The organism is Methylobacterium sp. D48H, assembly GCF_053345715.1.
This window is the reverse complement of sequence record NZ_JBKFAP010000014.1, coordinates 1-54,620: the sequence shown is the minus strand read 5'-3', so window position 1 is coordinate 54,620 and position 54,620 is coordinate 1. Positions and strand designations below refer to the sequence as shown.

Annotated in this window: 54 protein-coding genes and 2 pseudogenes (1 of these 56 running past the window's edge); 22 read left to right on the top strand and 34 right to left on the bottom strand. The window is 71.7% G+C overall.

Annotated elements, in window-relative coordinates:
- From ACLBX8_RS20720 to cysG, 4 genes are all read left to right on the top strand, one after another.
- On the top strand, window positions 1-1,736 hold the 3' portion of the coding sequence (locus tag ACLBX8_RS20720) for a NirA family protein (RefSeq protein WP_447715684.1). 82 nt of this gene lie to the left of the window's left edge; only the last 1,736 of its 1,818 coding nucleotides appear in the window; its start codon lies off the left edge, out of view; its stop codon occupies window positions 1,734-1,736.
- The gene (locus tag ACLBX8_RS20715; RefSeq protein WP_447715683.1) at window positions 1,733-3,337 is read left to right on the top strand and encodes a sulfite reductase subunit alpha; all 1,605 of its coding nucleotides are present in this window, start codon (window positions 1,733-1,735) and stop codon (window positions 3,335-3,337) included. Before ACLBX8_RS20720 ends, ACLBX8_RS20715 begins: the two co-directional genes overlap by 4 nt.
- Window positions 3,338-3,546: 209 nt before the next feature.
- Window positions 3,547-6,243 carry a nitrate reductase gene (locus ACLBX8_RS20710; protein ID WP_447715682.1) on the top strand — a complete coding sequence of 899 codons (2,697 nt, stop codon included), beginning with the start codon at window positions 3,547-3,549 and terminating at the stop codon, window positions 6,241-6,243.
- A 201-nt stretch (window positions 6,244-6,444) separates the two neighbouring features.
- Window positions 6,445-7,917 (top strand): siroheme synthase CysG, encoded by a 1,473-nt coding sequence (cysG, locus tag ACLBX8_RS20705; RefSeq protein WP_447715681.1) that lies wholly within the window; start codon window positions 6,445-6,447, stop codon window positions 7,915-7,917.
- A gap of 67 nt (window positions 7,918-7,984) precedes the next feature.
- Here cysG and nudC read toward each other — a convergent pair whose 3' ends face one another.
- From nudC to ACLBX8_RS20680, 5 genes are all read right to left on the bottom strand, one after another.
- The gene (nudC, locus tag ACLBX8_RS20700; RefSeq protein WP_100252422.1) at window positions 7,985-8,887 is read right to left on the bottom strand and encodes an NAD(+) diphosphatase; all 903 of its coding nucleotides are present in this window, start codon (window positions 8,885-8,887) and stop codon (window positions 7,985-7,987) included.
- 7 nt (window positions 8,888-8,894) lie between these two features.
- On the bottom strand, window positions 8,895-9,314 hold the full coding sequence (locus tag ACLBX8_RS20695) for an HIT domain-containing protein (RefSeq protein WP_020094188.1): 420 nt from the start codon (window positions 9,312-9,314) through the stop codon (window positions 8,895-8,897).
- A 77-nt stretch (window positions 9,315-9,391) separates the two neighbouring features.
- Complete coding sequence (locus ACLBX8_RS20690) at window positions 9,392-9,985, bottom strand: hypothetical protein (RefSeq protein ID WP_244539963.1); 594 nt, start codon at window positions 9,983-9,985, stop codon at window positions 9,392-9,394.
- Between the two features lie 145 nt (window positions 9,986-10,130).
- Window positions 10,131-10,994 carry a universal stress protein gene (locus ACLBX8_RS20685; RefSeq protein WP_020094190.1) on the bottom strand — a complete coding sequence of 288 codons (864 nt, stop codon included), beginning with the start codon at window positions 10,992-10,994 and terminating at the stop codon, window positions 10,131-10,133.
- Window positions 10,995-11,021: 27 nt separating this feature from the next.
- Window positions 11,022-12,170 (bottom strand): acyltransferase family protein, encoded by a 1,149-nt coding sequence (locus ACLBX8_RS20680; RefSeq protein ID WP_447715705.1) that lies wholly within the window; start codon window positions 12,168-12,170, stop codon window positions 11,022-11,024.
- A 322-nt stretch (window positions 12,171-12,492) separates the two neighbouring features.
- Between ACLBX8_RS20680 and ACLBX8_RS20675 the strand changes: the two genes are divergently transcribed.
- Window positions 12,493-13,194 (top strand): DUF4142 domain-containing protein, encoded by a 702-nt coding sequence (locus tag ACLBX8_RS20675; protein WP_020094192.1) that lies wholly within the window; start codon window positions 12,493-12,495, stop codon window positions 13,192-13,194.
- Window positions 13,195-13,413: 219 nt separating this feature from the next.
- Here the strand turns inward: ACLBX8_RS20675 and ACLBX8_RS20670 are convergent, their stop codons facing one another.
- The 3 genes from ACLBX8_RS20670 to ACLBX8_RS20660 form a co-directional block, all read right to left on the bottom strand.
- On the bottom strand, window positions 13,414-14,079 hold the full coding sequence (locus ACLBX8_RS20670) for a carbonic anhydrase (protein WP_020094193.1): 666 nt from the start codon (window positions 14,077-14,079) through the stop codon (window positions 13,414-13,416).
- Between the two features lie 44 nt (window positions 14,080-14,123).
- Complete coding sequence (locus tag ACLBX8_RS20665) at window positions 14,124-14,639, bottom strand: NUDIX hydrolase (protein ID WP_447699668.1); 516 nt, start codon at window positions 14,637-14,639, stop codon at window positions 14,124-14,126.
- A 112-nt stretch (window positions 14,640-14,751) separates the two neighbouring features.
- Window positions 14,752-15,495, bottom strand: coding sequence for a DUF429 domain-containing protein (locus ACLBX8_RS20660; RefSeq protein ID WP_447699669.1), 744 nt, complete (start codon window positions 15,493-15,495; stop codon window positions 14,752-14,754).
- A gap of 113 nt (window positions 15,496-15,608) precedes the next feature.
- Between ACLBX8_RS20660 and ACLBX8_RS20655 the strand changes: the two genes are divergently transcribed.
- Both ACLBX8_RS20655 and dut read left to right on the top strand, forming a co-directional pair.
- On the top strand, window positions 15,609-16,490 hold the full coding sequence (locus ACLBX8_RS20655) for an HpcH/HpaI aldolase/citrate lyase family protein (RefSeq protein WP_447699670.1): 882 nt from the start codon (window positions 15,609-15,611) through the stop codon (window positions 16,488-16,490).
- Complete coding sequence (gene dut, locus ACLBX8_RS20650) at window positions 16,487-16,957, top strand: dUTP diphosphatase (RefSeq protein WP_447699671.1); 471 nt, start codon at window positions 16,487-16,489, stop codon at window positions 16,955-16,957. Before ACLBX8_RS20655 ends, dut begins: the two co-directional genes overlap by 4 nt.
- Window positions 16,958-17,114: 157 nt before the next feature.
- On the opposite strand, the gene ACLBX8_RS20645 is transcribed toward dut, so the two are convergent.
- Complete coding sequence (locus tag ACLBX8_RS20645) at window positions 17,115-17,990, bottom strand: ATP-binding protein (RefSeq protein WP_447699672.1); 876 nt, start codon at window positions 17,988-17,990, stop codon at window positions 17,115-17,117.
- 167 nt (window positions 17,991-18,157) lie between these two features.
- Between ACLBX8_RS20645 and ACLBX8_RS20640 the strand changes: the two genes are divergently transcribed.
- From ACLBX8_RS20640 to ACLBX8_RS20620, 5 genes are all read left to right on the top strand, one after another.
- A complete protein-coding gene (locus ACLBX8_RS20640) occupies window positions 18,158-18,601 on the top strand; it encodes an OsmC family protein (protein WP_447699673.1) in 444 nt (147 codons plus the stop codon).
- A gap of 97 nt (window positions 18,602-18,698) precedes the next feature.
- On the top strand, window positions 18,699-19,064 hold the full coding sequence (locus tag ACLBX8_RS20635) for a YybH family protein (RefSeq protein ID WP_447699674.1): 366 nt from the start codon (window positions 18,699-18,701) through the stop codon (window positions 19,062-19,064).
- 100 nt (window positions 19,065-19,164) lie between these two features.
- Window positions 19,165-20,511, top strand: coding sequence for a serine--tRNA ligase (gene serS / locus ACLBX8_RS20630; RefSeq protein WP_447699675.1), 1,347 nt, complete (start codon window positions 19,165-19,167; stop codon window positions 20,509-20,511).
- Complete coding sequence (surE, locus tag ACLBX8_RS20625) at window positions 20,511-21,275, top strand: 5'/3'-nucleotidase SurE (protein ID WP_447699676.1); 765 nt, start codon at window positions 20,511-20,513, stop codon at window positions 21,273-21,275. The genes serS and surE overlap by 1 nt, the downstream gene beginning before the upstream one ends.
- A 62-nt stretch (window positions 21,276-21,337) precedes the next feature.
- Complete coding sequence (locus tag ACLBX8_RS20620) at window positions 21,338-21,934, top strand: protein-L-isoaspartate O-methyltransferase family protein (RefSeq protein ID WP_447699700.1); 597 nt, start codon at window positions 21,338-21,340, stop codon at window positions 21,932-21,934.
- A gap of 103 nt (window positions 21,935-22,037) precedes the next feature.
- Here the strand turns inward: ACLBX8_RS20620 and ACLBX8_RS20615 are convergent, their stop codons facing one another.
- The 6 genes from ACLBX8_RS20615 to ACLBX8_RS20590 form a co-directional block, all read right to left on the bottom strand.
- Window positions 22,038-22,916: a phytoene/squalene synthase family protein gene (locus ACLBX8_RS20615; RefSeq protein WP_331298895.1), complete on the bottom strand. Its 879-nt coding sequence runs from the start codon at window positions 22,914-22,916 to the stop codon at window positions 22,038-22,040.
- Window positions 22,916-23,314, bottom strand: a complete 399-nt coding sequence (locus ACLBX8_RS20610) for an Mth938-like domain-containing protein (RefSeq protein WP_056533929.1) — start codon at window positions 23,312-23,314, stop codon at window positions 22,916-22,918. Before ACLBX8_RS20610 ends, ACLBX8_RS20615 begins: the two co-directional genes overlap by 1 nt.
- 13 nt (window positions 23,315-23,327) lie before the next feature.
- Entirely contained in the window at window positions 23,328-24,269 is a 942-nt protein-coding gene (gene secF, locus ACLBX8_RS20605) for a protein translocase subunit SecF (protein WP_012319245.1), read from the bottom strand.
- 122 nt (window positions 24,270-24,391) lie between these two features.
- Window positions 24,392-25,996: a protein translocase subunit SecD gene (gene secD / locus ACLBX8_RS20600; RefSeq protein WP_020094207.1), complete on the bottom strand. Its 1,605-nt coding sequence runs from the start codon at window positions 25,994-25,996 to the stop codon at window positions 24,392-24,394.
- A 55-nt stretch (window positions 25,997-26,051) separates the two neighbouring features.
- Entirely contained in the window at window positions 26,052-26,384 is a 333-nt protein-coding gene (yajC, locus tag ACLBX8_RS20595) for a preprotein translocase subunit YajC (RefSeq protein WP_020094208.1), read from the bottom strand.
- 131 nt (window positions 26,385-26,515) lie between these two features.
- Window positions 26,516-27,397, bottom strand: a complete 882-nt coding sequence (locus tag ACLBX8_RS20590; protein ID WP_447682051.1) for an alpha/beta fold hydrolase — start codon at window positions 27,395-27,397, stop codon at window positions 26,516-26,518.
- 126 nt (window positions 27,398-27,523) lie between these two features.
- On the opposite strand from ACLBX8_RS20590, the gene ACLBX8_RS20585 reads away from it, so the two are divergent.
- Complete coding sequence (locus ACLBX8_RS20585) at window positions 27,524-27,916, top strand: YidB family protein (protein ID WP_447682050.1); 393 nt, start codon at window positions 27,524-27,526, stop codon at window positions 27,914-27,916.
- A 9-nt stretch (window positions 27,917-27,925) separates the two neighbouring features.
- Here ACLBX8_RS20585 and ACLBX8_RS20580 read toward each other — a convergent pair whose 3' ends face one another.
- On the bottom strand, window positions 27,926-28,183 hold the full coding sequence (locus tag ACLBX8_RS20580) for a hypothetical protein (RefSeq protein WP_447682049.1): 258 nt from the start codon (window positions 28,181-28,183) through the stop codon (window positions 27,926-27,928).
- Window positions 28,184-28,334: 151 nt separating this feature from the next.
- Between ACLBX8_RS20580 and ACLBX8_RS20575 the strand changes: the two are divergent.
- Window positions 28,335-28,688, top strand: a pseudogene (locus ACLBX8_RS20575) (YidB family protein); the annotation flags it as partial.
- 137 nt (window positions 28,689-28,825) lie between these two features.
- Here ACLBX8_RS20575 and ACLBX8_RS20570 read toward each other — a convergent pair.
- On the bottom strand, window positions 28,826-30,331 hold the full coding sequence (locus tag ACLBX8_RS20570) for a peptidoglycan DD-metalloendopeptidase family protein (protein ID WP_447715680.1): 1,506 nt from the start codon (window positions 30,329-30,331) through the stop codon (window positions 28,826-28,828).
- A gap of 191 nt (window positions 30,332-30,522) precedes the next feature.
- Between ACLBX8_RS20570 and ACLBX8_RS20565 the strand changes: the two genes are divergently transcribed.
- Entirely contained in the window at window positions 30,523-31,062 is a 540-nt protein-coding gene (locus ACLBX8_RS20565) for a GNAT family N-acetyltransferase (RefSeq protein WP_447699681.1), read from the top strand.
- 108 nt (window positions 31,063-31,170) lie between these two features.
- On the opposite strand, the gene ACLBX8_RS20560 is transcribed toward ACLBX8_RS20565, so the two are convergent.
- From ACLBX8_RS20560 to ACLBX8_RS20540, 5 genes are all read right to left on the bottom strand, one after another.
- The gene (locus tag ACLBX8_RS20560) at window positions 31,171-32,448 is read right to left on the bottom strand and encodes a porin (protein WP_020094215.1); all 1,278 of its coding nucleotides are present in this window, start codon (window positions 32,446-32,448) and stop codon (window positions 31,171-31,173) included.
- Between the two features lie 223 nt (window positions 32,449-32,671).
- Entirely contained in the window at window positions 32,672-33,520 is an 849-nt protein-coding gene (locus tag ACLBX8_RS20555) for a 23S rRNA (adenine(2030)-N(6))-methyltransferase RlmJ (RefSeq protein ID WP_447715679.1), read from the bottom strand.
- Window positions 33,521-33,586: 66 nt separating this feature from the next.
- Window positions 33,587-34,249, bottom strand: coding sequence for a ribonuclease T2 family protein (locus tag ACLBX8_RS20550; RefSeq protein WP_447715678.1), 663 nt, complete (start codon window positions 34,247-34,249; stop codon window positions 33,587-33,589).
- Window positions 34,250-34,251: 2 nt separating this feature from the next.
- On the bottom strand, window positions 34,252-34,713 hold the full coding sequence (locus ACLBX8_RS20545) for a hypothetical protein (protein ID WP_020094218.1): 462 nt from the start codon (window positions 34,711-34,713) through the stop codon (window positions 34,252-34,254).
- A gap of 185 nt (window positions 34,714-34,898) precedes the next feature.
- On the bottom strand, window positions 34,899-35,891 hold the full coding sequence (locus tag ACLBX8_RS20540; RefSeq protein WP_447715677.1) for an extensin family protein: 993 nt from the start codon (window positions 35,889-35,891) through the stop codon (window positions 34,899-34,901).
- 111 nt (window positions 35,892-36,002) lie between these two features.
- On the opposite strand from ACLBX8_RS20540, the gene ACLBX8_RS20535 reads away from it, so the two are divergent.
- On the top strand, window positions 36,003-37,235 hold the full coding sequence (locus ACLBX8_RS20535) for an amidase (protein ID WP_447715676.1): 1,233 nt from the start codon (window positions 36,003-36,005) through the stop codon (window positions 37,233-37,235).
- A gap of 42 nt (window positions 37,236-37,277) precedes the next feature.
- Here the strand turns inward: ACLBX8_RS20535 and ACLBX8_RS20530 are convergent, their stop codons facing one another.
- Complete coding sequence (locus tag ACLBX8_RS20530; protein ID WP_447715675.1) at window positions 37,278-38,423, bottom strand: AI-2E family transporter; 1,146 nt, start codon at window positions 38,421-38,423, stop codon at window positions 37,278-37,280.
- 209 nt (window positions 38,424-38,632) lie between these two features.
- Window positions 38,633-39,100, bottom strand: coding sequence for a molybdenum cofactor biosynthesis protein MoaE (locus tag ACLBX8_RS20525; protein ID WP_331298884.1), 468 nt, complete (start codon window positions 39,098-39,100; stop codon window positions 38,633-38,635).
- Window positions 39,101-39,267: 167 nt separating this feature from the next.
- On the opposite strand from ACLBX8_RS20525, the gene ACLBX8_RS20520 reads away from it, so the two are divergent.
- On the top strand, window positions 39,268-40,287 hold the full coding sequence (locus tag ACLBX8_RS20520) for a gamma carbonic anhydrase family protein (protein ID WP_020094224.1): 1,020 nt from the start codon (window positions 39,268-39,270) through the stop codon (window positions 40,285-40,287).
- 10 nt (window positions 40,288-40,297) lie between these two features.
- On the opposite strand, the gene ACLBX8_RS20515 is transcribed toward ACLBX8_RS20520, so the two are convergent.
- From ACLBX8_RS20515 to ACLBX8_RS20470, 10 genes are all read right to left on the bottom strand, one after another.
- Window positions 40,298-41,026 (bottom strand): amino acid ABC transporter ATP-binding protein, encoded by a 729-nt coding sequence (locus tag ACLBX8_RS20515; RefSeq protein ID WP_447699701.1) that lies wholly within the window; start codon window positions 41,024-41,026, stop codon window positions 40,298-40,300.
- A gap of 152 nt (window positions 41,027-41,178) precedes the next feature.
- Window positions 41,179-41,871: an amino acid ABC transporter permease gene (locus tag ACLBX8_RS20510; RefSeq protein ID WP_100252438.1), complete on the bottom strand. Its 693-nt coding sequence runs from the start codon at window positions 41,869-41,871 to the stop codon at window positions 41,179-41,181.
- Between the two features lie 56 nt (window positions 41,872-41,927).
- A complete protein-coding gene (locus ACLBX8_RS20505; protein ID WP_100252439.1) occupies window positions 41,928-42,650 on the bottom strand; it encodes an amino acid ABC transporter permease in 723 nt (240 codons plus the stop codon).
- Between the two features lie 89 nt (window positions 42,651-42,739).
- Window positions 42,740-43,663 carry an amino acid ABC transporter substrate-binding protein gene (locus tag ACLBX8_RS20500; protein WP_447699687.1) on the bottom strand — a complete coding sequence of 308 codons (924 nt, stop codon included), beginning with the start codon at window positions 43,661-43,663 and terminating at the stop codon, window positions 42,740-42,742.
- A 391-nt stretch (window positions 43,664-44,054) separates the two neighbouring features.
- A complete protein-coding gene (locus ACLBX8_RS20495; RefSeq protein WP_020094229.1) occupies window positions 44,055-45,176 on the bottom strand; it encodes a branched-chain amino acid ABC transporter substrate-binding protein in 1,122 nt (373 codons plus the stop codon).
- Window positions 45,177-45,225: 49 nt separating this feature from the next.
- Window positions 45,226-45,594 carry a DUF6867 family protein gene (locus tag ACLBX8_RS20490; RefSeq protein ID WP_026605095.1) on the bottom strand — a complete coding sequence of 123 codons (369 nt, stop codon included), beginning with the start codon at window positions 45,592-45,594 and terminating at the stop codon, window positions 45,226-45,228.
- Between the two features lie 172 nt (window positions 45,595-45,766).
- The gene (locus tag ACLBX8_RS20485) at window positions 45,767-46,564 is read right to left on the bottom strand and encodes an ABC transporter ATP-binding protein (RefSeq protein WP_447699689.1); all 798 of its coding nucleotides are present in this window, start codon (window positions 46,562-46,564) and stop codon (window positions 45,767-45,769) included.
- Window positions 46,561-47,451, bottom strand: coding sequence for an ABC transporter ATP-binding protein (locus tag ACLBX8_RS20480; RefSeq protein ID WP_056533897.1), 891 nt, complete (start codon window positions 47,449-47,451; stop codon window positions 46,561-46,563). The genes ACLBX8_RS20485 and ACLBX8_RS20480 overlap by 4 nt, the downstream gene beginning before the upstream one ends.
- On the bottom strand, window positions 47,451-48,845 hold the full coding sequence (gene livM / locus ACLBX8_RS20475; protein WP_020094233.1) for a high-affinity branched-chain amino acid ABC transporter permease LivM: 1,395 nt from the start codon (window positions 48,843-48,845) through the stop codon (window positions 47,451-47,453). The genes ACLBX8_RS20480 and livM overlap by 1 nt, the downstream gene beginning before the upstream one ends.
- A complete protein-coding gene (locus ACLBX8_RS20470) occupies window positions 48,845-49,762 on the bottom strand; it encodes a branched-chain amino acid ABC transporter permease (protein ID WP_020094234.1) in 918 nt (305 codons plus the stop codon). Before ACLBX8_RS20470 ends, livM begins: the two co-directional genes overlap by 1 nt.
- A 242-nt stretch (window positions 49,763-50,004) precedes the next feature.
- Between ACLBX8_RS20470 and ACLBX8_RS20465 the strand changes: the two genes are divergently transcribed.
- The 5 genes and pseudogenes from ACLBX8_RS20465 to ACLBX8_RS20445 form a co-directional block, all read left to right on the top strand.
- Complete coding sequence (locus tag ACLBX8_RS20465; RefSeq protein ID WP_026605096.1) at window positions 50,005-51,285, top strand: dicarboxylate/amino acid:cation symporter; 1,281 nt, start codon at window positions 50,005-50,007, stop codon at window positions 51,283-51,285.
- 124 nt (window positions 51,286-51,409) lie between these two features.
- Window positions 51,410-52,315, top strand: coding sequence for an amino acid ABC transporter substrate-binding protein (locus ACLBX8_RS20460; protein WP_447715674.1), 906 nt, complete (start codon window positions 51,410-51,412; stop codon window positions 52,313-52,315).
- Window positions 52,316-52,426: 111 nt separating this feature from the next.
- Window positions 52,427-53,101: a DUF1007 family protein gene (locus ACLBX8_RS20455; RefSeq protein ID WP_091927041.1), complete on the top strand. Its 675-nt coding sequence runs from the start codon at window positions 52,427-52,429 to the stop codon at window positions 53,099-53,101.
- Window positions 53,092-54,084 (top strand): nickel/cobalt transporter, encoded by a 993-nt coding sequence (locus tag ACLBX8_RS20450; protein ID WP_056533891.1) that lies wholly within the window; start codon window positions 53,092-53,094, stop codon window positions 54,082-54,084. Before ACLBX8_RS20455 ends, ACLBX8_RS20450 begins: the two co-directional genes overlap by 10 nt.
- Window positions 54,085-54,162: 78 nt before the next feature.
- Window positions 54,163-54,620: pseudogene (locus ACLBX8_RS20445) on the top strand (hypothetical protein); the annotation flags it as partial.

The window sequence follows — 54,620 nt, the reverse complement described above, 5'->3', positions numbered from 1 at the left end:
TCGCCGCCGTCCGCCTGACCGGCGGCCTCGCCGCGGGCGGGGCGGGGGCGGCCGCGCCGCCGGCCGAGCCGACGGGCCCGGACGCGATCCACATCAAGGCGCAGGACCGGACCGTCAAGGACGGCGGCAAGCTCTGCGACCAGGAGAAATGGAAGCGCGCCGAGAACCCGTTCGACGGCCACAACCGCCTCATCCGGGAGGCCGCCGCCGGCAAGCAGCCGAAGCCGGAGGACAATTTCCGCTGGCGCTACCACGGGATGTTCTGGGTGGCGCCGAACCAGGTCTCGTACATGTGCCGGCTGCGGATCCCGAACGGGATCCTGCACCACTGGCAGTTCGCCGGCATCGCCGACCTCGCCGACCAGCACGGCGGCGGCTACGTCCACGTGACCACCCGGGCGAACCTGCAGGTGCGGGAGATCGATCCCGAGCACGCCCAGCCCTTCCTCGACGGGCTCACCGATATCGGCCTCACGGCCCGGGGGGCGGGCGCCGACAACATCCGCAACGTCACCGGCTCCTCGACCGCCGGCATCGACGCCCAGGAGCTTCTGGACACGCGCCCGCTCGCCAAGTCCTGGCACAACTGGATCCTGAACGACCGCTCGCTCTACGGCCTGCCGCGCAAGTTCAACGTCGCCTTCGACGGCAGCGGCGTGATGCCGACCCTGGAGGAGACCAACGACATCGGCTTCCAGGCCGTGGAAGTGCTGGACGGCGCCGCCGTGCCGCCCGGCATCTACATGCGCCTCGTGCTCGGCGGCATCTCGGGCCACCGGGACCTCGCCCGCGACACCGGCATCGTGCTGAAGCCGGAGGACTGCAACGCTGTCGCCGACGCGATCATCCGGGTGTTCATCGAGAACGGCGACCGGACGAACCGCAACAAGAGCCGGATGAAGTACGTCCTCGACGCCTGGGGCTTCGACAAGTACCTCGCGGCCGTCGAGGACAAGCTCGGCCGCAAGCTCGACCGGGTCGCCCCGGAGCACGTCGCGCCGCGGAAGGCCACCGACCGGTTCGCCCATGTCGGCGTCCACGCCCAGAAGCAGCCCGGCCTCAACTGGATCGGCGTGGTCCTTCCGGTCGGCAAGATGACCAGCGATCAGGTCCGGGCGCTCGCCAAGATCGCCGCCGAGTGCGGCGATGGCCAGATCCGCCTCACCGTCTGGCAGAACTTCATCTTCTCCGGGGTTCCGGACGCGAAGGTCGCCGAGGTTGAGCAGCGGGTGCTCGATCTCGGCCTCACCACCAAGGCGGCGGGCATCCGCTCCGGTCTCGTGGCCTGCACGGGGGCGAAGGGCTGCAAGTTCGCGGCCTCCGACACCAAGGGCCACGCGCTGATCATCGCCGACCACGTCGAGACGGCCCTGCCGAACCTCGACGTGCCGGTGAACGTCCATCTCACCGGCTGCCATCACAGCTGCGCCCAGCACTACATCGGCGATATCGGGCTGATCGGCGCCAAGGTCGTCGTCTCGGAGGAGGGCGACACCGTCGAGGGCTACGACGTCGTGGTCGGCGGCGGCTTCGCCGAGAACCCGAAGATCGGCACCGAGATCTGGAAGGCCGTGAAGGCCGAGGATGCGCCCGCCCGCGTCGAGGCGCTGCTGCGCGCCTACCTCGCCCTCCGCCAGGGCCCCGAGGAGAGCTTCCAGGCCTTCACCAGCCGCACCGGCGCGGAGGCGCTCCGCGACGCCGCCGAGGACCAGCCCGCCCTGAAGGCCGCCGCATGACCCAGCACGTCTCGCCCCCCCTCGTCCTGATCCCCGAGACCGCGCCCTTCAACGAGGACCAGCGCGCCTGGCTCTCGGGCTACTTCGCGGCCCTGCTCGGCCCCGCCGTCGCGGGCGCGACGGCGCTCGCGCCCGGCGAGGGCCCCGCGACCGGGCCGAAACTCGCCGACAACGACGACGCTCCCTGGCACGACCCGTCGATGCCGCTCGGCGACCGGATGGAGATGGCCAAGGACCGGCCCGAACCGCAGAAGCTGATGGCCGCCATGGCCCAGCAGGATTGCGGCCAGTGCGGCTACAACTGCGCCGACTACGCCAACGCCATCTTCCTCAAGAACGAGGCGCGCCTGAACCTTTGCCAGCCCGGCGGCAAAGAGACCCTGCGCATGCTCAAGAAGCTGGACGAGGAGTTCGGCGCCGCAGGCGGCGCCTCCGCGGCGCCGAAGGCGGAGGACGACGCCCCGAAGGCGGCGGCCGATCTCGGCCCGCTCGGCTACTGCCGCGAGAACCCGGTCGAGGCGCTGTTCCTGTCCCGCCGACGCCTCAACGATCCGGGCGGCGAGAAGGAGACGTGGCACATCGAGATCGGGCTCGACGGCACGCCGATCCAGTACGAGGTCGGCGACTCGCTGGGCCTGTTCCCCGCCAACGCCCCGGCACTGGTGGATGCCGTGATCGCGGAACTCGGCGCCCGGCCCGAGCGGGTGATCGGGGAAAGGACCCTGCGTGAGCACCTGCTGATCAACTACGCGCTCGGCGCGGCGCCCGACAATCTGTACCAGCTGCTGTCGCTGCTCACCTCCGGGGCGGCGCGCAAGAAGGCGCAGGCGCTCGCCTCCGGCGAGGATCCGGACGGCGACGCCGCCTATCTCGACGTGCTCGGCGCGCTCCACAAGTTCCCGGGCGCGCGGCCCGACGCCGAGGTCTTCCTGGAGGCCTTGGACGAGCTGCAGCCGCGGCTCTACTCGATCTCGTCCTCGCCCAAGATGGATGTCGGCCGCGTGTCGCTGACCGTGGACGCGGTGCGCTACAATCACCGCTCGCGGCTGCGGCTGGGCGTCGCCTCTACCCACCTGGGCGAGCGCCTGCCGGAGCAGACCAAGGTCAAGGTCTACCTCCAGAAGGCGCACGGCTTCGGGCTGCCGGCCGACCTGTCGAAGGACGTGATCATGTGCGGCCCCGGCACCGGCATCGCGCCGTTCCGGGCCTTCCTTCGCGAGCGCGCCGCCACGCGGGCGTCGGGCCGCAACTGGCTGTTCTACGGCCACCAGCGGCAGGCCTCGGACTTCTTCTACAAGGACGAGCTGAACAGCCTGAAGGACGACAAGGTGCTCACCCGCCTGTCCCTGGCCTGGTCGCGGGACGGGACGGAGAAGACCTACGTCCAGGACCGGATGCGCGAGAACGGCGCCGAGCTGTGGAAGTGGCTCGAGGGCGGCGCGCATTTCTACGTCTGCGGCGACGCCAAGCGCATGGCCAAGGACGTCGAGCGGGCGATCATCGACGTGGCGGCGCAGTTCGGCGGCAAGAGCCCCGAGGACGCGGTGGCCTATCTCGCCGCGCTCAAGAAGGCCGGGCGGTATCAGGCCGACGTGTACTGAACCGCAACTTGCTCTCCTCCCCTGGCGACCCCGGGCTTGCCCGGGATCGCTCGAGCCTGTGGGGAGGAGCCGGAGGTGGGGGTGGCGCAGGATGGGGCTCGGGCGGTGCCTTCTGCACCACCCCCACCCCTGACCCCTCCCCACAGGGGGGAGGGGAACGGCGGCGCGAAGCTTGCTCCCGCCCAGGACGACCCTGCGAGGATTGAGCCATGACCCAGCCAGTGGCGGCGCCGACGGTGCGGACCACCTGCCCCTATTGCGGGGTCGGGTGCGGCGTGCTCGCGACCCCGGACGGGCAGGGCGGCGCCACCATCGCGGGCGATTCCGAGCACCCGGCCAATTTCGGCCGCCTGTGCTCGAAGGGCTCGGCGCTGGGCGAGACCCTGTCGCTCGAGAACCGCCTGCTCCACCCGCAGGTCGACGGCGCCCAGGTCTCGTGGGATGCCGCGCTCGACACGGTCGCGGGCAAGCTCCGCGCGGTGGCGGACGAGCACGGGCCGGACGCGATCGCCTTCTACCTCTCGGGCCAGCTCCTCACCGAGGATTACTACGTCGCCAACAAGCTCGCGAAGGGCTTCATCGGCACGCCGCACGTGGACACCAACTCGCGCCTCTGCATGTCGAGCGCGGTCGCGGCCCACCGCCGGGCCTTCGGCTCCGACACGGTCCCGGGCTGCTACGAGGATCTCGACGAGGCCGACCTGATCGTGCTGGTCGGCTCCAACACCGCGTGGTGCCACCCGGTCCTGTTCCGCCGCATGGCCGACGCCAAGGAGCGCCGCGGCACCAAGTTCGTGGTCATCGACCCGCGCCGGACCCAGACCGCGCAGGAATGCGACCTGTTCCTCGGCATCCGGCCGGGCACCGACACCGCCCTGTTCTCGGGCCTGCTGGTCTACCTGTCGGACAACGGTTTCCGCGACCGCGCCTTCATCGATTCCCACACGGCCGGCCTCGACGGCGCCCTCGACCGCGCCCGCCAGATCGCGCCGGACCTCGCGGCTGTCGCCGGCGTCACCGGCGTGACCGAGGCCGACATCGCGGCCTTCTACGCCCTGTTCGCCGGCACCCGCCGGGTGGTCACGGCCTTCTCGCAGGGGGTGAACCAGTCGGCGCAGGGGACCGACAAGGGCAACAGCATCATCAACTGCCACCTCGTCACCGGCCGGATCGGCGAGACCGGGATGGGGCCGTTCTCGCTGACCGGCCAGCCGAACGCCATGGGCGGGCGCGAGGTCGGGGGGCTCGCCAACATGCTGGCCGCCCACATGCACTTCACCCCCGAGGAGGTGGACCGGGTGCGCCGCTACTGGGGCGCCCCGCGGATCATCACCGGCGAGGGCATGAAGGCGGTGGCCCTGTTCGAGGCGATCGGCCGGGGCAAGATCAAGGCGCTGTGGGTGATGGGCACCAACCCGCTGGTCTCGATGCCGCGGGCCGACGCGATCCGGGACTCGCTCGCCGGCCTCGACCTCTACGTGGTGTCCGAGGCGGTGGCGGATTCCGACACCGCGCGGGGGCGGGCCAGGACCACCGTGCTTCTCCCCGCCCAGGCCTGGGGCGAGAAGGACGGCACGGTCACCAATTCCGAGCGCCGGATCTCGCGCCAGCGCCGCTTCCTCGCGAGCCCCGGCGAGGCCAGGCCGGACTGGGCGGCGCTGGCGGATGTCGGGCGCCGCCTCGGCCACGGCCGGGCCTTCGCGTTCGATTCCGCCGCCGCGATCTTCCGCGAGCATGCCGGGCTCTCGGCCTACGAGAACAACGGCACCCGCGATTTCGACCTCGGCGCGCTCGCGGACATCGGCGACACCGCCTACGAGGCGGCCCTGCCGGTGCAGTGGCCGATCCCGAAGCGATCCGGCTTCCGGGGCGCCCCGCAGGGGAAGGCGAGGCTGTTCGGCGACGGCCGGTTCTACACCTTCGACCGGCGCGCCCGCTTCGTCGCGGTGCAGCCGCCGGCCCTCGCGCTCGCGGCCTCGGCGGCGTTCCCGATCATGCTCAACACCGGCCGGGTCCGCGACCACTGGCACACGATGACGCGCACCGGGAAGAGCCAGCGGCTCTCCGCGCACCGGGCCGTGCCGTTCGTCGAGGTCCATCCGGACGACGCGGCGGTCCACGGCCTCGCGGAGGGCGACATCGCCCGGCTCACGACCGCGCACGGCGCAGCCGAGCTGGAGGTGACGGTCACCGACACGGTGGTGCCAGGCAGCCTGTTCATGCCGATGCACTGGGGCGGCGCCTTCGCGTCGCGAGCCCGGGTCGGCGCGCTGGTGCGGGGCATGACCGACCCGGTCTCGGGTCAGCCCGAGCTCAAGGCGACCCCCGCGGCGATCGAGTCCGTCGGCTACCGCGCCCGCGGCTTCCTGCTGACGCGCCGACAGGTGGCGCTGCCCGAGGGCTGGTGGTGGGCACGCGCCGCGATCACCGGCGGCTGGGGCGCGCAGTTCGCCACCGCCGACAGCTCCCGCGCCGTGGCGCTGATGGTGCGCGGGCTGATCCAGAGCGAGGCGCTGCCGGGCGGCGAGCTGGCGGAATACGCCGACCACGCCCGCGATCGCTACCGCTGCGCGGTCTACGACGGCGACCGCCTCGTCGCCTGCCTCGCCTACGCCCCCGCCGCCGAGCGGCCGGACTGGGAGGCCGCCAAGGTCCTGTTCGCCGCCGAGGCGCCCGACGCCGCCGAGCGGCGGGCGCTGCTCTCGGGCCGCGCGGCGACCGCCTCGGCGGGTCCGGTGGTCTGCGCCTGTCACGGCGTCGGCGCGGACATTATCGCCGCGACCATCGCCGGAGGCGCCGGCTCCGTGGAGGCGGTGGGTGCCGCCTGCAAGGCCGGGACGAATTGCGGCTCGTGCATACCGGAGATCCGCAAGATGCTGGCCGGGCAGACCGCATGCGCCGCGTGATTTTCTGATACACTCGCCGGCGAGGATGGATCGGCTTCTCCTGTCAGATCACCTCATCCTGAGGTGCCCGCGTCGGCGGTCCTCGAAGAAGAGCTCCAGGGATCGCGGCCGACTGGAGCCTCCTTCGAGGCCTCCGCTGCGGTACCCGAGGATGAGGGGGCAGTCGGGACCGGCCGGATCAGGACGATTCAGGACAGGCCCGTGACCGAGACCCCCCTGCGCGCAGCCCGCGCCCCCCGCGAGACCAAGGCCGCTGGCCTGGAGCCGCTGGCGGTGCTGCCCGTCTTCGTCCCCCTGCGCGGCAAGCGGGTGGTGCTCGCCGGCTCGTCCGGCGGCGCCCCCTGGAAGGTGAAGGTGCTGGCCGCCGCCGGCGCCCATGTCGACGTCTACGCGCCCGAGCCCGGCGAGGAACTGCGCGCCGTGCCGGGCGAGATCGTCGACGGGCAGGTGGTCCTGCACGAACGCCCCTGGAGCCCGGACGATCTCTGGAGCGCGGCCTTCTGCATCGGCGCGATGGAGGACGAGGCCGAGTGCGTCGCCTTCGTGGCGGCCGCCCGCGGCGCCGGCGCCATCGTCAACGCGGTGGACCGGCCACACCTCTGCGACGTGAAGTTCGGCGCCATCGTCAACCGCTCGCCGCTCGTGGTCGGCATCTCGACCGAGGGCGCGGCCCCGGTCTTCGGGCAGACCGTGCGCGCCCGGATCGAGGCGATGCTGCCCCGCGGGTTCAGTCGCTGGGTCGCGGCCGCCCGCGACTGGCGCGACGGCGTCACGGCCCGCTTCCACGGCTTCGCCGACCGGCGGTTCTTCTGGGAGCGCTTCACCGACCGGGCCTTCGCGGAGCCCGACCGGGCGCCGTCGGACCGGGATCTCGCCGAGCTGCTCGGCGAGACCGAGACCGCCCCGAAGGGCGGCGCCGTGACGCTGGTCGGGGCCGGCCCCGGCGACGCGGAGCTGCTCACGCTCAAGGCGCTGCGGGCGCTGCGCAACGCCGACGTCATCCTCTACGACGACCTCGTCGCGCCCGAGATCCTGGACTACGCCCGCCGCGAGGCCCGCACCATGCTGGTGGGCAAGACCGGCCACGGCCCGTCCTGCCGCCAGGACGACATCAACGCGCTGATGGTGCAGCTCGCCCGCTCCGGCAAGCAGGTGGTGCGGTTGAAATCCGGCGACCCGCTGGTCTTCGGCCGGGCCGGCGAGGAGATCGAGGCCTGCCGGGCCGCCGGCATCCCGGTGACCGTGGTGCCGGGCGTCTCGGCCGCGCAGGGTGCGGCGGCGTCCCTCGGCCTGTCCCTGACCCATCGCGACGCCGCGCGCCGGCTCCAGTTCGTCACCGGCCACGACCGCCGCGGGGCGCTGCCGGACGACCTGAACTGGGGCGCTCTCGCCGATCCGAGCGTCACCACGGTCGTCTACATGCCGAAGCGGACCCTGCGGGCCTTGCTGGCGCGCGCCGTGGAGGAGGGGCTGGCGCCCACGACGCCGGCGCTGCTGGTGTTCAACGCCACCCGCCCGAACCAGCAGGCCCTGCGCGGCACGGCCGCCGACCTCGCCGACCGGGTCGAGGCGGCGGGCCTCGACGGTCCGGCGCTGCTGATGGTGGGCGAGGCCTTCTCGGAGATGCGGGGCGCGCTCCCGGCCCAGGCGGAGCAGGCCCGCGTGGCGGTCTGAGGCCGCTGGCACGGGCGCGGCGGGGGAGCTGAAGATCAGCGGCTCCGGCGCGTCCGGCTGATCCGGATCAGGTCTCGCCGGCCACGAAGGCGCGCATCAGGTAGTTGGCGATCGCCATGGGCGGCGGCGCCAGGATCCCCTCGGGATGCGTTCCCGCCAGCATGGCCGCGACGTCGGCCCGGCTGAACCAGCGCGCATCCTCCAGCTCGCTGGGATCGGTCACGATAACCTCGTCGAGCGCCTCGGCGGCGCAACCCATCATCAGCGATGACGGGAACGGCCAGGGCTGCGACGTCCGGTAGGTGACGGCGCCGACGCGGATCTGCGTCTCCTCGAACACCTCGCGGCGCACCGCGTCCTCGATCGTCTCGCCGGGCTCCAGGAAGCCCGCGAGGCAGGAATACATGTGCGGCCGGAAATGCGGACCCCGGCCGAGCAGGCAGGTGTCGCCCCGGCGCACCAGCATGATCACCACCGGGTCGACCCGGGGGAAATGGTGGGCGCTGCAACTCGGGCATTCCCGGCGGAAGCCGCCGGCCTTCGAGACGGTGGCGGTGCCGCAATTGGCGCAGAAGCCGTGGCGGGCGTGCCAGTCGAGCATGGACTTGGCCACGGCGAGCAGGCCGAGCTCCTCGGCCTCCACGGCGGAGTCGGTGGCGATCGACCTCAGGTCGAGGGTACGGGTCGGCCCCTCGGAGAAGCGCTCCGCGGCCTCGGCCGGCGCGGCGGCGGCGAAGACGGGCTGCCCGTCCCGGTGCCCGAGGAAGATGCGCATCTCGCCGGCGAGGTCCGCCGCCTCCGCGACCGCGATCAGTGCGGTCTCCCCGCGCAGCACGATCCGGTCGCCGCAGATCAGCACGAGGCGGGCTTCGGGCGTGTCGAAGGCGGGCACCGCCTCCTCGGGCTGCTCGGCCGAGTGCCGGTCGAGGCGGTTTCGGACGAAGCCGAGGGTGTCGCGGGGATCGGTCATGCGAGGGTCAGGCCGCGGAGAAGAGGGCGCCGGCGCGCTCGAGGAGCTGGGCGCGGGCGTGGGGCGGGTAGGGCTTGCGGGTCTCGAACCCCCAGACCGGCCCCGGCCAGGCGGGATCCGACCGGAAGCGGCCGACCACGTGGACGTGGAGCTGCGACACTACGTTGCCCAGGGCGCCGACATTCACCTTGTCGGGCTTGGACAGGGCCTGCATCACCCCCGTGGTGAGGCGGATCTCCTTCCAGAGCGCCGCGGCATCGGTCTCGGAGAGGTCGGTGATCTCGGTTAGGTTCGGGCGGCGCGGCACTAGGATCAGCCACGGGAACCGGGCATCGTCCATCAGCAGCACGCGGCACAGGGCGAGGTCGCCCACTTCGGCGGTGTCAGCCGACAGGCGCGGGTCGAGGGTGAAGGCGGGCTCGGTCATCGCCGACCGGTGTAGTGCAGCTTCCGCGTCGGCGCGCGGGTTTGCTGCGCCGTCGGTGACGCAGCGGCCCGATCGGCTCAGAGACCCGGCACGACGCCCTGGCGGCCCACCGCGATCGTCCCCGCCATCAGCCCGCCGGCCTCGTCCGGGCGCGCGAAGATCGTCACGGCGGCGCCCCGCTGGAGCATCGCCTTCTCACCAGGCGAGAACTGCGTCACCGGCGTGTCGTCGGGGATCGCGAAGGACGATTGGCCGCCGTTATAGGCGAGGGTCAGACGCATCGGCGCGCCCCGCTGCACGTCGGCCACCCAGCCGGCGGTGAGGCGCGCGCCCTGCGCGGTGTCCCAGGGCTGGCTGCCGGCCTCGAACCCGCGCTCGGACGGAGAGTACAGGGTCACGGCGGTCGCCTGCCGCGGCTCGGAATCGGACGCACCGAGGACGCTGACGTAGCTCTCCGGCTTGATCGCCCGCAGGCTGGCGCCGTTCACCGCGTAGATGCGGGTCCGGGGGCCCATCCGCACGGCCAGGGTGCTGCCGCTGGTGCGGCGGATCTCCACGCGCTCCGAATCGGCCTGGACCACGGTGCCGCGGAACCGGACGGTCGCCGGCTCAGCGCGGGCGGCGGGGATGGTCGCGATCGCCAGAAGGCCGGCGAGGAAGAGACGTCTCACGGGGCTCTTCACGGGGCTCCTTTCCGAGCGTGTGGACAATCGGTGTGCCGTCCGGCTGCGGGACCCGAACGCCGGGGACCGGGCAGGGTTCCCGGCGCCGAAGGACGTGCGGTGCCGCAATCCGTCGGCCGGGCTCGCGGAGCGTTCAATGCGCCATCAGCACCGGCATGTCGGCGTGGGCGAGAACGTGGCTGGTGACGCCGCCGAAGATCATCTGGCGCAGGCGGCTCTGGGTGTAGGCGCCCTTGATGAGAAGATCGCAGCCGAACGCCTTCGCCTCCGCCAGAAAGGTCTCGCCGGGCACCCGCCGGCCGGCCGGCAGGGCCCGGTGCGACGCGTCCACGCCCTCGCAGGCCAGGGCCTGGGCGAGATCCTGCGCGGTCGGGCCCGGCACCATGCCGCCCTCGACGCTGAGCACGAGCACCCGCTCGGCCCGCCGCAGGAACGGCATCGCGAAAGCCACCGCCCGGGCGGTCTCGGTCGACCCGTTCCAGGCGATGACTACGGCGTCACCGAGGCTGGCCGGTGCCGTAGGCGGCGCCAGCAGGATCGGGCGGCCGCTCTCGAACAGGGCCGTCTCGAACGTGGTCATGCGCGGGGCGTTGTCGGTCGTGCCGGGGCGCCCGACCACCGTGGCCGAGAACAGCCGCGCGTACTGCCCGAGGAACGCGTCGCCGGTGGGGACGTCCTGTCGCCAGCGGTAGCGCGGTCCGGCATCCGGCACCCGGTCCGGTATGCAGAGCCCGTCGCGGGCGTGCCGCGGGATGCCGGCGCCGTCCATGAAGGCCACGAAGCGGCCGCCCGCCTCCTCGGCCTCGGCCCGGTCGGCCTCCTCGTCGCGCAGCCACGTCATGCCGCCGACCATGTCGACCGGCACGTACTCGGCTAGCGCCGGGCGCAGGGACACGCCCTCGATCAGACTGCCGAAGCGCGTGGCCGCCAGCCGGGTCGTCTCGAAGACGGAGGGCAGGGCGTCGTGCATCGCGACGGGTACGAGCAGGGTCTTCATGCTGGCCTCCTCCTCGGGCACGCGAGGCTAATCCGCCCGGCCGCGCGGTGGAACCGGGCCCGGCACGGCGCGCACACGCTTTTGCGGCGCGCCCGGATCGAGCCTGCTCCGGAGGACCCGGGTCAGGGGCCGCTCGACGAGGCGGTGGACCACGAGCGCGGCCGCGGCGCTGGCCGCGAGCATCAGCGCCATGCTGGCCCAGGGATGCAGGGCGGGGGCAAGGCCGAGCCGGAGCAGCCCCTCGCGCACGAGGCGCAGCGCGAACGGGTGCACGAGGTAGAGGGCGTAGGACGCGTCGCCGAGCGCGACGAGCCCGCGCACGGGGGACGGCAGCCGCGCGACCGCGGCCGCGTCGCGGGGCGGCCCGAGGGCGGCCGCCACCAGCAGGACGGCCGGCCCGCCGACGAGGAGCGGGCGCAGGAACCCGTCGGCCTCGCCGAGACCCGCGAGCACCCGCGCGGCCAGGATCAGCCCCAGCACGCCCAGCACCGCGAGCCCGACCCGCAGGGGGAGGGCCGGCCGGAACCCCGCGCCCCAGGCGAGGGCGAGACCGGCGCCGGCGGCGAATTCGAGTACGATCGGATCCGACCAGAAGCGCAGCGGCACCGGCAGGCCCGGCACGAGGGCGCCGACCGCCACGAGGACGGCCAAGCTCCCGCACAGCCACGCGACGGCGCCGCGCCGCCCGAAGCCGAGACCCGCGGCGAAGAGTGCGTAGAAGGCCGCCTCGTAGTTCAGGGTCCAGCCGAGGCCGTAGAGCGGCTGGACGGTGCCGTCGGGGCGGGCCGCCGGCCAGAACAGGAAGCTCGCCGCGAGGGCGACCGGGTCGCGCACCAGCGCGGCGGCCTCGCCCAGGAGGTCCGGCCGCGCGAGCGCCAGGACGAGGTAGAGCAGGCTCACCAGCCAGTAGAGGGGCACCACCCGGGCGACCCGGTGGGCGAGGAAGCGGGCGCGGCCGCCCGACCTGCCCGCGAGCCGGCCGCCGGCATGGACGATGACGAAGCCGGAGATCACGAAGAACAGGTCGACCCCGCCCCACCAGGGCAGCAGCGTCGCGGGATCGAGCGCCGGGCCGGCGCCCCGGTCAGCGAGGAGGCCCGCCTCGTGCCGCGCGTGGTGCCATGCCACCATGAGGGCGGCGGCGGCGCGGAGGATCTGGACGGCGACGACGATCACGGGCTGCCCGCGCGCGTCGCGCTTCGAGCCCTGCCCGGAGGTGCGGCCGGAAGGACCCACCCGCCGAGGCCACCGTCCCGGACGAGCGCGATAGGCATCCTGCGGGATCCACCGAGAGGGCACGCGCGCCGGATTAGATCCGCTCGGGAACCGTGTTGTCCGATGCGAAAACGGCAGGAACCATAAGCCGATAGCCTCGTTGACGGACCAATTCGCGAACCCGCCGGCTCCGAGTTGCCTGCGACGTCGTCTGCCGAGGCGTCCGTGCTGCACATGCGGCGTCCTTCCGCGGTTCGCGTGCCCATCTCGAACAGAGGTCCCGATGCTGAAGAACTACGCTGCCGCGTCCGCGCTCGTCCTGGCGCTGTCGACCCCGGCCATGGCCCAGAGCGCCAACGACTTCCGCATGCAGTCGATGCAGGCGAACGCCTTCGAGATCCAGTCCTCGCAGATCGCCCTGTCCAAGTCGCGCAACCCGCGCATCCGCTCCTACGCCCAGGAGGTGCTCCGTGACCACCGCGCCGCCAACGTCGCCCTGGCCGGCGGCCAGATGAACGGCGTCGCCGGCGATCCGGGCCTCGGTGGCCTGGTCACCGCCCCGATCGCGGTGGCGGGCAGCGCCGTGGGCGCCGGCGTCGGCGCGGCGACCGGCGTGGTCGGCGGCACCCTGGCGGGCGGCCCGGTCGGCGGCCTCGAGGGCGCGGGTGCCGGCGCGGCGCGCGGCGCCGCCGCGGGTGGCCAGATCGGCCGCGGCGACGTGATGGCGACCGGCGCCTCGACGATCGTCCCGCCGAACCCGGAGCAGCAGGCGATGCTGGCCCAGCTCTCGGCCGCCCCGGCCGGCGCCCGCTTCGACCGCCTGTACGCGTCGCAGCAGATCCAGGCCCATCAGATGACCATCGCGATGACCCAGGCCTACGCTCAGGGCGGCCCGAACCCGGCCCTGCGCAACTACGCCCAGCAGGCCCTGCCGGCCCTGCAGATGCACCTGCAGCAGGCCGAGCGTCTCCCGGGCGCCATGTAAGCGGCACGGACTTCGGCGGCCCGGCCTCGGCCGGGCCGAACGAGAAGGCGGCGGGCGCGAGCCCGCCGCCTTTCTCATGTCGATGGCTGTTCGAGCCAGGATGATCGCTGGCCGACCGCGGCGAACGACCTTCGCGGACGCGCCGCGCCGGCGCGTCCCAGCATCATCGGATCCGGGACCGGCCGACCGGCCCCGGATCTCAGCGCCCGCGCCGTGCGCTCACTCGCACGCGATGGCGGCGACGGAACGGACCGACTGGCCGGTCGTGTCGATCGGCGGCTTGAACTCGCCAGACTGCGGATCGCGCACCAGCAGGGAGCCGCTGGCCACGCCGAAATGCGCGCCGTGGATCTCGAGGCGGCCGTCGTCGACCCGCTCCTTCACGAACGGGAAGGTCAGCAGGTTCTCCATGCTCTGGACGACCACGGCGTGTTCCAGCTTGGTCAGGTAGTTCGGCGCGGCGGGATCGCCGGCCTTGTCCTCGGCCTGACCCACGAGCGAGACCCACTTGCCGATGAAGTCGCCGGGCGAGAGCGGCTTCGCCTTGTTGGCCCAGGCCTTGATGCCGCCGCAGGTGGCATGCCCGAGGACGACGATGTGCTTCACCTCCAGGGCCTGGACGGCGAATTCTAGGGCCGCCGAGGTGCCGTGATACTGGCCGTCCGGCTGGTAGACCGGCACGAGGTTGGCGACGTTGCGGATCGTGAACAGCTCGCCCGGGCCGGCATTGAAGATCGCGCTGGGCGAGACCCGGCTGTCGCAGCAGCTGATGACCAGGATCTCCGGATTCTGCGTCGAGGCGAGCTGCGCGAAGCGCCGACGCTCGGTCGGGAAGCGGTCGAGGAGGAAGGACCGGTAGCCTTCGGTCAGGTAGACGGGGAACATAAAGTCGTCTCCAGTTAGACAAATCCGCGACAGCGGGAGTGAAATCAAAGTCCTCGCCAAGCAAGAACGCGCGGCTGGGCCGGAATAGTCCCGCCCACGAGATCCGAGGCCAGATCCGCGAGGCCGGCCGGCTCCACGTGCTCACCGCTGGTGCGCAACTCGTCGAGCGGCCACCAGCGCGTCCCGATCAGCGGGTTGTCCTCGGTCTCGGCGAGCCGGCTCGTGTCGACGCGGTCGTCCGGAAGGCGGACGAGGAAGTAGCGCTCCCGGGCGTCCCGTGCCTGACGGAACAGGTGGAACGGGCCGTCGCAGGCCGCGACCTGCGGGCCGATCGCGGCGTCGCCCCGGCCGATCTCCTCCTCGAGTTCCCGCCGGCAGGCGGTGACGTGGTCCTCGCCGGGCTCAAGGCCGCCGCCGGGCATGAACCAGAACCGGAGCGGCGCCCCATCCGGCCCCCTCGCGTGGACCGACGTGTAGGCGATGAGCAGGATCCGGTCCCGCGGATCGAGGACGATCGCGCGGGCGATGTGTCGGACGGGCAGGGGGTTCGCGGCGCTCATGCAGCCAGAGCTAGAGCGCGCGCCGGGGACGGACACCGGCCGCGCGCGCGCCTGCGTGCAAAACAGCATGTTGCGGCCGTCGACGCGCCCGGCGGAGGTGCGGGGCGCCGGTTCAGGACGGCGGGCGGGGCGCCGGTGCCCAGATCACGACGGGGAGCCCGAAGGCGTCGCGCTCGGGCGGATCCGGCAGCGGCACGGCCTGTCCGAGGCTTATGTCGCGGGCCACCACGAGGGCGGCCAGCGCGTCGAGATGGTCGTCCTCCGGAACGCCCTTGACCCGGGACCCGATCAGCGCGTCCGGCAGGCCCGCCGCCGCGAGGAGCGCCCGCCGGAGGTCCAGCCCCTCGCGGGCGCGCCTGCCCTTCTTGGGCAGGCCGAGCGGCCGGCCGCCGTTGAGGGCGTGGAAGGCCACCTCGGGATGCACCTCGTGGACCCGCGCGCGCCCCTCCGGGCGCTCCCGCAGGAGCGTGTCGACCGCGCGGACGTAGCGGAAGATGTTGTAGCCCTGGATCGACGGCGCGAAGGGCGGGTCGCTCGCGGCCCGCGAGGCGGCCTTCGCAGCGGCGTAGTCGGGGGCGTAGACCGCGCTCCGCGGCGGCATCGGGAACACCGAGGCCCGCGCCGGCCCGAGCCGGGCGCGCGCGGCCCGGTCGGCGCCGCGACCGCCGCCGGTTATCCGGTCGGGCAGCCCGATTGGCACGTCGATCCCGACGATGCCGGGCCGCTCCGGCGCGTCGAGGAGCGCGGCGACGTCGGGGAACAGGGCGCAGCGGTGCCGGTCGGGGTCGTCGAGGTCGAGGAGCGCGCCCGCCCAGGCGCCACGGCAGCCGTCCAGTCCCGCGATCCAGCGCGCCATGCCATTCCCCCGCCGCGGTGCGTGCGGCCGCCGTTCCGGCCCGCGTTCTTGCCGGGATGCGCGCGGAAAGCTATCCGCGTCGCCGAGGGCGCCGCCGGCCCGGGAGAAGCGTGATGAGCGAGATCCGTCCCCGTCGCAGCGTGCTGGCGATGCCGGGCTCCAACGCCCGGGCGCTGGAGAAGGCGCGGTCGCTCCCCGCCGACGTGATCCTGATCGACCTCGAGGACGGCACCGCCCCCGCCGCGAAGGCGGCGGCCCGCGCCCAGGTCGCCGCCGCGGTCGCCGCGCGGGGCTTCGGCCCGCGCGAGGTCGTGGTCCGCATCAACCCGCCGGAGACCGAGGACGGCGAGGCCGACCTCGTGGCGCTCGCGCCGGCCGCCCCGGACGCGATCCTGGTGCCGAAGGTCCGGACCTCCGACGCGCTGATCGCCGTGGGCTCCCGCCTGCGCCGCCTCGGCGCGCCCCTGGCGACGCGGGTCTGGGCGATGATCGAGACGCCGATGGCGGTGGTGAACGCCGCTGAGATCGCGGGCGCGGCCCGGGACGTGGACGGCCGGCTCGGCGCCCTGGTGATCGGCCCGAACGACCTGCTGAAGGCCTCCCGGATCCGGCCGCCGGGGCGGGCTGCCCTGCTGCCCTGGCTGATGAACGTCCTGGCCGCCGCCCGGGCCTACGAGATCGAGGCGATCGACGGCGTGTTCACCGACCTCAAGGACGCGACCGGGTTCGAGGCCGAGTGCGCGCAGGGCCGCGACCTCGGCTTCGACGGCAAGATGCTGATCCACCCGAGCCAGATCGGCCCGGCCAACGCCGCCTTCGGGCCGGATGCCGAGGAGATCGCGCAGGCCCGCCGGCTGATGGACGTGTTCGACGCGCCGGAGAACCGCGAGCGCGGGGTCATCGCGGTAGACGGCAAGATGGTCGAGCGCCTCCACGTCGAGGCCGCCCGGCGGACGCTCGCCATGGCCGAGGCGATCGCGCGGATGACCGCGTGAGCGACCTGCCGGAGGTCGGGCTGCGGCTGCTCGACCCGCGCCTGCCGGGCTGGGGCTTCCCGCGCTGGGGTTCGTCGGGCTCGGCCGGCCTCGACCTGCACGCCTGCCTCGACGCGCCCCTGGAGTTGCAGCCTCAGGGGAAGGCGGTCCTGATCCCGGCGGGGGTCAGCGTGCTGATCCGCGATCCCGCCTGGTGCGGGCTGATCTTCCCGCGCTCGGGCCGCGGACACCGGGACGGTCTGGTGCTCGGCAATGGCACCGGCGTGATCGACGCGGATTACGAGGGTCCGCTGCTGGTCTCCGCCTGGAATCGCGACGCATCCGAGCCCGTGCGGATCGAGCCGGGCGAGCGGATCGCGCAGCTCGTCTTCACGCGGATCACGCGGCCGGCGCTGACTGTGCTGGAGGGCGCGCCCGGCCCCGGCTCGGAGCGGGGCGCCGGCGGGTTCGGGTCGAGCGGGCGCTAGCGCGCCCTCCGTCATCACGAGCGGAGCGAAGCGACCCAGGGCAGCGCGACATTGCCAAGCGTGGCGCTGCCTGGATTGCTTCGCTCCGCTCGCAAAGACGGCGCGGCCGACGCCATCAACCAGGACGCGGATGACGACAGGAGCTCGGCGCCGCCCCTCAGTCCAGCGTCTTGCCGAGCCGCCCGGCCAAGTCCTGGATGAACTGGAACGCGGTCCGGCCCGAGCGCGAGCCGCGGGTGGTGGCCCATTCCAGGGATTCGGCGCGCAGCTGGTCCGGCGCCACGGCGAGGCCGTAGCGGTCGGCGTAGGCGCGGATCATCGCCAGGTACTCGTCCTGGCTGCACTTGTGGAAGCCGAGCCAGAGGCCGAACCGGTCCGAGAGCGAGACCTTCTCCTCCACCGCCTCGCCGGGGTTGATGGCGGTCGAGCGCTCGTTCTCCACCATGTCGCGGGCGAGCAGGTGGCGGCGGTTCGATGTGGCGTAGAACAGCACGTTCCCCGGCCGCCCCTCGATGCCGCCGTCGAGCGCCGTCTTGAGCGACTTGTACGAGGTGTCGTCGGCGTCGAAGGAGAGGTCGTCGCAGTAGACGAGCCAGCGGTGCGGGTCCGGCCGCAGCAGGGCCATCAGGTCGGGCAGCGCCTCGATGTCCTCGCGGTGGATCTCGACGAGCTTCATCGGCAGGCTGCCGGCGGGCCGGCGGGCGTTGATCTCGGCGTGGGCCGCCTTGACCAGCGAGGATTTGCCCATGCCGCGGGCGCCCCACAGCAGGGCGTTGTTGGCCGGCAGGCCGCGGGCGAAGCGCTCGGTGTTCTCCACCAGGGTGTCGCGCGCCCGGTCGATGCCGGTGAGCAGCCCCATCTCCACCCGGGCCACCTGCGGCACCGGGGTCAGCCGGCGCTCGGGTCCCCATAGGAACGCGTCGGCGGCGTTCGGGTCGAAGGCCGGCGGGGTGGCGGGCGCGGACCGCTCCAGCGCGGTGGCGATGCGCTCCAGGAGCGGCATCAGGGTGTCGAGGGTCGCAAGGCTCGTCATCGGCTCGGGGGGTTCGCGTGCGGGTCGGTCAGGCGGCCGGTTCTACGGGGAAGATCCGGGGAAATCATCCGTATCCGGATGCATGGCGCGGTCCTCCCGAACGCGAACCGGGATCGAGCGTTGGTATACCCGGCCGGTCGCGCCGAAACGTCCTCCGGGGAGTATCGATGGAAGCGGAACCGACGATCCGGATCACCCAGGTCGCGGATTACGTCTTCACGGTCGATTTCAGCGCGGCCCTGCCGACGCTGCGCACCGACGAGGCGCCCCCGATCGGCGGCGGGACCGGGCCGTTCCCCGAGCAGCTCCTGATCTCCGGCGTCGCGAACTGCCTCTGCGCCAGCCTCGTCTTCGCCCTGGGCAAGTTCCGCCAGGACGCGCACGGCGTCGCGGCCGAGGCGTCCTGCCGGGTGGAGCGCAACGCCGAAGGGCGGCTGCGCGTCACCGGGATCGGCGTCCACATCCAGCTCGGCGCCGCCGCCGCCGACATGCCGCGGATCGACCGGGTGCTGGAGCAGTTCGAGCGGTTCTGCACCGTCTCGGAGAGCGTGAAGGCCGGGATCCCGGTCGCCGTGTCGGTGGCCGACCGCCACGGCACGCGCCTGAAATGACGCGCGTCGGGGAAAGATCGGCCGCCCGGCGCATTGCCGCAGCACCGAACGGCCGCGATGGCCGCAATGCCCGCAATGCCCGGAGTGAGGAGACGCCATGACGGACCAGACGCGAGAGCCCGCCCGCGCCCCCGAGGCGCTCGCCGCCCTGTTCAATCAGCGCGCCAATGCCGGCGACGTCGAGGGCCTCGTCGCCCTCTACGAGCCCGACGCGGTGCTGGCGGCGGGTCGCGTCGTCGCCACGGGCCACGCCGAGATCCGGACCTTCTACGCCGAACTGCTGGCGCGCAAATCCGACTTCCCGGCGCCGGAAACGCCACCGCCGCTGCGCAACGGCGCGCTGGCCATGACCTTCGCGCGGCTGCCCAACGGCGCGTTCTCGGTGGAGGTTGCCCGCGAACAGGCGGACGGCACGTGGCTCTGGGCAATCGACCAGCTGAAGCTCGCGCCGCCGAAGGGCTGACGGCCGGCTCGGACGCTCCCGCGCGCTTGTCCCACCGGACGCGATGCGGCAAAGCGGGACCCGCGCGCTCGACGCCGCGCAGAAGACCCGAGCCGACTCGATGCACGACATCCGCGCCATCCGGGAGAACCCGGACGCCTTCGACCGCGACCTCCAGCGCCGGGGCCTCGCGCCGCTCTCGGCCGAGCTGATCGCCCTCGACGAGGCGCGGAAATCGTCGGTCTCGGCCGCGCAGGCCAACCAGGAGCGGCGCAACGCGCTGGCCAAGGAGATCGGCGGCGCCAAGAAGGCCAAGGACGAGGAGCGCGCCGCCGCCCTGATGGCCGAGGTCGCGGCCCTGAAGGGCGCCGAGCCGCAGCTGAAGGCGGCGCAGGACGCGGCCGACAGGACCCTGGCAGACCGCCTCGCCGCGATCCCGAACCGGCCGAGCCCCGACGTCCCCGAGGGCGCGGACGAGCACGGCAACGTCCTCTACCGCAGCCACGCCGCGACCCGCGAGCGGCTGACCGAGGGCAAAGAGCATTTCGAGCTCGGCGAGGCCGCGGGCCTGATGGATTTCGAGGCGGCGGCCAAGCTGTCCGGCTCGCGCTTCGTGGTGCTGAAGGGCCAGCTCGCGCGGCTGGAGCGGGCGCTCGGTCAGTTCATGCTCGACCTGCACACGCAGGAGCACGGCTACCTGGAGGTGGCGCCGCCGGTGCTGGTGCGCGACGCCGCCATGTTCGGCACCGCGCAGCTGCCGAAGTTCGAGGACGACCAGTTCTCGGTCTTCAAGGGCCTCGATTACGTCAGGTCGCTGCAGGGGCAGGCGGGCGCGGATGCCGCGCCGGTCAGCGACGAGCATTTCTGGCTCGTGCCCACCGCCGAGGTGCCGCTGACGAACCTCGTGCGCGAGGCGATCCTGCGCGAGGAGGAGCTGCCCCTGCGCTTCACCGCGCTGACGCCCTGCTTCCGGGCCGAGGCCGGGGCGGCGGGGCGCGACACCCGCGGCATGCTGCGCCAGCACCAGTTCAGCAAGGTCGAGCTGGTCTCGATCACGACGCCGGAGGAATCCGCCAACGAGCACGAGCGGATGCTGACCAGCGCCGAGGCGGTCCTGAAGAAGCTGGATCTGCCCTACCGGGTGATGACGCTCTGCACCGGCGACATGGGCTTCGCCAGCCAGAAGACCTACGACATCGAGGTCTGGGTGCCGGGCCAGCGCACCCACCGCGAGATCTCGTCCTGCTCGGTCTGCGGCGACTTCCAGGCGCGGCGGATGAACGCCCGCTACCGGGGCAAGGACGGCAAGCCGGCCTATGTCCACACCCTCAACGGCTCGGGCGTCGCGGTCGGCCGCGCGCTCATCGCCGTGATGGAGAACTACCAGAACCCGGACGGGAGCATCACGCTCCCGTCGGTGCTCCACCCCTACATGGGCGGGCTCAACCGGATCGAGGGCACCCGCTGATGCGCATCCTGGTCACCAACGACGACGGCATCCACGCGCCGGGGCTCGCAACCCTGGAGGAGATCGCCCGGGAGCTCTCGGACGACGTCTGGGTCGTGGCGCCGGAGAGCGACCAGTCCGGCGTGTCGCACTCGCTCTCGCTCAACGACCCGCTGCGGCTGCGGCAGGTCTCGGAGCAGCGCTTCGCCGTGAAGGGCACGCCGTCGGACTGCGTGATCCTGGGCGTGCGCCACATCCTGGGCGATCACGGGCCTGACCTCGTCCTGTCGGGAGTCAACCGCGGCCAGAACGTCGCCGAGGACGTGACCTATTCGGGCACGATCGCGGCCGCCATGGAGGGGACGATCCTCGGCATCCGCTCCATCGCCATGAGCCAGGCCTACGGTGCGGGCGGGCGCGGCGCGCTCAAGTGGGACTGCGCCCGGACGCACGGCGCGAAGGTCGTCCGGAAGATCCTGGAGACCGGGATCGAGCCCGGCATCCTGATCAATGTGAACTTCCCGGACTGCGAACCGGCCGAGGTGCAGGGCGTCGCGGTGGCGGCGCAAGGCTTCCGCAACCAGGCGCTGCTGTCGATCGACGCGCGTGTCGACGGGCGCGGCAACCCGTATTTCTGGCTGGCCTTCGCCAAGGCCCGGTTCGAGCCGGGCCACGGCTCGGATCTCAAGGCCATCGCCGAGAAGCGGATCTCGGTGACGCCCCTGCGCCTCGACCTCACCGACGAGCCGACGCTGACGCGCTTCGCGCAGGCCTTCGCCGAGTGATCGAAAGGACGTCGATCGATCTGGGAAGCCTGGAGGAGGCTGCCGGCAACGCGGCCTTCGTGATGGCGCTCCGGGGTCGCGGCCTGCGGGACACCGCGGTGCTGCGGGCCATGGAGCAGGTCCCGCGAGACACCTTCGCGCCGCCGCCGCATCGGGAGCACGCGCGGCGCGACATCGCGCTGCCGCTGTCCTGCGGCGCCTCGATGACGGCGCCGTCGACGGTGGCGCTGATGCTGGCGCAGCTGCGGCTGGAGCCCGGCCAGCGCGTCCTGGAGATCGGCACCGGCTCGGGCTACGTGACCGCGCTGCTCGCCCAGCTGGGCGCCGGGGCGGTGCTCAGCCTGGAGCGCTACACATCGCTGGCCGGGGCGGCGACGCGGCGGCTCGCGGCCCTGTCCGAGGTGCACGTCGTCCGGGCGGACGGGCTGGCCCCGGACCTGCCGGACGGCGGCTTCGACCGGATCCTCGTCCACGGCAGCGTTCCCGCGATCCCATCGCACTGGCGCGCGGCCCTGGAACCGGGCGGACGGCTGGTGACGGGCCTGCGCGGCGACGGCGGCTGCCGGGTGGCGGTGCTGGCGACGCCGGAGGCCGTGCCGGAACTCGGCGCGCCGGTGCGCCTGGCAGCCCTGGTGCCGGGACTGGCGCAGGTGCTCTGACAGACCTCCGTCATCGCGCGCGGCGACGCGGGGCCGCGCGCCCTCCGCAGGCGTGGCGCCGCTGGATCGCCTCGCGGCGCTGGCGAAGGCACCGGAGTGGCGGCTAGCCCACCCGCCGCGCCGCCCACCACAGCCGCCACAGCCGGCGCCAGCGCGGCAGCTCGACGGGCGTGTTGAGCGGGTCGTAGGAGGCCCGCTCCATGGCGGCGAGGTAGGGCTCCACCAGGGCCGTGGGCAGGAAGGCGGCGCCCGCCGAGGGCGCGATGGTCGGGCGGGCCGCCTCGAAGGCCTTCAGGTGCTGCCGGGCGAGGGCGCGAAGGTCGGCGCAGGCCCGGCGCAGGCCCGGACCGCCGCGGCCCGTGACGATATCCTCGCGGGTGACGCCGTAGCGGCCGAGGATGTCGGCCGGCAGGTAGACTTGCCCCGCGCGGGCGTGCCAGGGCAGAGCGCGCAGGAGCCCGGTGATGCCGTACGCCACGCCGGCATGGCCGGCCGCGCCCGCGCCGCCCGGTTCGGTGCCGTTGCCGATCACGAGGCTCGCCAGCCGGAACAGCGCCGAGGCGGTCTCGCCGCAATAGCCCTCCAGGTCGTTCACCCGGGGCATCGGATCCTCGTAGAGGTCGAAGACGCGGGCGTCGATCAGGTCGACGAAGGGCTGGCGCCCGAGGCGGTTCACCCGGATCGCCTCCTCCAGGGCCGCCGCCACCGGGTTGGCGCGCACGTCGCCGCGCGCCTCGCCCTGCAGGGCGTCGCGCCACCATTGCAGGCGGATCTCGCCGGCCATCGGGTTCGAGACGGCCTCGCGCACCCGCGCGATGGTCAACGAGAAGGCGTAGAGGGCGAAGAGGTGCGGGCGGGCGGCGGCCGGGGCGAACAGGGTCGCGTAGTAGCGGTCCGGGTCGCCGGCCCGCACGAGGCCCTCGCAGTGGGACTGCGCGAAGGCGAGCCCTGTCTCGGCGGTCTGGCCGTCGACCTCCGGCATCAGGCCACCGCGATCAGCGCGGCGGCGACCTTGCGGTTCTCGGCCACCAGGATGTTGTAGGTCCGGGCGGCGGCGCCGGTCTGCATCACGTCGAGGCCTACGCCGAGATCCTTCAGCCAGCCCCGGAGCGCGGGATCGATCGCCGCGATGTCGAGGCCGGTCCCGACGAGCAGCAGCTCGATGCCGCCGGCCTCGGCCTGGACCGGGCGCAGGGCCGTGCGGTCGATGGCCCGCGGCTCCGTCACGTCCCAGGCGCGGACCCCGGAGGGCAGCAGCAGGATCGAGCCGCGATGCGACATCCCGGCGAAGCGGAAGCCGCCGTTGCCGTAGGTGTCGATGATGTGCCGCCCCGGCACGAAGCCGGAGTCGAAATTCTTCGGACTTGGCTGATCGGCCATCTGGGAAAAGGGACTACTCCGCCGGTTGCGGGACGCCGGACCGCTCCGAGGCCGCGCGGGCGCCCGAGAGCATCAGGCCCAGATAGATCAACACCGGCGTCGAGACGAAGATCGCCGAGTAGGTGCAGATCAGGACGCCGCAGAGCATCACCACGGCGAAGCCCTTGATCGCCTCGCCGCCGAACAGCACCAGCGCCAGCAGCGACAGCGCCGACGAGATCGACGTCATCACCGTGCGCGACATGGTCGAGTTGATGGACAGGTTGAGCAGGTCGACGGTCGGAATGGTCTTGTACCGGCGCATGAGCTCGCGGGTCCGGTCGAACACCACCACGGTCTCGTTCAGCGAGTAACCGACGATCGTCAGGATCGCGGCGATCGAGGTCATGTTGAACTCGATGCGGCTGATGATGAAGACGCCGACGGTCAGCACGATGTCGTGGAGGGTGCCCACGATGGCGCCGAGCGCCAGCTCCCGCTCGAACCGGAACCAGAGGTAGAGCAGCACCGCCACGACGGAGAGCACGACGCCGAGCGTGCCGGACTGGACGAGCTCGCCGGAGACGCGCGGACCGACGGTCTCGGTGCGGCGGAAATCGTAATCCTTGTCGAAGGCGGCGTGCGCCTTGTTCATCACCGCGGTCTGGCCCTGCTCGCCGGGCTGGAGCGGCAGGCGGACCAGCACGGTGCCCTGGTTGCCGAGTTCCTGCACCTCCGGCTCGCCGAAGCCGAAGCCCGCGGCCGTGTGCCGGATCGACGCCACGTCCGCGGTGCCGGATTTCGCCTGCAGCTCCACCAGGGTGCCGCCCTTGAAGTCGATGCCGAAATTCAGCCCGATCGTCAGGAACAGCGCCACGGTCGCGAGCGACAGCACCGCCGAGAGCGGGAAGGTGAAGCGCCGGAATCGCATGAAGTCGAAATGCGATTCATCGGGCCAGAGGCGGAGCAGGCGCATGGTCGGTACTCTATTCGCGGACATCGCGATGGAGGACGGTCGAGGCGCGGGTCCCCTCTCCCGTGCGGGACAGGGGGGTCACGTCGCGCCGCCCGCGCTCCCTCGATGGCCTCCCAGACTAATCAGAACGGCAGGGTCTTCGGCCGGAACGTATTGTACCACACCGCGATCATCATCCGGGTCAGCGTCACCGCGGTGATGACCGTGGTGAGGATGCCGAGGATGAAGACCACGGCGAAGCCCTTCACCGGGCCCGAGCCGAGGAAGAACAGGATCAGGGCGGCGATCGCCATGGTCGAGTTCGAGTCGATGATGGTGGCGAAGGCCCGGTCGAAGCCCGCCTGCAGCGCCGAGATCAGCGAGCGGCCGGCCCGCTGCTCCTCGCGCATGCGCTCGTAGATCAGCACGTTCGAATCCACCGCCGTGCCGATGGTGAGCACGATGCCGGCGATGCCCGGGAGCGTCATGGTCGCCTCCAGCACCGACATCAGGCCGAGGATCAGCCCGACGTGGACGATGAGGGCGATGTTGGCGATGAAGCCGAAGGTCCCGTAGGTCGCGAACATGAAGGTCACGACGAGGGCCGCCGCCACCAGGGTCGCGAGCTTGCCGGCCTCGATGGAGTCGCGGCCGAGGCCCGGGCCGACGACGCGGCGCTCGACCACGGTGAACTTCGCGGGCAGCGCGCCGGCGCGCAGCAGGACCGCCAGATCGTTGGCCTGCTGCACGGTGAAGTTGCCGGTGATCTGACCCGAGCCGCCGGTGATCGCCGAGCGGATCACCGGGGCCGACACGACCTCGTTGTCGAGCACGATCGCCATGCGCCGGCCGATATTCTCCGAGGTCGCCTGTCCGAAGCGCTGCGCGCCGCGCAGGTTGAACTTGAAGCTCACCATCGGCTCGTGGGACTGCTGGTCGAAGGACGGCTGCGCGTCGGTCAGCTCGCCGCCGTCGGCCATGACCCGGCGCTCCACCGGGACCTTGGCGCCCTTCTCGTCCTTGGAGGGCAGCATGTCGACGTCGCCCGAGGGGCTGTCGGCGAGCATGCGGAACTCGAGCTTGGCGGTGGAGCCGAGCAGCTTCTCGAGCCGCTCCGGGTTCTGCTCGCCGGGCACTTGGATCAGGATCCGGTCCGCGCCCTGCTGCTGGATCGAAGGCTCGGTGGTTCCGGTCGAGTCGAGGCGGCGCCGGATGACCTCGATGCCCTGGCTCACGGCCCGGCGGGTGCGGTCGGTGATGCCGGCATCGGTGAGGGTCAGGCGGATCACCCCGCCCGGCTGCTCGGCGATGTCGAGGGTGCGGGCCGCCGTCTGGCCGATCGAGGTGGTGATCGGCTGCGACAGCTCCTGGAGCTTCGGCAGGACCTTGGCCCGGGCGGCGGCGTCGTCGATCTTCACCTGCACGCCGCGCGGCAGCAGGCCGATGCCGCCGTCGGCGCGGACGTTCTCCTGCTGGAGCACGCGGCGCACGTCGTCGCGCAGGGCCTTCGCCTGCGAGGCGATCAGCTCGTTCTGGTCCACCTCGAGCAGGAGCTGCGAGCCGCCCTGCAGGTCGAGGCCGAGCACGATCGCGCGCGTCGGCACCACCCAGCTGGGGAACCAGGGGGGCAGGCTGGCGACGAAGCTCTTGCGCTGCTCGGGCGAGAAGAAGCTCGGCACGGCGAGCATCAGCCCCACCAGGATCAGGCCCAGTGTCGCGATGATCTTCGCACGGGAGAAGCGCAGCATCGGCCGTTTTTTCTCTTTTGGGCCGGCGCGCGGCGCCGGCCGGGTCAACCGGGAATCAGGCGGCCTTCACCGTGCCCTTGGCGCGGACCTCGGAGATCATCGACCGGACCACCCGCACGCGCACGTTCGGGGCGATCTCGACCTCGATCTCGGCCTGGTCGTCCGAAGCCTTGGTCACGCGGCCGACGAGGCCGCCGTTGGTGACGACCGTGTCGTCCCGGCGCACGGACTTGAGCAGCGCTTGGTGGTCCTTGACCCGCTTCTGCTGCGGTCGCAGGATCAGGAAGTACATGATCACGAAGATCAGGACGAACGGGACCACCTGAAAGGCGATCTCCGCTCCGCCAGCGGCCGCACCGGCCCCTTGCGCGAAGGCGGGGGTGATCAACGAGCGTCTCCTGCGAATGGCGCGCAGGCCTGCCGCCGGATGTGGCGCCCGCAGACCTGTCGAAAAGCGCGCGGACTATAGCCAGGGGCTTCCCGAAAGCAACGCCGAACCGCCGGGCATCGGCGGCGCGCTCATAGCAGGGCGCGTATCGCCGCCGCGAAGGCGTCCGGCGCCTCCTGGGGAAAGTTGTGGCCGACCCCCGCGACGATCTCACGCCGGTACGGGCCGGTGAAACGGCGGGCGTCGGTATCCGTGGCGGTCGGCGGCCCGACGCCGTCATCGCCGCCGAGCAGGACGATCGACGGCACGGCGATCGCCGGCTGGGCCGCCAGCCGCCCCTCGATCGCCACCAGCGCCGGATCGCTCGGAACGAGGCCGAAGCGGTGTCGGTAGGAATGCACCACCACGTCGACGAAGTCGGGATTGTCGAAGGCGCGGGCGGTCCGCGCGAAAGTCTCCGCGTCGAAGGCCCAGGTCGGCGACCAGAGCTGCCACAGCAGGCGGCAGAAGGCGTCCCGGTTCTCCGCGAGGCCGGCGCGGCCGCGCTCGCCGTGGAGATAGTACTGGTACCAGAGGCGGTGCTCGGTCTCCGGCGCGGCCGGGCGCCCGGCGGCCGGGATGTTCTGGATGTTGTAGCCGACGCCGCAGCTGACGAGGCCCCGGGCCCGGCCCGGCCAGAGCGCCGCCACCACGCAGGCGGCCCGGCCGCCCCAATCGTAGCCGGCGAGCACGGCGCTCCCGACGCCGAGGGCGTCGAGGAAGGCGAGCAGGTCGGCCCCGAGCGCCGCCTGCTCGCCGGAGCGCGGCGTGGCGGCATCCAGGAAGCGCGTCGGCCCGTAGCCGCGCAAGTACGGCACGAGACAGCGCACGCCGTCGGCGGCGAGCCGCGCGGCCGCGGCCGCGCAGGCGTGGACGTCGTAGGGGAAGCCGTGGAGCAGCACCGCCGTCGGCCCGCCGGCCGGACCGAACTCGAGATAGGCGACCTCCAGGACGCCGGCCCGCACGCGCTTCATCGATGGCTCCCGGGTTCGCGATGCCGGGATCCTAGCCGGTTCGCCGCGCAATTGCCGCACGCGCTTGCCGTCGCCGGTTCGCGCCCGACTTCACCCTGCGACGAAGAAGCGCGACGGTGGAGAACCATGGGCCTGCTCGACGGTGCGAAGACCCTGATCGGCGATGTGGTTGCGGCGGCCGACCGGGCCCTCGAGGAGACCGGCAGCGGCAAGCTCGCCTTGTCGCTGGCGAAGTTCTATCCCGGCGGCCTCCCGGCCTTCCTCGACCGCCTGCGGGAGACCGGGCACGGGGAGGCGGTGGCATCCTGGCTCGGCTCGGGCGCGCGGCAGTCGGTGCCGGAGAGCGCCATCGCGGCCTGCCTGCCGCAGGGCGTGACCGAGCGCCTCGCCTACGATCTCGGCGTTCCGGAGGGGCGCGTCCCCACGGTGCTGGCGGAGTTCCTGCCCGCGGCGGTCGCCGACCAGAGCGAGAACGGCACGCTGAAGCCGCAGCCGAATTTCAGCACCCAGGTCCGCTGATCGCCCACCTCACGGGGCGGCGCACTTCATCTGCGGCGGCGCGGTCGCGCAGCTCAGGTGGCAGCTCTGCCTGGCGAAGCAGAACCACGACAGTTCGCCGCTCTTCAGGCAGGAGCCGCCGCAATGGCGGTACGTCCCGTAGAGCGGCCGAACGAAGACGGCATCCGCCAGCGGGCGCTCCTGGGCCGGGCGCGCCGTCTCCGCGTCCGACGACGCCGCGGAGACGGACGCGAGCGCGAGCACACATGACAGCGCCAGGGATTTCATGAGAGCCGACCGCGGACCGATGTCCCGGACGGCATTCCGGGCCAGAGGCCGGCCGCTGTCGACTAAATTGCGGTTCACACCGGCGCGTCGCGGACCACCGGCCTCTCCCGCTTCGCGGAGATTGCTCTAGACTCGCGCCACTGACCATTCGACGGGGGTCCACATGAGTCTGCTCAACACTCTCGGCGGCTCGCTGGGGCAGATCGCGCTGAAGGCACTGCCGGGCGTGATCCAGCAGGTGCTGCCCGGCGGACTGAACGCGCTGCTCGATCAGCTCCGGCGCTCCGGCTACGAGAGCCAGGTCAATTCCTGGCTCGGCCGCGGCCCGAACGAGCCGATCACAGCCGAGGATCTGCGCAAGGTCCTCGACAACGAGCAGGTGCGCCAGATGGCGGAGAAGCTCGGCGTTCCGATAGACCAGCTGTTCCCGACCCTGGCGCAGGCTCTGCCCGAGACCGTCGACCGTCACAGCCCCGAGGGGACGCTGCAGGCGCCGAAGACTTAGGACAGCCGGCGCGGGTCGCGAGTCGGGGCGGCCGGACGGCGGACGACGCGAAACGGCGGCCCCGTCCGGGACCGCCGCCGCATCTTGCCGTCTCGTTCGGTCCCGCGCGGGCCGGCCTCGGCCCCGCGCGGTCCGTCTCAGTTGCTGGCGAGCTGGGACATCGGATCCACGGGCGCGCCGCCCTTGCGGATCTCGAAGTGCAGCTGCGGCGAGGTCACGTTTCCGGAGGCGCCGGACTTCGCGATTGTCTGGCCGCGCTTGACCTTCTCGCCGGGCTTCACGTCGATCTCGCCGTTATGGGCGTAGGCCGAGACGTAGCCGTTGGCGTGGCGCACGAGGACCAGCTTGCCGTAGCCCTTCACGTCGGAGCCGGCATAGGCGACCGTGCCCTCCTCGGCGGCCTTGACCGGAGTACCCTCCGGCACGGCGATGTTGATGCCCTCGTTTCCGGAGGTGCCGTAGCCGGAGATCACCCGGCCCTTGGCGGGCCAGCGGAAGTTCTCCGTCGCCTCGGCCACGGAGCCGGTGGCGGCGGGCTCGGGCTTGGCCGGCGCGGCAGCGACCGGGGCCGCCTTCGGCGCCTCCTTGGCGGCGACCTTCTCGACCTTCTCGGCGGCGGCAGCCTCCTTGGCAGCCTCCTTGGCGGCCTTCTGGGCAGCTTCCTTGGCGGCCTTCGCCTCGGCCAGCTTCTGGGCGGCCTCCGCCTTCGCGGCGGCCTTCGCCTCGGCCTTGGCCTCCTGAGCCTTCGCCTCGGCCTTCGCCTTGGCCTCGGCCTTCGGATCCGCCTTCTTCTCGTCGGCCTTCTTCTCGTCCGCCTTGGCGACCTGTCCCGGGCGCACGTGCTTCGGCTTCTCGCCCTCCTTCAGGGCAACGTCCTTGCGGGTCTTGGCGTCGGCGACCTTGCGGGCGGCGGCGTCGCGGGCGAGCGCCTCCTTGCGCTCCGCCTCCTTCTCGGCGGCGGCGGCCTTCTGCGCGGCCTCCTTGGCGGCCTTCGCCTCGGCCAGCTTCTGGGCGGCCTCCTTGGCGGCCTCCTTGGCCTCCTCGCGCTTGGTCGCGATCTTGTTCTCGACCTGCTTGGCGTCCTCGCGCTTCTCCTCGGCGGCCCGGGCCGGCCGGGCCGTCATCGGGGACGCGGCGGGGTTCAGCCCGGAGGCGTTGTAGACCGGGATCACGATCTGGCGCCCGGGCGTGATCTGGTTCGCGTTGCTCAGGCCGTTGGCGGCCAGGATCGCCGAAGCGGGCACGCCGAAGCGGGTCGACATCTGGTTCAGGCTGTCGTTGCGCGACACGGTGATCTGGGTGCCGCCCTCGGCGCTCCAGCCGACCTTGCCGGTCGATGCGACGCGGGTCGCGGGGGGGGCGGCGTTGGTCTGGACCGGCGTCGCGGCGGCGGCCGGCCGCGCGGCGGCTGGCGCGCCCAGCGCCTCCGACTGGATGCGGCCCGTCCGAACCGGCGGGACAGACTTGAGGCTCCCGTCCGGCAGGCTGCCGGTCGCGGAGGGTTCCGAGTCGAACGGGTTCGAGAACGGGTTCGTCAGACGCGACGCGTCCGACGAACAGGCGGCAGCCGCACCGCCGATGATGCCGATGAGCGCGACGCGCGACAGCGTCCGCAACATCTGACCCGTACCGCGCACCCGCATCGACGCACCCGTTTGCCTGACGCAACCTGATGCGCCAATGAAGACGGATTCAGGTTAAGCAACCGTTCCCGTTCCGACGGTCTGCGACCCTGGAGCGAAGGTAGGTGCAAGGTTTTCGCGCGGCCCACAGGATGATTCCCGCTCGCGGGATCGTCCCTTTTCGTAACCGGCCGGCACCCCACATCGCATCCATGTTTACCATCCGCAGCGCGCGCGACACCCTGGCCGACCTGCCCGCGCTCGAGACGGCGCGCCTCGCGATCGCCGCCCTCCGGCCTGCCGACGCGCCGGCCGTCCGCGCGCTCACCGACGATCCGGCCATCACCGCGGCGGTGGATTTCCTGCCGACGCCGTTCACCCTGCAGGATGCCGAGGATCTGATTCGCAGCTGCGCCCGGGGCCGGGACTGCTTCCTCGGCGCCTGGACGCGGGACGGCGCGCCCGATCCGCCCGGGCGCGCGCTCGTCGGCGTCTTCGGCACGCATCTGCGCGGCGCCGGCACGATCGAGATCGGGTACTGGGTCGGCGGCGCCGCCCGCGGGCGCGGCTACGCCTACGAGGCCGTCTCGGCGATCCTCGGGCTCCTCGGCGGGCGCTTCCCGGCGCGCGTCGTCGTGGCGGAGTGCCGCCCCGCCAACGTCGCCTCCTGGGGCCTTCTGGAGAAGCTCGGCTTCCGCGACACCGGCGAGGAGGGCCATCGGCCGGGCCGGCGCCTGCTCAGGCGGGACTGACGCCCGGGATCGGGCCGGCACCGACGTGCGCGGCCACGAGAAAGCCCCCGGACCGGAGGCCGGGGGCTCGAGGACGACCCGTTTCCTGAAGCGGACCGGACGGTCCGATCAGAAGGTGATGCCGGTCTCGACCATGTAGCGGTCCTGCGAGGTGCGGTTTCCGGTGCGGCCGAAGCCGGTGCCGAGCGTGCCCTCCGCGAGGTTGCCGCGGGTGATCCCGCCGAGTTCGACGTGGGCGTACTCCACCCGGAAGAAGTAGCGGTCGAAGGTGAAGGTCGGCGTGACCGTCACCGAGAAGGCGTTGCTGCCGGCGCCGAAGCCCAGCAGGTTGGTGCCGCCCGACCCGCGGACGCCCGTCTGCTCGGTGTACTCGACGCGGCCGGCCAGGGCGAAGTTGTCGGTGAAGGAGTAGGCCGCCAGCAGCGCCCCACCGTAGGTCGATGCCGAGTTGGCGATGCCGACGCGCAGGTCACGCTCGACGTTGGTGAACTGGAAGTACGGCGAGATGATCCACGGGCCGTTCGCGTAAGTGTAGTTGATGTTGAAGATGCCGCTGTTCTGCTGGAGGTTCGGCGTCGCGAACTGGTAGCGCGGGCTGCGGTCGAGGGCGTTGGTCCGGCCGAGGTTCAGACCGCCGTTGACGCCGATCGTGTTGTAGTCGTCGAGCTTGTAGGCGACGTTGCCGGTGAACCACGAGATCTCGTTGGAGAAGAACCCGTCCGTGCCGGCGACCGACACCGAGAGCGGCCCGCTGCTGTAGTTGACCTGCACGCCCTGGTTGATGAAGTTCTCCTGCACGAACAGGAGGCCGCGGTTGATGTTCAGGTTCTGGTAGGTGAACAGCAGCTCGGTGCCGATCATGGTGAACATCCGGCCGCCCTGGACCGACCATTCATCGTTGATCTGGATCTTGCCGTAGGCGACCGGGACCGGGCCGAACAGGAGGTCGGTCTGGGTGAAGGTGCTGAGGGTGGGGAAGCCGAGCTGCGGGATCGAGTAGCCGCCGGCCTGGATGTAGAACTGGAACGCGCCCTCGGGCTTCTGGATGATGCCCTGCACGTTCGAGAAGTCGAACCGGGCCGCGCGGTCGCGGTCGTTGGGCGCCGCCGGGGTCGAGAACGACGCGAACGGGTTCGACTGGGTGTAGCCGTAGCCGGTGATGGCGCCGCCCACGTAGAGGTCGCCGAGCGGTCCGGCCGAGAAGCAGCTCGGATTCGGGTTGGCCTTGATCACGCCGCCGTAGGCCGGGCCGAGGAGCGTGGCCTTGCAGGGCTCGGCGGGGGGCGCGACCGGAACCGGCGCCGGGGCCGACAGGTCGGCCGCGAGGATGCTGGTCGAGGACAGCAGCACGGTGGCCAGTCCGGCCAGGGTGGATCGCTTCAGCATGGTGTCGCAGCTCGTTCGGGTTCGTCGACGGCCAAGCTGACATCGCGGTGCGATTGACACAAAATCAAACATAGAGCAGTTGCATAATTTTTGGGCAGTTCCGTATCGCTGATCACGTTCGATGCGGAAATGTGACTTTGCCGCCACAATTGTATCGGAACCCCGGCCCTTTCCTTCCGCGCAGGCCCGGAGGTCTTCCGCGCGGCGCCCCAATTCTACCGAGTCAGGCGGCCGGGCCGATCGGATCGCAGCGAAATCCTCCGAAGTCCTGCCGGGCCAGACGTTCTGCGAGCGCCGGCAGGAACAGCATCGCCTCATCGGCGAGGCGCCAGGGCGGGTTGACGACGATCAGGCCGCTGCCGGTCAGCCGCGTCGGGTCGTCCGGCCGGTCGATCAGCAGGTCGAGGCGCAGCGCGGGGCGGGGCAGGGCGGCCCCGAGATCGCGGACCATCCGGTCGAGGGCCGCGACGTCCTTGATCGGGTACCAGGCCAGGAACAGGCCGGTCGGCCATTTCGCCACCGCGCGGGCGAGATGGGCGCCGAGGCGCTCGATCTCGCCGGGCACCTCGTAGGGCGGGTCGATCAGCACGAGGCCGCGCCGCTCCGGCGGCGGGATCTGCGCGTTGATCGCGGTCCAGCCGTCGAGGTTCATCACCTTGGTGCGGGGATCGCGGGCGTAGCGGTCCTGCAGGGTCGCGGCGTCCGCCGGGTGCAGCTCGACGAACACGCCCTTGTCGCCGGGACGGAGCGCCTCGCGGATCACGGCCGGCGAGCCCGGATAGGCGGTGGTGCCGTGTCGAGCGCGCACCGCCGCCACCGCGGCCCGGTAGGGCTCCAGCAGCGCTTCCACCTCCGGCGCGAAGGGCGCCGCCATCCGGCCCCAGCCGTCCCGCCACTCTCCGGTCCGGGCCGCCTCGTCGGCCTCGAGATCGTAGACGCCGAGGCCCGCGAAGGCGTCCAGCGCCCGGAACGGCTTGTCCTTGAGGCGCAGGTGGTCGAGCACCCGCGCCAGGACGAGGTGCTTGAGGACGTCGGCGTGGTTGCCGGCGTGGAAGGCGTGCCGATAGTTCATGGCAGCGCGCTGAAGCCGATCCCGGGCGCCGGGTCCAGGGGCCGGCGTGCGAAAGGCGGAAAAAACTCAGCGCGCGGCGTCGAGGCTCACCTCGGGCGCCCGGCAATTGCCGCGGGCAACCTCGGGACAGGGGGTGAAGCCGCGCAGGTCCTTGCCGAAGCAGATCCGGACCTCCTGCAGCTGCCCGCGGGTGCAGGTGACCGCCATCATGTCGGGGCGCAGGCCGCGATTGGCCGCCACGAACTGCCGGGCGATCTCGATCGGCGCGAGGGTCTGCGGCGGGGAGCCGCCCTTGAGCCCGTCGGGGATGGTCACCGCGAGCCGCGCCGTGCGGGCGGCCGCGAAATAGGCGGCGGGATCGAGACCCGAGCAGGTGCCGTGCTTGCGCCACTCGTACCGCGCGAGGCCCTCGCTCGGGTAGACCTGCCCGGCGACCTCCATGGCCTGCCGGGTCGGGGCGCGGTTCACCGCCGAGCAGTTCTGCGGGTACCCGCTCGCGTATTGCGGCCACAGGCCGTGGACGACGAAGCCCAGGCCGCGTCCGGGGGCGCACTGGACGTCGTCCCGGCGGGCGCCCGGCCCCGCGCAGTAGGTCGGCGACCACGACAGGGCGAGGACGTAGAAGTCGAAGTCGCCGGGCGCGCCGCGCCGGGCGAAGCCGCCGTAATCCTGGGCGGCGGCCGACCCGGCGAGGAGCAGGCCCGCGAGGCCGGCGGCGCGCCCGCGCATGGTCAGGGACGCGCCATCCGGCAGGCCGTGGCGTAGGCGTAGGAGAGGTCGCGGTCGAGGCCGTGGATGCAGAACTCGACGCCCCAGGTCGCGCCGATGATCCCGAGGCTCTCGCGCACCGAGTAGTCGACCTTGCGGCGGACCCCGTCGGAGGTGGTCACGGTCGCGGTGCAGAACCGGCGCGGATAGGTGTCGAGGCCCCAGGGCCGCCACGCGGTGCGCTCGATCGTGTCGAAGGACAGGATCGTCATCGACGAGTTCCAGAACTTCGCCTCCTTCTCGGCGAAGTTGGTCGAGACCCGCTCCAGCACCGACGGGTCCTGGCAGCCCGGGATCTGCGCGTCGAACGGGAAGATCCGCTCCTCGGCGGGCTCGATGTCCTCCCGGGCCGACCGGGCGAGCGCCGGCTGGGCCAGGGCGAGAAGGGCCAGCCCGAGGGCGAAGCCGTGAAGAACCGGGCGCATGGCGCGTGCCTCGACGGATGTGCGATCCTGCATCCGCGAACGATGGCTTCGCCGCGCCGCCAGTCAAGCTCCGGCAGTCCCGCCCCGGCGCTTTGCCGGCCTGTGCGGCGCGGCCGCTACAGTCCCGCTTGGGGTGCGGCGCGGGAGCGGCGCCCGGCGAGGGTGCCGCGGGTCGCGCCCGTCTCTCAGTAGATCGGCTCCGCGCTCGGCGGCGCGCCGAGTTGCAGCGGCTCGTCGTACTCCTGCGCGGGCTCGTCGTGGGCGGCGACCCGCGGTGCCGGCCGCACGGGCGCCGTCGCGGTGTAGGCCGAGGCCGCGGCCGGACGGTCGAGGGGCCGGGCGGGCGCACGGGCGACCTGGGTCGCGCTCCCGGCCTTCGACATCGGCGACACGCCGTAGGGATCGTCCTCCTCGACGTCCACCGGCGCCTGAGGGCCGGCGGGCTGGCGCTGCGGCGGGATCGGGCGGCTCAGCGGCCGCTCAGCCCCGGTGCCGAGCTGCGGCGTGAACTTGATCAGCGGCTTGCAGATCCGGCGCAGACCGCGCGGGTCGTGCCGTGCGAGATCGACGTGGATGTGATCGTAGTGGAACACGTTCGAGCCGGGCGCCAGCACGGTGGTGAAGCGCTGGCAGGCGCCCAGGAAGATCTCGCGCAGGAAGCCCTGCTCGGCCTCCGTGCCGCGCCAGCCGCCCTTGACGGTGATCACGTGGCCGTCGGCGAGCTTGATCGACATGACGTCGATCGCGTTCCCGAAACCGTGCTCGGAGAGCTTGGCGCCAGGCTGGTTGTTGCGGCCGCGGCAGGAATAGGAGCCGGCGTTGATCTCGGCCACCGGCACGCCGAAGTAGAGGTTGGCGGCCGGCTGGATCGTGTCGGCGAGCCACGCCTCGGCCTCGGCCAGCGCCGGGCAGCCCAGCGTCATCCGCTGCTTCAGCAGGACGGAGCCGCCGCCGAGCCGCGTCACCCGGAAGGGCTGCTGCATGCCGCACGGCCCCGGGCCATCCATCGCCGCGATGGGCGTGATGTACTCCGAGGGCTCGACGAGCTTCTTGGCCAGGCAGACCTGCTCCGCCTGATCGCGCCACGGTTCACGTCGCTCGAAATGATTGATCGAGCACGCGGTGAGGCCCGCACCGAACAGCGCAAGGGCCGAGAACAGGGATACGCCACGCCACATGACCCGGACGATGCGCACGGTCGCGTAAAGCGTTCGTCAACGGCGTTTCGGGAATGCCGTCGGCTGTGGCGTCTCGGTTGACAGCGCCGCGGACCGCGGACTGAATGCATTATGCTCTCGCTTCTCGACCTCCGCGCCCGCATCGAAGCCGGCACCCTGACGCCCGCGGGCGCGATCGACCTGTGCCGCGCCGCGATCGCCGCGCGGGAGCCGGACCTGCGCGCACTGGTCACCCTCGACGCGGCGCCGGCGATCCCCGAGGCCGGGCCGCTCGCCGGCATCGCGGTCGGCGTGAAGGACATCATCGACAGCGCGGGCCTGCCGACCCAGATGGGCTCGCCGATCTACGCGGGCTGGAAGCCCCGGGGCGACGCCGCGGTCGTGAGCCGGCTGAAGCAGCTCGGTGCCGTCGCCCTCGCCAAGACCACCACCACGGCCTTCGCCAGCAGCGATCCGACCGAGACGGTCAACCCGCACGATCCCGGCCACACGCCGGGGGGCTCCTCGGCGGGCTCGGCCGCCGCCGTCGGCGCCGGGATGCTGCCGCTGGCCCTGGGCACGCAGACGGCGGGCTCGGTGATCCGGCCCGCGAGCTTCTGCGGCTGCGCGGCGGTGAAGCCGTCGTTCCGGCTGATCCCCACGGTCGGCGTGAAGACCTACTCGTGGGCCCTCGACACGGTCGGGCTGTTCGCCGCCGGGGTCGCGGACGTCGCCCACGCCCTCGCGCTCGTCACCGGGCGGCCGGAGATCGAGCGGGCGGAGGGGGGCTCGGCGCCGCGCATCGCCGTGGTGCGGCAGGATTTCGCCGGCGCCCCCGAGCCGGAGGCCGAGGCGGCGCTCACCCGCGCCCGGCAGGCGGCCGAGCGGTCCGGGGCGCGGGTGAGCGACCTCGCCCTGCCGACCGAGCTGGCGCAGGCCTGGGAACGCCACCGCCTCATCCAGAACTACGAGGGTCGGCTGGCGCTGGCCTGGGAGTACGACACGCAGGCCGACGCGCTGCCGCCGCGCACCCGCGCCCATCTCGATGACGGGGCGACGATCAGCCCGGCCCAGTACGATGACGGGCGCCGCCACGGCCATCACGCCCGCCGGGTGCTGAAGGGCCTCTTCGCCGATTACGACGCGATCCTGACCTTCTCGGCGCCGGGCCCGGCGCCCGCCACCCTGGTCTCGACGGGCGACCCGCGCTTCAACCAGCTGTGGACGCTGATGGGCGTGCCCTGCGTGAACGTGCCGGTGCCCGGCCACCGCCTGCCGGTGGGCGTCCAGGTGATCGGCCGTTTCGGCGACGACGGCCGGGCCCTGGCGGTCGCCCGGATGATCGAGGCCGCGCTGCGCGGCTGACCGGCCGCCCGCGCCCGTCGACGGCGCGGGCGCCCGGGGCGCTCAGCTGCTCGGCTGCTCGTGGAGCGTGTCCTCCACGTAGAGCTGCTCCAGCAGGACCTTGATCACCGCCATCAGCGGCAGGGCGAGGGCGATGCCCCAGAGCCCGAAGATCACGCCCAGGATCAGCTGGCCGGCGAAGATCGTGGCCGGCGGGATGTCGAGCGCCCGCTTCTGGATGAACGGCGTCAGGCCGTAGCTCTCCAGGCACTGGACCGCGAGATAGACGCCGATCGCGCCGATCACCGCCTTCGTGCCCGAGGCCAGGGCGGCCAGGACGATGACGAGGCCCGCCACCAGCGGCCCGACCGTGGGCACGAAGGCGAGCAGGCCCGCCTGCAGGCCGAGGATCAGCGCGCCGCCGATACCCAGGAAGGCGAGGCCCGCCCAGGTGCACAGGAAGATCACCGCCATGATGATCAGCTGGCCGAACAGCCAGTGGCGGAGGGTCTCGCCGGCCCCGTCGAGGACCTGGCTGGCGCGCCAGCGCTTCGCCGGCGGCACGAACCGGACCACGCCGTCCCGGTAGGCCTTCGGGTCGGCCGCGAAGGCGAGACCCAGGAAGGCGATCACCAAGAGGTTGCCGAGGGCGTCGAACAGGCCGAGGATCACGGCCGCGGCCGGTCCGAGGACGCTGCCGGCATCCGAGACGATCGAGCTGCTGCCCTTCAGGAGTCCGTTCGCGAGGCCGCCGAGCCCCCCCTCACGCTGGCCCGCATCCGTCGAGCCGTCCTTGCCACCGCCCTGCGGTGCGAGGCTCGGCACGTCGATGCCGCGCTCCGACAGCCAGCCCGTGACGGTTCCGGCCTGATCCTTGATCGTCGTCCCGAGGTCCCGGCCCTGCTGGACGATGGTGGCGCCGCCGTAGCTCCCGAAGCCGATCACCGCGACCGCGACCGCGACGCTGGCGAGGGACAGCCGCAAGCCGCGCGGGAGCGGCAGGACGCGCCCGAGCCCGCGGGTCAGGCCGTCGAGGAATACGCCGAGGAGCACCCCGGCGAAGATGAGCAGGAGCGTGCCGGCCGACATCCAGGCCAGGGCCAGCGCCGCCACGAAGCACACGACGGCGATCCCGGAGGCCGCGAGCGGTGCGGCCCCGCGCCAGGGCCCGACGGGACCGTCCAGTTCCTGAAGGCTGCTGTCCGACATCGTCGCTCCTAAACCGCGGGCTCACGAACGCCGCGGGCTGTCAGGGGTCAAGTCCGCCGGCCGGCTTCTGTGCAATCCGGAGTGGGGATGCGCGTCCGCGCGTCGGCCGCGCACGTCGCCGGACCGCAGGCTCCGGCCGTCGGGAGCCGGGAGCCGCACCGATCGTCGAGCGCCCTAGGGCAGCCTGAGCGCGACCCCGGGCACGGCCATCAGGCCCAGCGGCCGGCCGCGGCCTCGTCGTGGGCCGCCGCCTCGACCCAGCCGCCGGTCGTGCCGTCGGCGAGGTGCTCCCGCTTCCAGAACGGGGCGCGGGTCTTGAGGTAGTCCATCAGGAAATCCGCGGCCTCGAACGCCGCGACCCGGTGGCTGGCGGCGGTGACTACCAACACGATGCCGTCGCCCGGACGGACCAGGCCGTGCCGGTGGATCACCCGCAGGGCCTGGAGCGGCCAGCGCGCCATCGCCTCGTCGGCGACGCGCCGGATCTCGGCCTCGGCCATGCCGGGGTAGTGCTCCAGCTCGAGGGCGGTCAGCCGCCCGCCCTCGTCGCGGCACAGGCCGGTGAAGGTCACGACGGCGCCGGCCCGGCCGCCCAGCGCGGCGCTCAGGCCGGCGATCTCGGCCGCGGTGTCGAAGGGCTCGGCCTGGATGCCGACGCACGGGACGGGGGCGCTCATGGCCCGATCCATAGGAGTCCCCGGCTTCACGGACCAGCCCCGTCCCTGTCACACCCGGTCCCGCCTCTATATGACACGGTCCGTCGCGCCCTGCCGGCCCGGCGCGCGGCCCGCCATCGTCCGGATGTCCCCGCGCGCTCCGGACGGCGCTGGAGAAGGATACCCGCGTGACCCCCGACCTGATCCTGCCCTACGACGGCGAGCAGCCGGACTTCGCCAGTCGCCCCGTCTGGTGCGGCCGCGGCAGCACGGTGATCGGCGCCGCCCGGATCGGCGCGCAGGCCTGGATCGGCGACGAGGCGGTGATTCGCGCGGACGGCCAGACCGTCACCCTCGGCGACCGCTTCTGGCTCGGCCACCGCTCGACGGTGCACATCGCCACCGCGACGCACGGCACCCGGTGCGGCGACCGGGTCACGGTCGGGCGCAACAGCGTGGTCCACGCCTGCACGCTCGGCTCCGACGTCGTCGTCGAGGACGACGTGGTGATCCTCGACGGCGCCGAGGTCGGCGACGGCGCGGTCCTCGAGGCCGGCGCGACGGTCTTCCCCCGGGCGACGCTGCCCGGCGGCTTCGCCTACGCGGGCAGCCCGGCCCGCCCCAGCCGCGCGATCGGATCCGACGAGGTCGCCGAGCGGGCCGAGCGGTTGCGCGAGCGGATGGGCGACGGGCCCGCGCTCCCGGCCGGGGAGGCGCTGGAGGTCGAGGACAGCGTCTTCGTGGCGCGCACCGCCCGCCTGCGCGGGCGGGTGAGCCTCGGCGCCGGCGCGAGCGTGCTGTTCTGCTGCGACCTCAACGCGGAAGTCGGACCGATCGTGGTCGGCGCGGACACCAACATCCAGGACAACACGGTGATCCGCACCCGGGCGGACGGGGTGGTGATCGGGCGAGACACGACCATCGCCCACAATGTCCGGATCGCCGATTGCCGGATCGGGGCGCGGGCGCTGATCGGCATCGGCGCGACGATCGCGGCCGGCACCCTCATCGCCGACGACGTCATGCTGGCGGCCGGGGCCACCACCGATCCCGGGCAGATCCTGGAGGCCGGCTACCTCTGGGGCGGCCGCCCCGCCCGCATCCTGGGGCCCCTCGACGCCGAGAAGCGGGCCATGATGATCCGCATCGTCGAGGGCTACTGCCGGCACGGCCGGGAATACCGGGCCGCGCAGGAGGCGCTGGCCTGACGGCCCGCCGTCAGTGCTGCAAGATCTTCGACAAGAAGGTCTGCGCGCGCTCGGAGCGGGGGCTGCCGAAGAACTCGTCCTTCCGGGCGTCCTCGACGATCTCGCCGCGATCCATGAAGATCACCCGGTCGGCGACCTTGCGGGCGAAGCCCATCTCGTGGGTCACGACCATCATGGTCATGCCCTCCTTGGCGAGCTCCACCATCACGTCGAGCACCTCGCCGACCATCTCGGGGTCCAGCGCCGAGGTCGGCTCGTCGAACAGCATCACCACCGGGTTCATGGCGAGCGCCCGGGCGATGGCCACGCGCTGCTGCTGACCGCCCGAGAGCTGCCCCGGGAACTTGTTCGCGTGGGCGCCCAGACCGACGCGGGCGAGCAGGTCGAGGCCGCGCTTCTTCGCGTCCTCGGCGCTGCGGCCGAGCACCTTGCGCTGGGCGATGGTGAGGTTGTCGGTGATCGACAGGTGCGGGAACAGCTCGAAGTGCTGGAACACCATGCCGACCCGCGAGCGGAGCTTCGGCAGGTTGGTGGCCCTGTCGGCGACCTTCGTGCCGGCCACCGTGATCTGGCCCTTCTGGAAGGGCTCCAGGGCGTTGACGCACTTGATCAGGGTCGACTTGCCCGAGCCCGAGGGGCCGCAGACGACCACGACCTCGCCCTTGGCGACCTGGGTGCTGCAGTTCGTCAGCACCTGGAAGTCGCCGTACCATTTGCTGATGTTGTCGATGGCGATCATCGTCTCGCCGGGGGCCACCGCCTGGGCGCCGGAGATCAGGCTGCCCGGCTGCAGGCCGGCATCCTTCGGCGCGTGGCTGGCATCGGCGACGGGTTCGGCGGCGGTGGGGGCCGGCATCGGGGACGAGGTCATGACACGGTCTCCAGTGTCGGTCAGCGGATGATGGCCACGCGGCGCTGCAGGCGGCGCACGAGGTACGAGGCCGAGAAGCAGATCGCAAAATAGACCACGGCGGCGAAGACATACATCTCGACGAGACGGCCGTCGCGCTGGGCGACCTTCGAGGCGGCGCCCATGAAGTCGGTGAGCGAGAGCACGTAGACCAGCGACGTGTCCTGGAACAGGATGATGGTCTGGGTCAGCAGCAGCGGCAGCATGTTGCGGAAGGCCTGGGGCAGGATCACGTTGCCCATGGTCTGCCAGTAGTTCATCCCGAGGGCCTGGGCGGCGGCCGTCTGACCCTTCGGGATCGACTGGATGCCGGCGCGCATGATCTCCGAGAAGTAGGCCGCCTCGAAGGCCATGAAGGTGATCAGGGCCGACGGGAAGGCGCCGACCTGGATCGGCGTCGAGGATCCGGTCAGGTAGGCGCCGATATACGGCACCAGGAAGTAGAACCAGAAGATCACCAGAACCAGCGGCAGCGAGCGGCAGAGCTCGACGTAGCCCTTGGCGACGTGCCACAGGCCGGGAATGCCCGAGAGCCGCGCCATCGCCAGCAGCGTGCCGATGATGACGCCGCCCACGGCGGCCATGGCGGTGAGCGTCACGGTGAAGACCATGCCCTGACCGAACAGGTAGGGCAGGGACGAGACGATGACGGAGAAGTCGAAATTCGAGAGCATCGGGGCCTGTTACCGGTGGCCGTCGGGCGGGGTGGCGGAGCGGAAGCGGGCGGCCCTCAGCGCTGGCCGGGGATGGCGACCGCCTTCTCCAGGAAGGTCGCCGCCGTGACGACCACGAGGTTGATGATCACGTAGAGGATCGTCGCGGCCGTGAAGGCCTCGAACACCTGGAACGAGAATTCCTGCATCGAGCGGGCCCGGGCGGTCAGTTCCAGCAGGCCGATGGTCAGCGCCACCGACGTGTTCTTGAGATTGTTGAGAAATTCCGAGGTCATCGGCGGCAGGATGATCCGGTAGGCGTTGGGCAGCAGCACGTAGCGGTAGGTCTGATAGGTCGTGAAGCCCATGGCAGTGCCGGCCATGCGCTGGCCCCGCGGCAGCGACTGGATGCCGGCGCGGACCTGCTCGGCCACGCGCGACGCGGTGAAGAAGCCGAGGCAGACCACCGCCGTGTAGAACGGCGCGTCCGGCAATTGCTTGATCGCGTCGCCGATCCGGGTCGGGACCACTTCGGGCAGCACGAAGTACCAGAGGAACATCTGCACCAGCAGCGGCACGTTGCGGAACAGCTCGACATAGGCCGTGCCGATCGCGTTCGCGGGCTTCGACGGCAGGGTGCGCATCACGCCGATCAGGGAGCCCAGGAAGAAGGCGATCACCCAGGAGCAGAGCGCGGTCGTGATCGTCCACATGAGCCCCGAGAGCAGCATGTCGAGATACGTGCCGTTGCCCTCCGGCGAGGCGTCGAAGAAGATCCGCCAGTTCCAGTTGTAGTTCATCGCGCCGCTTCTACTTTGAACTTATAGAGACGCACCGCGGGCCGGAGCCCGCGATGCGCATCATGGCATGAAACCGGACCGAACGGGTCTCAGTAGGCCGCCGGATCGGGGCTCGAGATCGGGGTCGTGAACTGCTTCTTCATCTCCGCGCTCATCGGCAGGTTGAGATTGATGTTGCGCGGCGGGATCGGCTGGGTGAACCACTTCTCGTAGAGGGCCTTGCCCTCGGGGCTCGTGTAGAGCTTGGCGGTAGCGTCGTCCGCGACCTTCTTGAACTCCGTGTCGTCCTTGCGGAGCATGATGCCGTAGGGCTCGGGCTTCGACAGGGCCTCGGTGGAGATCTCGTAGGCGGAGGGGTCCTTCGACGAGGCGGCGAGCGAGGCGAGCAGCACGTCATCCATCACGAAGGCGGCGGCGCGGCCGGTCTCGACCATCAGGAACGCCTCGGCGTGGTCCTTGGCCGGCAGGATCGTCAGGCCGAGCTTGCGCTCCGTGTTGGCCTCGTTGATCTGCTTGATGTTCGTGGTGCCCGAGGTCGACACGACGGTCTTGCCCTTCAGGTCCTCGATCGTGTGCAGGTTGGCCGACTTCTTCGAGACGTAGCGGGTCGCGGTCAGGAAGTGCGAGTTGGTGAACCACACCTGCTTCTCGCGCTCGGCGTTGTTGGTGGTCGAGCCGCACTCGAGATCGATCGTGCCGTTCGCCATCAGCGGGATGCGGGTGGCGGAGGTGACCGGGTTGAGCTTCACCTCGAGGTTCGGGAGGTTGAGCTTGGCCTTCACGGCGTCGGCGATCTTGTAGCAGATGTCCATCGCGTAGCCGATCGGCTTCTGATCGGCGCCGAGATACGAGAACGGCACGGAGGCGTCGCGGTAGCCGATGACGATGGCGTTGGCGTCCTTCACCTTCTTGAGGGTGCCGGTCAGCTCCTGCGCCCCGACGCTCATCGGAGCGAGGACGAGGGTCAGGCCCAGCGCCGCGGCGGCGCCGCGGCGAGCGATATCAGACTGCATCGGTACGGAACTCCTGGATCGGGCCGAACGACATCGGCCGGCGGCGGGGTACGCGGGCCCGCCCGCTCGGGCGACGCCTTTGCAATGATGGTGCCGGGAGAAAGCGCGATGCGCCGCGCGAGCCTGCGGCTGAGTACGGACAAGTTGCGGCCAAGCCTCTGCGCACGTCCGCAGATGCGGTCCCTGCCGTCCTCATGGCCTCCTCCCAAGCGCTGAGCCGGCCTCACGCTCGCGCCGGCGGCATCATGCACACTTCTTAGGCGTACGCACGCGGTGCGGAGGACGGATCCGCCCGGAAAGCTGACGAATCCACGGTATAGAAAACGACGACGCCGCCCCCCGCGGTATCGGGAGGCGGCGTCGGACTGAAATCCCGGTTCGTGACCGCGGCTTACTTCGTCAGCTCATTGCCGCTGTAGTCGATCTTGCCGTCGGGTCCCTTCTTCCACTCGTACATGACGTAGTCGGGCCGGGTGATGTCGCCCTTCTTGTCGTAGGCGATCGGGCCGACCACCGTGTCCACCGGCTTGCCCTGGTGCAGCCATTCGGCGAGCTTCTTGCCGTCGCTGGAGCCTGTCTCGGCCATCGCCTTGGCCAGGACCTGCACGGCCGCGTAGGAGTAGAGCGTGTAGCCCTCGGGATCGATGTTCTTGGCCTTGAAGGCGGCGAGCGCCGCCTTGGCGTTCGGATTCTTGCGGGCGTCCGGCGGGAAGGTGGTCAGCGTGCCCTCGGCCGCGGGACCGGCGATCGCGACCAGCTCGCGATCGACCATGCCGTCGCCGCCCATCATCGGCGCCTTCAGGCCCTGATCGCGCATCTGGCGCAGGATCAGCCCGGCCTCGGTGTAGTAGCCACCGAAATAGACGACGTCGACGTTGGCGGACTTCAGCTTGGAGACGAGCGCCGAGTAGTCCTTCTCGCCCGGGTTGATGCCCTCGGACATGACCTCCTTGCCGCCCTTGGCCTTGAAGGCCTTCAGCGTCTCGTCGGCCAGCCCCTTTCCGTAGGGGGTCTTGTCGTGGACGAAGGCGACCTTCTTGCCCTTGAAGTGATCGGCCAGGTAGTTGCCGGCGACGGCACCCTGCTGGTCGTCGCGGCCGCAGGTGCGGAACGTGTTCCACATCCCGCGCTCGGTGAACTTCACGTTCGTGGAGGCCGGCGTGACCTGGATGATGCCGGCGTCCAGGTAGACGTCGGAGGCCGGGATCGACACGCCCGAGTTGTAGTCGCCGACGACCATCTTCACGCCGTCGCTGGCGAACTTGTTGGCCACCGAGACGCCCTGCTTCGGGTCGGAGGCGTCGTCGCCGACCGTGACGGTCAGCGTCGTGCCCTTCAGCGTGCCGGCCTTGTTGAGGTCCTCGACCGCCTGGCTCGCGCCGTTCTTGAGCTGCGCGCCGATGGCGGCGCTGTTGCCGGTGATCGGCGCGGCGACGCCGAGCTTCACCTCGGCGGCCTGGGCGGCCGCCGCCATCGCGCCGAGGGCGAGCCCGGCCAGCAGAATCGATCTCATCGCGTACTTCCCCTAAGTGTCAGGACCGCACGTGCGGATCCGGCCGCACTCATCGGACCTCGCCGGCCGCGGGCGCCCGTGCGCGCCATGTCAGCGGTGAGGTCTTCTCGTAGAGCCAGCGGTACTGGCTCGTCATCTGGCGCGTCCGCGTGTAGCGGAAGCCCGCAGCGCCGATGATCATGACGATGACCGCGTCGACCGCATAGTAGTGCAGCGACAGCAGGGTGCCCGAAAACAGGGCGTAGTGAATGAAGCGCACGGCGGCTGCCACCAGAAGCAGCGCCAGGGCGCATTGCCAGAACGGCCGCCAGCCCCGGGCGATGCCGCGGGCGGCCATCCATCCGGCCCACCCGCCCATCACGACGGTCACCAGCAGGAACAGCCAGGCCGACGGCTCCTCGTACAGGATCCCCTGCAGCACGCTCATGTGATGTCCGGTCGATTGCTTCGGTTAACGCGCCCCTCGCCGTCATCGCGAGCGCAGCGAGGTGACCCAGGGGAGCGCAGCCTCGAAAGGTGGGGCGCCGCCCTGGATTGCTTCGCTCCGCTCGCAAAGACGGGGATGCCAATGGCTTCAACCGAAAACGGCATCATGCCCCGACCGGGCCGGCATGCCCCCCCTCCAGGTAGGCGGCCTGGACGTTCGGATCGTCGAGCAGCGCCCGACCCGTCCCGCTCATCGTGACCCGCCCGTTGACCAGCACGTAGCCGCGATGGGCGAGCTTGAGGGCGTGGTAGGCGTTCTGCTCGACGAGGAAGATCGTCATGCCGTCGGTCCGGTTCAGCTCCCGGATCGCGTCGAAGATGCCCTTCACCACGAGCGGCGCGAGGCCGAGCGACGGCTCGTCGAGCAGCAGCAGCCGCGGGCGGCTCATCAGCGCCCGGGCGATGGCCAGCATCTGCTGCTCGCCGCCCGACATGGTGCCGGCGCGCTGGTTGAGGCGCTCCTTCACCCGCGGGAACAGGGTGCAGACCTTCTCCAGATCCTCGGCGAAGAAGCGCCCGTCATGGAGCGCGGCGCCCATCTGGAGGTTCTCGTAGACGGTCATGCGCGGGAAGACCCGGCGCCCCTCCGGCGACTGGGCGATGCCGAGCCGGGCGATCGCGTGGGTCGGCATCCGGGTGATGTCGCGGCCGTCGTAGGTGATCGTCCCCGAGCGCGCCTGGGGGCTGCCGAAGATCGTCATCATCAGGGTCGACTTGCCGGCGCCGTTGGCGCCGATCAGCGTGACGATCTCGCCCTCGGCCACGTCGAGGTCGACCCCGCGCAGGGCCGCGACGCTGCCGTAATAGGTCGAGACGTCGCGCACCGCGAGGAGCGGCGGCTTCCGTCCCGCCTGGATCGCCCGCGTCTCCTCGACGAGGACGTTGATGCCGGCGACGCTCATGCCGACGCTCCCGTGTGCGCCGCGTCCCCGTGCGGCACGGTGATCCCGACCTCGGCCTCCACGGCCTCGACCTCCTCGTCCTCGACGCCGAGATAGGCGGCGATCACCTTCGGGTCGGCCCGCACATCGGCGGGGGAGCCGTCGGCGATCTTCACGCCGTAATCGAGCACGACCACGTGGTCGGAGATCTCCATCACCACCGACATGTCGTGCTCGATCAGCAGCACCGAGGTGTCGTGCTCGTCGCGGATGTGGCGCAGGAGGCCGTTCAGCTCGGCCGATTCCCGCGGGTTGAGGCCGGCCGCCGGCTCGTCGAGGCAGAGCAGCACCGGGTCGGTGCACATCGCCCGGGCGATCTCCAGGCGCCGCTGCGCGCCGTAGGGCAGGGCGCCCGCCGGATCATCCGCCCGCTTCATCAGGTCGATGCGCTCGAGCCAGGCCTTGGCCCGCTCGATCGCCGCGGCCTGCGCGTCCCGGTAGGTCTTGAGGCCGAGCAGCCCGAGGATCGTGTAGCCCGAGGCCCGCATCAGCGGCGCGTGCTGGGCGACGAGCAGGTTCTCCAGAACGGTCATGCCCTGGAACAGGCGGATGTTCTGGAAGGTGCGGGCAACCCGCGCGGTGCGGTTCACCTTGTGGTTCGGAAGCCGCTCCAGCAGGTGCGCCGTGCCGTCGGCGTGGGCCAGCGTCAGCATGCCCTCGGTGGGCTTGTAGAAGCCGGTGATGCAGTTGAACACCGTGGTCTTGCCGGCCCCGTTCGGGCCGATCAGCGCGGTGATGTCGCCGCGGCGCGCCTCGAAGGACAGGTCGGAGACGGCGGTGAGGCCGCCGAACCGCATGGTCAAGTGCTCGACCGTGAGCACCGGCGGAGGGAGGGGGGACGTCGCCATCAGCCGTGCCCCTCGCTGACATGGGCGCCCGAGACCGCGCGCCGCTGGCCGAGCGACACGGACGGCATCCGCTCCGAGATCAGGCCGCGCGGCCGCCAGACCATCATGGCGACCATGGCGAGCCCGAACAGCAGCAGCCGGTACTCGCTCGGGTCGAAGCCCTCGCCGAACACGGCCTTCAGGAACCCGAGGTTGCGCAGCATCTCCGGCCCGCCGACCATCGCCACCGCGGCGATCGCGACGCCAACCTGGCTGCCCATGCCGCCGAGGACGACGATCGCCAGGATGATGGCGCTCTCCAGGAAGTTGAAGCTCTCCGGGCTGATGAAGCCCTGGCGCACGGCGAAGAACGAGCCGGCGAAGCCCCCGAAGGCCGCGCCCAGCGCGAAGGCCGTGAGCTTCGTGGCGGTGGTGTCGATGCCGAGCGAGCGGCAGGCGATCTCGTCCTCGCGCAGGGCCTCCCAGGCCCGCCCGATCGGCAGGCGGCGCAGGCGCAGGGTGACGAAGTTGGTGATCAGGGCCAGCCCGAGGATCAGGTAGTACAGGAAGATCAGCCGGTGCATCGAGTCGTACGGGATGCCGAAGGTGGCGGCGAACCCGCCCTCGCCCGCCGTGAACGGGATGCCGAAGAAGGTCGCCCGCGGGATCGACGAGATGCCGGCCCCGCCGCCGGTGACGTCGGTCCAGTTGATCAGGACCAGGCGGATGATCTCGCCGAAGGCCAGGGTGACGATGGCGAGGTAGTCGCCGCGCAGGCGCAGCACCGGGAAGCCGAGGATCATGCCCCACAGGCCGGCGAACAGGCCCGCCAGCGGCAGGCAGACCCAGAACGACAGGCCGAAGGTCGTCGACAGCAGCGCGTAGGAATAGGCCCCGACCGCGTAGAAGGCGACGTAGCCGAGGTCGAGCAGGCCCGCGAGGCCGACCACGATGTTCAGGCCCCAGCCGAGCATGACGTAGGTCAGGATCAGGATGCCGAGGTCGATCCAGTAGCGGGCCGAGGACAGGCCGCCGGTCGCCAGCGCGGAGATCATCGGCAGGGTCAGCGCGACGAAGATGAACAGCCAGAGACCGACCTTCGAGGTCTTCTGCCCGGCATCGGGCTCGCCGTGCACCGCCTCGGTGGCCTGGGCCGGGGAGGGGGTCAGCGCCCGCCGCGCGTCGCGGCGCAGCAGCACGAGGCGCTGGACGAGGCGCAGCACGAAGATCGCCGCGCAGAGCGCCGCCACCAGCCCCCAGCGCGGCACGAGCACCAGCTCGCTCCCAGGCCCGGGATCGGTCCGGTAGGCGATGATCGGGACGCAGAGGCCGAAGGTGACGAGGGCATAGAGGGCGGCGTCGCGCAGGATGCCGGCCATCGCGGAGCCGGGGAGAGCGTTCTGCGAGGCGGCCATCAGACTTTCTCGACCTCGGGCCGGCCCAGGATGCCCGACGGCATGAAGATCAGCACGATCGCCAGGATCGAGAAGGCGGCGACGTCCTTGTACTCGATGGAGAAATAGGCCGACCAGAAGGTCTCGATCAGGCCTATGATCAGGCCGCCGAGCACGGCGCCGGGCAGCGAGCCGATGCCGCCGAGCACCGCCGCCGTGAACGCCTTCACGCCGGGCACGAACCCGTCCGAGAAGGACACGACGCCGTAGTACATGAGGTAGAGGACGCCCGCGACGGCCGCGAGCGCGGCGCCGAGCACGAAGGTCAGCGAGATCGTGCGGTCCACGTCGATGCCGAGCAGCGCCGCCATCTTGCGGTCCTGCTCGCAGGCGCGCTGCGCCCGGCCGAAGGGCGTGCGCTGCACGAGGTACCAGAAGCCGGTGAGCAGCACGGCGGTCACCGCCATGATCAGCACCTGCTTCCAGGCCAGGAACACCGCGTAGCCGTCGCGCTCGAACAGCGTGATGCCGCCCGACAGCATCGGCGGGGTCGGCTTGTTGCGCGCGCCCTGCACGACCTGCACGAAGTTCGACAGGAAGATCGAGACGCCGATCGCCGAGATCAGCGGCGCGAGGCGGAACGAGCCGCGCAGCGGCCGGTAGGCCACCCGCTCGATCGCCCAGCCCCACAGGGCGGTCAGCACCATGGCGACCACCAGCACCACCAGGAAAGCCAGCGCGATGGAGCTGACCCCGAGCCAGACCGTCAGCAGCAGGAAGGTGATGAGCGCGATGAAGCAGGAGACCATGAAGACGTCGCCGTGGGCGAAGTTCACCATGCCGATGATGCCGAACACCATCGTGTAGCCGATCGCGATCAGGCCGTAGATCGAGCCGAGCGTCAGCCCGTTGATGAGCTGCTGTACGAAGACGTCCATGAACTCTCGCGCGCAGGTTGCTTGGGCCGCCTACGGAGAGCGCAGGCAGCTTGGCGGGGCAAGTCTCGTACCGCAGCCGTAGCACACCGGCCACCGGTTTCATCGCCGCCCGAGCGTCGCGTGAAAACAGTCGACCACGCCAGTAACGCCCCCTGGCCGGGCTTGCGTGTGGCGCAGTTCCTGCGACACGTTAACGAATTGCAATGCTCGATCATCCCGGGCCCAGGCGAGGAGCAGTACCGATGGCAGGGTCGCGACTCACGACGATGATCTTCATCGGCATGCTCCTCGGCATCGCCGTGGGCTACGCCTGCAGCATCACCTGGCCCGATCCGCAGACCGCCAAGGAGATCGCCGGCTACATCGCGCTGGTCTCCGACGTGTTCCTCCGCCTGATCAAGATGATCATCGCGCCGCTGGTCTTCTCCACGCTGGTCGTCGGCATCGCCCATCTCGGGGATACCGCCTCGGTCGGCCGGGTCGGCGGCAAGGCGCTGCTCTGGTTCGTCGGCGCCTCGTTCTGCTCTCTGATGCTCGGCCTCATCATGGTCAACCTGATGCAGCCCGGCCACAACCTGAACCTGCCGCTGCCCGATGCCGGGGCCGGCACCGGGCTCAAGGCGGCCTCGCTCTCGCTCAAGGAGTTCGTCACGCACCTCGTGCCGAAGAGCGCCGTCGAGGCCATGGCCAACAACGAGATCCTGCAGATCGTGGTCTTCTCGATCTTCTTCGGCGTGGGCCTCGCCGCCCTCGGCGAGAAGGGCCGCCTGCTCGCGCAGGGCATCGAGGGCATCGCCGACGTCATGCTCAAGGTGACGGGCTACGTGATGATGTTCGCCCCCGTGGCGGTGTTCGCCGCCATCGCGGCGACGATCACCACGCAGGGCATCGGCGTGCTCGTGACCTACGGCAAGTTCCTCGTGGAGTTCTACATCAGCCTCGGCGTGCTCTGGACGCTGCTGATGGGCGTCGGCTTCCTGCTGCTCGGGGGCGGCGGCATCATGCGCCTGTTCAACCTGATCAAGGAGCCCTTCGTGCTGGCCTTCTCGACGGCGTCGAGCGAGGCCGCCTACCCCAAGATGCTCTCGAACCTGGAGAAGTTCGGGGTGCCGAACCGGATCACCTCGTTCGTGCTGCCGATGGGCTACTCGTTCAATCTCGACGGCTCGATGATGTACTGCACCTTCGCGGTGATGTTCATCGCGCAGGCCTACAACATCCCGCTGAGCTGGGGCCAGCAGCTCACGATGCTGCTCCTGCTGATGGTGACCTCGAAGGGCATGGCCGGCGTGCCGCGCGCCTCGCTGGTGGTGATCTCGGCGACGCTGTCGCACTTCAACATCCCGGAGGCCGGGCTGCTGCTGATCATCGGGATCGACCAGTTCCTCGACATGGGCCGGTCGGCCACCAACGTGCTCGGCAACAGCGTCGCCACCGTGGCGGTCGCCAAGTGGGAGGGCCAGCTCAGCACCACCGACCAGCGCCTCGACCATGTCGGCACGGTGGCCTCGCCCGCGGAGTAGGGGCCGGTCCGGGGAAATCTGCGCGCGCCGCGATGGCGGGCGCAGGACGGCCGCTCTCATGAGCGCTCTCACGGGTGCCCTGAATCGCGGCGTGGCTTGTTCGGTGCCCTTCGGAGGCGGAGTGATGACGATGCGGCTCGTCGCGGTTCTGGCGCTGGCGCTGGCGGCGACGCCCGCCTCCGCCGTCGAGGTGCTCACCGGGACACTCAGGAGCGTCGCCGAGCGCGGAGAGATCGTCCTCGGCTACCGGGAGAGCTCGGTGCCGTTCTCCTTCGTGGAGGGCAAGCAGTCGGACGGGAGCCCCCGACCGATCGGCTACGCCATCGACCTCTGCAACGAGATCGCCGACGACGTCCAGGCGGCGATCGGCCGGCCGGTGAAGATCCGCTACGAGCCGGTCACCGCCGAGACGCGCATCGCGGCGGTGACCGCCGGCAAGATCGACCTCGAATGCGGCTCGACCACCGCCAATGCCGAGCGCCGCAAGCAGGTCGCGTTCTCGCCCGTGGACTACATCAGCGCGACGCAGCTGCTGGTGAAGCGCGGATCGGGCATCGCCTCCTACCGGGATCTCGGCGGGAAGATCGTGGTGGTCACGGCCGGCACCACCAACGAGAAGGCCGTGCGCGACCAGTTCGTCCGCCTGAAGATCGACGCGCAGGTGGTGACGGCGCCCGACCACGCCGCCTCCTACGCGATGGTCAAGGCCGGCAAGGCCGACGCCTTCGCCACCGACGACGTGCTGCTCTACGGGCTGATCGCCACGGACGCGAAGGACGGGGCGAACTACACGGTGCTGCCCGACAAGCTCTCCTACGAGCCCTACGGCATCATGTTCCGCAAGGACGATCCGGAACTCGCCGGCCTCGTGCAGCAGACCTTCACGCGGCTCGCCGAGTTGCGGGCGCTGCGCTGGACCTACGAGCGCTGGTTCCTCAAGCGCCTGCCCAACGGCGAACGCCTGGACATCCCGATGTCGAACGACCTGCGGGTCAGCTTCCAGCTGATGGGTCTCGACGGGGGCGAGTGACCGGCGCGGGGACAGGCGCGACGACCGGACGGCGCCTCGCTTTCGCCCAACCGGCACGCGAGGAAGACGCGACCTGATCGCTTCCCTCCCGCCGCGAGCGTGCCACCGTCCATGCTGATCGCCGCGCCCTGCCCGAAACCGCTCGCCCTGGCGCTGGCCGCCGCCCTCGGCTGCGCCGCCTCGGCGGCCTCCGCCCACCCGCACGTCTGGGTGACCGCCAAGGCGCAGCTCGTCTACGCGGACGGCAAGCTCGTCGGCGTCCGCGACACGTGGAGCTTCGATCCCGAGTATACGGCCTTCGTCACGCAGGGCCTCGATACCAACAAGGACGGCAAGCTCAGCCCGGAGGAGCTCGCCGGGCTCGCCGCCGAGAACACCGCCAACCTCGCCGAGTTCGGCTACTTCACGAAGCTGAAGGTCGGCGGCAAGGAGCAGGCCTTCGGCGATCCGAAGGAGCCGGCGGCGCACATGGACGACCGGGCGCTGGTCATGACCTTCCTGCTGCCCCTGAAGACCCCGGTCCAGCAGGGGCGGGGGGTCGCCGCGCTGGAGGTCTACGACCCGACCTACTTCGTCGCCTTCTCGTTCGCCGAGGGCGCGGACGCCGCCACCCTCGCGGGTGCGCCCCAGGGCTGCGCCGCCACGGTCACCCGGCCGAAGACCGAGCAGCCGAAGACGGCCGATGCCGGGTCGCCGGGCATGACCGAGGCCTTCTTCGAGGCGCTCACCGCCGCCTCGACCTACGGGGTGCAGTTCGCCAGCCGGGTTCTCGTGGCATGTCCGTAGGCATCGGGATCGTCGCCCCCGCCGGGGCGGGACGGCTGGGGCTGAGGCTCGGCCTCATGGCCGCGGCCATCGCGCTGGCCGCGCTGCTCGCGGCCGCGATCGCGTGGCTGGTCGCGCCCGGCCTCGCCGCGCCGCCGCCGCGCTCGCCCTTCGGGATCGGCTTCCGCGAGGCCGCGCCGGCCGCCACGGGTCTCGGCGGCGTCATCCTGGCGCTGCAGGCGAGCTTCTCCCGCAGCCTCAACGCCGCGGTGAGCGCGCTGCGGGGCGGCGGCAGCTGGACCCCGCTGATCGGCCTCGCCTTCGCGTACGGCGTGTTCCACGCCGCCGGCCCGGGCCACGGCAAGGCGGTGATCGCCGGCTACATCCTGGCTGGGGAGCGGGCGCTCCGGCGCGGCGCCGCGCTGAGCGTCTGCGCCGCGCTGCTCCAGGCCTGCGTGGCCGGGGCGATCGTCGGCCTCGGCACGCTGGTCCTCAACGCCACGGCGGCGAGCATCACCCGGGCCGGCACCCTGATCGAGACCGTGAGCTTCGCCCTCGTCGCCCTGATCGGGCTGGTCCTGACGTGGCGCAAAGCCGGTCGCCTCGCCAATCTCGGCGCGGGCTGCGGCCCGGGCTGCAGCCACCTGCCGGAACCGCAGGCCCTCGACACCCTCGACACGTGGCGCGAGCGGGCCGGGGTGGTGCTGGCGGCGGGGACACGCCCCTGCGCCGGCGCCGTGCTGGTCCTCGTCTTCGCGGTGTCGCAGGGCGTGCCCGGCGCGGGCGTGTTGGCGGTCCTGGCGATGGCGCTCGGCACCGCGCTGACCACGACGGCCCTGGCCTGCCTCGCGGTCTTCGCCAAGCGGGTGGCGCTGCGCCTCGCGGGCGGACGGGGACAGGCCGGCCTCCTGGCGCTCGGTGGCCTCGAACTCGTCGCCGCCGCCTTCGTGCTGGTCCTGGGCGCCGCGATGCTCTCGGGCCTCGCCCCGGGCCTCGGCGGCTGAAGGACCTCGGCGGCTGAAGGGCCTCGCCTTCCGGGGCGCGGCGTGCCACGCTGCGCGACCGAGACGGAGCGCGCGCCGATGCATCCCGACTTCGCGACGATCCTGAACTGGCGTCTGCTCGCCGGATCGCATCCCTTCCCCGGGCCAGACGGCGGGACCTGCATCAACGAGGCCGCGATGGTGGCCGCGGGCCTGCCCTACCGGGCGATCCGCTCCAGCGCGGACTGCCCACCCTGCTTCTCGCGGCCGGCCGCCGCCTACGCCCTCGGGCTCAACGACGCCATGCCGGACGAGGTGCGGCCGCAGCTGATGGCCTTCGTCCTGCGCCTGTCGGGCAGCGCCGACACGGCGGAGATCGAGGCCGCCCGCACCCGGCAGCTGGCGCTGGAGAGCGTCCGCCGCATTCTGGCGCCGCTCTGCGCGGTCGCCGGGATGGTCGAGGACGCGGAAGCCTGCTCCGGCGCGCCGGACTGGCCCGCGGCCCAGGCGGCGGCCCGCGCGGCCGCGTGGCGGGGCGGGGCGCGCGCGCAGGCGGC

Bases quoted from the DNA above. Each gene is read 5' to 3' on its own strand.
- serS (WP_447699675.1), top strand. From the start codon at position 19,165: ATGCACGACATCCGCGCCATCCGGGAGAACCCGGACGCCTTCGACCGC.
- ACLBX8_RS20485 (WP_447699689.1), bottom strand. From the start codon at position 46,564: ATGAGCGTCGCCGGCATCAACGTCCTCGTCGAGGAGACGCGGGCGATC.
- ACLBX8_RS20585 (WP_447682050.1), top strand. From the start codon at position 27,524: ATGGGCCTGCTCGACGGTGCGAAGACCCTGATCGGCGATGTGGTTGCG.
- ACLBX8_RS20530 (WP_447715675.1), bottom strand. From the start codon at position 38,423: ATGTCGGACAGCAGCCTTCAGGAACTGGACGGTCCCGTCGGGCCCTGG.
- ACLBX8_RS20525 (WP_331298884.1), bottom strand. From the start codon at position 39,100: ATGAGCGCCCCCGTCCCGTGCGTCGGCATCCAGGCCGAGCCCTTCGAC.
- ACLBX8_RS20695 (WP_020094188.1), bottom strand. From the start codon at position 9,314: ATGACCGAGCCCGCCTTCACCCTCGACCCGCGCCTGTCGGCTGACACC.
- ACLBX8_RS20515 (WP_447699701.1), bottom strand. From the start codon at position 41,026: ATGATCGCCATCGACAACATCAGCAAATGGTACGGCGACTTCCAGGTG.
- ACLBX8_RS20500 (WP_447699687.1), bottom strand. From the start codon at position 43,663: ATGCAGTCTGATATCGCTCGCCGCGGCGCCGCCGCGGCGCTGGGCCTG.
- nudC (WP_100252422.1), bottom strand. From the start codon at position 8,887: ATGACCGATCCCCGCGACACCCTCGGCTTCGTCCGAAACCGCCTCGAC.
- ACLBX8_RS20580 (WP_447682049.1), bottom strand. From the start codon at position 28,183: ATGAAATCCCTGGCGCTGTCATGTGTGCTCGCGCTCGCGTCCGTCTCC.
- ACLBX8_RS20645 (WP_447699672.1), bottom strand. From the start codon at position 17,990: ATGACGAGCCTTGCGACCCTCGACACCCTGATGCCGCTCCTGGAGCGC.
- ACLBX8_RS20615 (WP_331298895.1), bottom strand. From the start codon at position 22,916: ATGCCGGAGGTCGACGGCCAGACCGCCGAGACAGGGCTCGCCTTCGCG.
- ACLBX8_RS20450 (WP_056533891.1), top strand. From the start codon at position 53,092: ATGTCCGTAGGCATCGGGATCGTCGCCCCCGCCGGGGCGGGACGGCTG.
- ACLBX8_RS20660 (WP_447699669.1), bottom strand. From the start codon at position 15,495: ATGGCGCGCTGGATCGCGGGACTGGACGGCTGCCGTGGCGCCTGGGCG.
- ACLBX8_RS20470 (WP_020094234.1), bottom strand. From the start codon at position 49,762: ATGGACGTCTTCGTACAGCAGCTCATCAACGGGCTGACGCTCGGCTCG.
- ACLBX8_RS20655 (WP_447699670.1), top strand. From the start codon at position 15,609: ATGAGCGAGATCCGTCCCCGTCGCAGCGTGCTGGCGATGCCGGGCTCC.
- ACLBX8_RS20560 (WP_020094215.1), bottom strand. From the start codon at position 32,448: ATGCTGAAGCGATCCACCCTGGCCGGACTGGCCACCGTGCTGCTGTCC.
- ACLBX8_RS20590 (WP_447682051.1), bottom strand. From the start codon at position 27,397: ATGAAGCGCGTGCGGGCCGGCGTCCTGGAGGTCGCCTATCTCGAGTTC.
- ACLBX8_RS20545 (WP_020094218.1), bottom strand. From the start codon at position 34,713: ATGCGCCCGGTTCTTCACGGCTTCGCCCTCGGGCTGGCCCTTCTCGCC.
- ACLBX8_RS20455 (WP_091927041.1), top strand. From the start codon at position 52,427: ATGCTGATCGCCGCGCCCTGCCCGAAACCGCTCGCCCTGGCGCTGGCC.
- secF (WP_012319245.1), bottom strand. From the start codon at position 24,269: ATGCGCCTGCTCCGCCTCTGGCCCGATGAATCGCATTTCGACTTCATG.
- ACLBX8_RS20675 (WP_020094192.1), top strand. From the start codon at position 12,493: ATGCTGAAGAACTACGCTGCCGCGTCCGCGCTCGTCCTGGCGCTGTCG.
- ACLBX8_RS20565 (WP_447699681.1), top strand. From the start codon at position 30,523: ATGTTTACCATCCGCAGCGCGCGCGACACCCTGGCCGACCTGCCCGCG.
- livM (WP_020094233.1), bottom strand. From the start codon at position 48,845: ATGGCCGCCTCGCAGAACGCTCTCCCCGGCTCCGCGATGGCCGGCATC.
- ACLBX8_RS20480 (WP_056533897.1), bottom strand. From the start codon at position 47,451: ATGGCGACGTCCCCCCTCCCTCCGCCGGTGCTCACGGTCGAGCACTTG.
- ACLBX8_RS20665 (WP_447699668.1), bottom strand. From the start codon at position 14,639: ATGAGCGCCGCGAACCCCCTGCCCGTCCGACACATCGCCCGCGCGATC.
- ACLBX8_RS20685 (WP_020094190.1), bottom strand. From the start codon at position 10,994: ATGAAGACCCTGCTCGTACCCGTCGCGATGCACGACGCCCTGCCCTCC.
- ACLBX8_RS20640 (WP_447699673.1), top strand. From the start codon at position 18,158: ATGGAAGCGGAACCGACGATCCGGATCACCCAGGTCGCGGATTACGTC.
- ACLBX8_RS20550 (WP_447715678.1), bottom strand. From the start codon at position 34,249: ATGCGCGGGCGCGCCGCCGGCCTCGCGGGCCTGCTCCTCGCCGGGTCG.
- ACLBX8_RS20540 (WP_447715677.1), bottom strand. From the start codon at position 35,891: ATGTGGCGTGGCGTATCCCTGTTCTCGGCCCTTGCGCTGTTCGGTGCG.
- ACLBX8_RS20570 (WP_447715680.1), bottom strand. From the start codon at position 30,331: ATGCGGGTGCGCGGTACGGGTCAGATGTTGCGGACGCTGTCGCGCGTC.
- ACLBX8_RS20505 (WP_100252439.1), bottom strand. From the start codon at position 42,650: ATGAACTACAACTGGAACTGGCGGATCTTCTTCGACGCCTCGCCGGAG.
- ACLBX8_RS20610 (WP_056533929.1), bottom strand. From the start codon at position 23,314: ATGGCCGATCAGCCAAGTCCGAAGAATTTCGACTCCGGCTTCGTGCCG.
- ACLBX8_RS20555 (WP_447715679.1), bottom strand. From the start codon at position 33,520: ATGAACTATCGGCACGCCTTCCACGCCGGCAACCACGCCGACGTCCTC.
- ACLBX8_RS20670 (WP_020094193.1), bottom strand. From the start codon at position 14,079: ATGTTCCCCGTCTACCTGACCGAAGGCTACCGGTCCTTCCTCCTCGAC.
- ACLBX8_RS20510 (WP_100252438.1), bottom strand. From the start codon at position 41,871: ATGCTCTCGAATTTCGACTTCTCCGTCATCGTCTCGTCCCTGCCCTAC.
- ACLBX8_RS20710 (WP_447715682.1), top strand. From the start codon at position 3,547: ATGACCCAGCCAGTGGCGGCGCCGACGGTGCGGACCACCTGCCCCTAT.
- surE (WP_447699676.1), top strand. From the start codon at position 20,511: ATGCGCATCCTGGTCACCAACGACGACGGCATCCACGCGCCGGGGCTC.
- ACLBX8_RS20460 (WP_447715674.1), top strand. From the start codon at position 51,410: ATGACGATGCGGCTCGTCGCGGTTCTGGCGCTGGCGCTGGCGGCGACG.
- secD (WP_020094207.1), bottom strand. From the start codon at position 25,996: ATGCTGCGCTTCTCCCGTGCGAAGATCATCGCGACACTGGGCCTGATC.
- ACLBX8_RS20535 (WP_447715676.1), top strand. From the start codon at position 36,003: ATGCTCTCGCTTCTCGACCTCCGCGCCCGCATCGAAGCCGGCACCCTG.
- ACLBX8_RS20495 (WP_020094229.1), bottom strand. From the start codon at position 45,176: ATGAGATCGATTCTGCTGGCCGGGCTCGCCCTCGGCGCGATGGCGGCG.
- ACLBX8_RS20715 (WP_447715683.1), top strand. From the start codon at position 1,733: ATGACCCAGCACGTCTCGCCCCCCCTCGTCCTGATCCCCGAGACCGCG.
- ACLBX8_RS20465 (WP_026605096.1), top strand. From the start codon at position 50,005: ATGGCAGGGTCGCGACTCACGACGATGATCTTCATCGGCATGCTCCTC.
- ACLBX8_RS20620 (WP_447699700.1), top strand. From the start codon at position 21,338: ATGGCGCTCCGGGGTCGCGGCCTGCGGGACACCGCGGTGCTGCGGGCC.
- ACLBX8_RS20635 (WP_447699674.1), top strand. From the start codon at position 18,699: ATGACGGACCAGACGCGAGAGCCCGCCCGCGCCCCCGAGGCGCTCGCC.